Genomic DNA, 57,671 nt, shown 5'->3' with positions numbered 1-57,671 from the left:
CCCGGACGAAGACTATGAACTGGCCACCGCGCAGTTCGATGCCAAGGAAATGGTCGACCTGACGGTTGCCATCACCACCATTAACGCCTGGAATCGCCTGGCCATCGGCTTCCGCAAAATGCCTCAGGCCTGACATTTTTGTCATCGGGCGGGGATGGGTATGCTACGGACCGTTGGTTTTTGAGTCACCCAACTTGCTTATTTATAGCGGACGCCTCCACTTTGGAGGCGTTTCTGTTTGCGGATTAGCTCTTCTCAGTCAATTTTTCTCTGCGTAATGGCGGGGTTATGGATTTACAGTCTAACGAACTGTAATTTATGACAGTTATATAAATATTGTCTTGATCCTAAGGTCTTTTCGAAATCCAGCGCTTTTCTATGGGAGAAGTTGAAATGGCTAACGAAGAGACTAAGAGATACACGCAGCAAATTTACAGTCTTGAGCGACCTGATTGGTTGCATAACGCGGGACTCAGCAAAGGAATTTTTCATGACAGAAAATCAACTTCTTTAATTGTCCCGGCAGGCAAGGCAATACGTTTTCGGCAATCCTTCCCAGATGCGAGCATGGGGATTACTCTGAATTTGCTGAATGATGACAGCGCAAAAGAGAGCCATCACGTCGTGACCACTCAGTGGAACGTAGTTGTCGCCGCGCATGCCTCTGCCATATTTTTGACGACTCCTTATACCGATACCGCTGGCCAGCAGGTTAATATTGAGGTGGAGTTTGTAAGCGGCGGGGCAAGTTTACCAACCTGGCAGGCAGGTTTGAATGCAGAGAACTTTTTTAATGAGTGGGACCGCTTGGTAGCGCCCTATGCATTGTATATTTCTGATTATGCAATGATTTTAATTCCCGCTAAGGATAAAGAAGTCCTGCGCAGGCTGCATGAAACATCTGGCTTGCAAAGCCTGGCTGCGTACTATGATGGTGTTTTTGAGCACTTCAATTATCTTGCCGGTCTTTCATTTTCCCCGACTGTGCCCACCGATAAAAATATTCCTAATCGTTACTTCATGAAGGCTGACAAATCAGGAGGTGGTGTTGCCTACTATGGCGGAGGGTGGATAGCCGAGTCGAATGATTCCGTTGCGGCCTTTTGGCTGGACACTAAGGGGACCAATTGGGGAAGTATTCATGAAATAGGCCATGGGTATGAGGGCTCATTCATGAGTCACAGTACTATCAATCTTGGAGAGGTCTGGAATAATGTGTTTGCTGCAAGTTACCAGAGTAAGGTGTTGGGCGATGAGGTTTTTCTGAAAGGATGGTTATACAGCGGTGGTGAGGAGCAGCTTTATACAAGAGCTATGGCAGCATTCGACAGTGGGACGGTTGGCCAGGATGTGCAGCTCACATTATTTTTCCTGGTGCTAATGTTTCAACGTGCCAGTGATCAGAGCATTATCGAATTTCACCAGCGCTATCGTCGCATCAGCAATGAGTCGGAGTTTTATGCTGAAAACTATCCGACGATGGATTTTCTGAGTCATGTCACCATCGATGTAGCTAATATAGATGTTTCTGCATTCATGTTATTTGCGGGTGCGTCATTGACGTCAACGCAGGCAATGAAAAATTCTTTTAGCAATGCCGTTCCGGTATACCCTCTTTTTGCACTCGTTCAGCAAAGTAGTTTGAAACAAATCCAAGCTCAACTTGGGTTGAGAAGTCCCTTGGCACTTGTCAGTAGCGCTGATTTGAAAATTAGCGGTTTAACCAGCAGTGTCACGATTAAGTTTGATGAGGCGTTATTGGCTGGGTTGCGAGGAAAATTTCTTTTGTTACGGGACGGGACTGGGGCGGCTAGAGTTGTAAAGATCCAAAGCGCAGTGATTGTAGTAGATAAATTACCCCTGGGGACGTATGCATTACAAATGCCCTCTGTGGGGGATGGGGAGTATCAGAATCTCAGTGTCTATGTGGTGGTTAAAGACGGAGTTAATGAAGTAGATTGCTTGTATGTCAGAAAGTCTGCGAGCGGTCTGGCGGATCAAACTATCAATCTAAGCGGATTGGATGGCGTTTTTTGCAAGCTTGCTGTGGAGGTTTCACAGGGGCGCCTGTTGGTCGATATTGTGAGTCAAAGTCCACACAGTTATTATTCGGGGCAGGTATATGCGGAAGTAGTGGTGATGAATGCCCAGGGTAGTATTGTTTTTCGTCGAGAGATGATGGGTGATAAGACCGAATTGTTCTCTGGGACGGTTTTAATCTCTAAAGAATTTACTATTGAGATAATGCATAAGGAGCCATCGCGTATAGAGGTGTCTAATGCGACGGTATCGGCAGTGATTGATTCGAATGCACAAGTGAATAGGCTGAAAGTGACTGAACGAGGGCTGGTGAATTTAAGTCTCGGCACTCAGGTAGGTCTTAATTTGATGGCTGAAATTGATAAATGTGCAAAGGAGTTTGAAAAGAATCCGCACCTGAGGCTGAATGATGACTTTCCATTGAAGCAAGATATGCGGCGCGCAATTAATACTTTTGGTGGGGCTGATCGCGTTTTTCTTTTCGAGAAGCATCGCACGGTAGAGTTTGTCAGGCCTAAAATTGATGTGGTTGTTTCTGGTTTGGATTTTACTTGGTTCTTACGGGGGAATGGCGGCCGTGATATAGGGCGGATACGCATAAATTTATATGCGCGTTTGGTAGAAATAACGTTTTTTGCTAACTCCGCTGCTCATGAGTACTTTTCCTCGGTATATTTATCAGTTGTGCTGACGTCGGCGACAGGTGAGCCTGTTTATGTTCGAGAACTTCGAGGTAATGCTCCGGTGACAGCAGAAAGTGTTCATTTCCCACTTTTCTCCAATATGGTGGTGAGTGTTATGCATAGAGAACCCACACGTTGCCGAATTAAAGATAATTATAGCCAGGCCGAGACTCCGGTGGGGCATGTACAGCACGCTCAAATCAGGTTTTCTCCAGATTCCTTGAATCTGGCAAGTTACTGGCCAAGGGAAACGGTCGATTCCTGACAAGGATCCTCAATGCGCATCCGCACTCGGTGCGGCCGGTGGTTGTACCTTGCGCATCAAGGGCACCATCGCCGTGGCGATGACGAAGCACACCCCGATCATCAGAAACGCGTCGCCGTAGGTTTGTGTCTGGGCTTCGCGGTAGGTCAGCAACCATAGTTGATGCAGGCTGGCGGTGACCCCGGCGTCACCGCTCTGGCCGAGGGCGGCGAAGTTGTTGCCGACCTGGGACAGCCATTGGTTGAGGGCCTCGTTGGTGCTGTTGAGGTTCTCTGCCAGCCGGGTGAAATGCAGGTTGGTGCGGTCGTTGAGAATCGTCGCGCATGCGGCGATGCCGATGGCGCCGCCCAGGTTACGCATCAGATTGAACAACCCCGACGCATGTTTGAGCCTTGCGGGCGCCAGGCCACCAAGGGTCAAGGTCACGGTCGGCGGCACCGCCAGTTGCTGGGCAATCCCGCGCAGGGCTTGCGGCAGCATCAATTCCCTGGCCCCCCAGTCATGGGTGATCGGGCTGAAATCCCACATCGACAAGGCGAACAGCCCGAGGCCGGTCATCATGATCCAGCGCAGGTCGACGCGGTTGGCCAGAAAGGCATACAGCGGAATCGCCATGATCTGGAACACCCCGGTGGAGAAAACCGCCAGGCCAATGTCCAGCGCGCCGTAGCCACGCACCCGGCCGAGGAACAGTGGCGTCAGGTAAATGGTGGCGAACAGGCCGATGCCGGTGACGAACGAGAAGAAACAGCCGAGGGCAAAGTTGCGGTCCTTCAAGGCGCGCAAATCGACAATCGGATTGGCCACGTGCAAGGTTCGGCCGATGAACGCCAGGCCGGCCAGGCCGCTGATCCACGCAGTGGTCAGGATGGTGCGGTCGCTGAACCAGTTCCAGCGCGGGCCTTCTTCCAGGGTGTATTCCAGGCAGCCGAGGAACAGCGCCAGAAACACCATGCTCAAGTAGTCCGCGCCTTTGAGCAGCGACAGTTCCGGCTGGTCGATTTTCACCAGCATCGGCACGGCCACGGCGACAAAGATGCCGGGGACCAGGTTGATGTAGAACAGCCAGTGCCAGGACGAAATGTCGGTGATCCAGCCACCGATCACCGGCCCCAGGGTCGGGGCCAACGAGGCCACCGCGCCGATGGTCGCGGCGGCGATCACCCGTTGCTTGCCGGTGAAGAATATGAAGGCCGTGGTGAACACCAACGGAATCATCGATCCGCCCAGAAACCCTTGCAGGGCGCGGAAGGCGATCATGCTCTGGATGTTCCAGGCCACGCCGCACAGCAGGCTGGTCAGGGTGAAACCCACCGCCGATGCGCAAAACAACCATCGCGTCGAGAACACCCGCGACAGCCAGCCCGACAGCGGGATCACGATGATTTCGGCGATCAGGTAACTGGTTTGCACCCACGCGGTTTCGTCGGTACCGGCGGAGAGTCCGCCGCCGATGTCACGCAACGAAGCCGAGACGATCTGGATATCCAGCAGCGCAATGAACATGCCGATGCACATGCTGGCAAAGGCGAAGACCTTGGTCGCCGTGGCCATGTTCGCGGCATTGAACGGCTGCGCCGGAGCGGCGAGGGCGCGGCTCATGGCGCGCTCGCAACAGCTGGCGCTTCAGGCTCCTTGCGCGTGTCGACTTCAGCGGTCACCGACAACCCGGGACGCAGGTGGCCGAGCACGCTGTCGGCCGGGTCGAGGTGAATCCGCACCGGCACCCGCTGCACGATCTTGGTGAAGTTGCCGGTGGCGTTTTCCGGCGGCAACACACTGAACTGCGAGCCGCTGGCAGGGGCCAGGCTGTCGAGGTGACCGTGGAATTCCTGACCCGACAGCACGTCCGCATGAATCACCACCCGTTGCCCCGGCACCATGCGTGCCAGTTGGTCTTCCTTGAAGTTGGCATCGACCCACAGACCACTGGCCGGCACCACCGAGAGCAATTGCGAGCCGGCCTGGGCATAGGCGCCGACCCGGGCCCGGCGATTGCCGATCACCCCGTCAACCGGTGCCTTCAATTCGGTGTAGCCGACATTCAACTGCGCCAGATCACGCTCGGCCCTGGCCTGGATCAGGGCGGCGCGGGCCTGTTGTTTCTGGGTGTCGATCACATTCAGCTGGCGTTGCGCGGCCAGCAGTTCAGCCTGGGCGCGGTTGCTTTGGGCCTGGGCCGTCTTGAACGTGGTGTTGGCTCGCTGGGCGCTTTCCACCGAGACGGCGTTGGTGATCACCAGTTTTTTGTAGCGGGCATCGTCATCCCGCGAACGGGTGGTTTCGGCACCGGCGGCGTCGATGCCGGCGCGAGCCTGGCCGATGACGGCCTGTTGCAGCTGTTCGGTCGCATCGAGGTTGGCCAGCAAGGCTTCCTGAGCGGCCACTGCGCCTTCGGCCTTGGCCAGGTTGGCCCGATAGTCGCGCGAATCGAGACGAATCAACACGTCACCGGCCTTGACCTTCTGGTTGTCGGTCACTAGCACTTCGTCTATGTAACCCGCCACTTTCGACCCGATCACTGTGACATCGCCACCGATGTAGGCGTCGTCGGTTTCTTCGATGAAGCGGCCGGCAGTCCACCAATGCGCGCCATACATCCCGGCCAATACCAACGCTGCGATGCCCATTGTCGGCAGCAGCAGGCGTTTGAGCAGGGGACGTTTTGCCGGTTTCACCGGGGCGTCCAGGTCGGGTTCTACGGTGGACATGCTGGTCATGGAGGGATACCTGTCAGGGGCGCTGTTTAATTATTACGGGTGTAATATGACGTATGTAATATTTTGTGGCAAATGGTTTTTGCTGCCGGTCGTCAGGTCCTATTTCAGCCAGTCGCCGGGGGTGATGCCGGTCATGTCCTTGAAGAAGGCGATGAAGGCACTGTCACTGGCAAAGCCCAGTTCAAAAGCGCTGTAGCCGATGTTTCGTCCGGTCGCGAGCAGTTCGATGGCGCGCATCAGCCGCCACTGTTGCCGCCATTGCTGATAACTCATGCCGGTCTCACGCTGGAAGATCCGGCCAATGGTGCGGCCGCTGGCGCCCAGGCGTGCCTGCAGTGCTTGAAGTTTCGGCGGCAGCTTGTCGACGGTCGCGAGCAGCGGTGCCAGGCGTTTGTCCGACGGCAGCGGCAGCAGCATGGGCTGGCGGGTCGCGTCGCGAATTTCGCTCAGGCACAGCCCCAGCAGATGGACGTATTTTCCCTGCCGCCAGGCGGTGTCGAAGCTGGCGTGGGCTATCGACTCCAGTACAGCCCGCAGCAACGGGCTGACTTCGATCACGCAGACCTGTTGCGGCAGGTCTGCGCATAGCTCGGGGCTCAGGTAGATGGAGCGGTAATCGACGCTCTGTTGCATCACGGCGCGATGGGCCACACCGCAAGGAATCCACGCCGCGCGCGAGGGTGGCAACAGGCACAGCTGCTGCGCCAGGGTAATGCGCGTACAGCCCTGGCGGGTAAACAGCAGTTGCCCGCGTTGATGTTGATGCAGGCCCGAATCGTGATCACCGAGGGTTGCGGCGATGCCGATGACCGGTGCGGTGAAGCTGTCGGGATCGAAATGTGCGTGGGCGTCGAGCCAGGCCATGGGTTGTCCGATTTCAGCGATAAATTGGCAGGGTTCTGATAGTACGACAGTCACGATTTCTTAATCTGCACGACAGTTTCCTTTAAGAGTGAAGTCGTGGTGAATGACAAGAAAATCGTGGTATTGGCCGTCGCGCTGCTGATGTTCCCGCAGTTGGCGCAATCGATTTACAGCCCGGCGCTGGCGGACATCGGACGGGCCTTTGCCGTCGGGCCGCAGGCGGCGGCGCAAATGCTTTCCATCTATTTCCTGGCATTCGCGTTCGGCGTGGTGGTGTGGGGCCGGATGTGCGACCTGATCGGGCGTCGCCCGACGATGCTTGCCGGGTTCGCCCTGTACGCCGCGGCTTCGTTGATGGCGCTCAGTGTCAGCACCTTCGATGCGCTGTTGGCGGCCCAAGGCCTGGCCGCGTTTGGCGCAGCGGTGGGCTCGGTCGTTACGCAAACCTTGTTGCGCGACCGCTTCAAGGGGGGGGCACTGGCCCAGGTGTTTTCGCTCATGGGCATCGCACTGGCCGCCAGCCCGGCCATCGGGCTGTTCGCCGGAGCAAGCCTGGTACAAGGCTTCGGTTTTCCAGGCGTGCCGGGAGGGCTTCTGGTGCTATCGGTTGGACTGTGGATGTGGTGCCTGCGGGTTTTACCGGAAACCCGACCACAGCCTGTGGCTTCGCCCGCGCTGTTCGAGACGCTGTGGCAAATGCTCCGGGATCGCGATATCTGGCGTTCGACATTATTGGTGGCAGTCTTCAACATCGGCCTGTTCAGCTACTACAGCCTGGGTCCCTTCATGTTTGAGCGGCTGGGGCTGAGTGCGCAGATGTTTGGCTACAGTGGCGTCATCCTGGCCCTGGGTTCCGGCCTTGGGGCCGCGCTCAATAAACGGCTGCTGCAACGAGGGTCGAGTGGCGCGCAACTGATCCGGGTGTCGGGATTGCTGATGTTGGTGGGTGCCGGTTTCGTCTGGCTGATGGAGGACAGCGCTCTGTTCGTGCTGGCGATGTTGTTGGTGGTACTGGCCTTTGGCATGGCGATCCCGAACATCCTCGGCTCGGCCTTGGTCAACTACGGTGATCGACTGGGTACGGCCGGCGCGCTGTTTGGTTTGCTGTATTACCTGTTGATCGGTGGCGGACTGATGCTGGCGGCCTGGGGGCAGGCATTGGGCGGGACCTTGATGGTATGTGCGGTAGTGGCCTGGATATTGGCGTGGATCAAGCCACAAAAGACTTGGTCATCCAGGGCCGGTGAAGCCGTCGCCTGACATTCTGCTTCGCCGGTTTTCCCGGATGGCCTGTCAGGCGACAGACTTCAAATGTCATTGTCCGGCCAGGCTGGCTCCGGCCACCGCCAATCCATCTTTCCCGTCGCGACTGCTGACTCCAACCAGCCACGCCTGCAATACCTCGGGATGGGCCTTCAACCACGCCTTGGCCGCCGCCCGCGGTTTCTGGTTCTGGTTCAGCACCGCGTCCATCAACTGGTTCTCCATCGCCAGGCTGAACTCCATGTTCTGCAGCAGTTGGCCGACGTTGCTGCATTCCTGGAGGTAGCCCTTGCGTACGTTGGTGTAGACCGTGGCCTGGCCGTAGTTCGGCCCGAAGTAGTCATCGCCGCCACTGAGGTACTTCATCTTGTTGCGGGTGTTCATCGGGTGCGGTTCCCAGCCGAGAAACACCATCCATTCATTCTTGCGCGTGGCGCGTTTGAGTTGCGAGAGCATGCCGGCTTCGCTGGATTCCACCATCTTGAAATCCTTCAGGCCGAAGGCGTCCTTGTCGATCATGCTCTGGATCAGGCGGTTACCGTCGTTGCCAGGTTCAATGCCGTACAGGTGGCCGTTGAGTTTGTCCTTGAACCTGGCGATGTCGGCGAAATCGCGCAGCCCTGCGTCGTAGACATAGTCGGGCACTGCCAGGGTGTATTTGGCGCCATGCAGGTTGGCGCGCACGGTCTCCACGGTGCCGGCGTCACGGAAGGGCTTGATGTCGTTTTCGGTGGTGGGCATCCAGTTGCCGAGGAACACGTCCAGTTCTTTGCCTGAAGACAAGGCGCGGTAGGTCACGGGGATCGACAGCAAGGTGGTCTTGGTCTTGTAGCCGAGGGATTCCAGCACTTCGCTGGCGACGGCGGTGGTGACGCTGATATCGGTCCAGCCGACATCGGAGAAATGCACCGTGGCGCAGGATTCCGGTTCCACTGCCTGGGCCGGCAACGGCAGATACAGACATGCAAACAAGGGCGACGCAAGCAAGAACAAGGCTTTCATGGATCAACTCCTCGAGGGTAAACGTCGGCAGCGGTTTGTGAAGCGGTCTTTTTCTTGTTAGAGGTGGAGCACAACCTGCTTTAACGCGTTGACGGCACTCACTATGGTCGTGAGCATCGCGGGGCCCTTGATCAATCGCGGCAAAACCATGCCGCTTTCGCGCAATCGCAACGCTGGTGGATAACGGCAATCCCTGTCGTTTCCCGTCAAGTGCACGCCCGTTGCGCCCCTACACTGGCAGGCAATCGATCAACCGCTGTGGAGCACGGGATGAATCAACCTGTCGAGCAACTGCGTATCCGCCTGGCCTGTGCGTTCCGCTGGGCGGCGCGGCTGAACCTGCACGAGTCCATCGCCAATCACTTCAGCGTCGCGGTGTCGGGGGATGGTCGGGAGTTTTTGATCAACCCTTACGGCAGGCACTTCTCGCGGATCAAGGCCAGCGACTTGCTGCTGGTCAACGCCGATGACCCCGCCAGCCTCGATCGCCCGGACGCGCCGGACATCACCGCCTGGGCCTTGCACAGTGCCTTGCACCGCAACCAGCCACACGCCCGCTGCATCCTGCATACCCACTCGAAATACGCGACGGCCCTGGCCTGTCTGGCGGATTCACGGCTGCCGCCGATCGAGCAGAACTGCATGCGTTTTTTCGAACGGGTGGTGATCGACGAAGGCTTCGACGGCATGGGCCTGGGAGACGAGGCGGAGCGGGTCAGCCACCTGCTGGGGGATAAGCCGATTCTGTTGATGGGCAACCATGGGGTGCTGGTGGCGGCGCCGAGCATCGCCCAGGCGTTCGATGACCTGTACTACTTCGAACGCGCCTGCGAGACCTACATCACCGCGCTGTCCACCGGCCGTGAGCTGCGTATCGCCAGTGATGAAATAGCGCGCAAGACCTGTCGGCAATGGCTCGAGTATCCGGGTTTTGCCGACAGGCATTTCGACGCGTTGATGGGCATTCTCGACGAAGAAGAACCGGGTTATCGGAATCTGTAGGAGCCCGGCTTGCCGGCGATGGCACATTTGATGACGCCATCGCCGGCAAGCCGGCTCCTACGAAGAGCAAAAGAGTCAGTCGGCCTCGACTGGCCGGTGCTCCTTGCGCAGTGGCTGGCGCATCACCGGTGCGGTCCAGACCTGGCTGCGGTCTTCGCTGGGCGGGCAGCCGAAGCGGGCGCGATAGGTGCGGGAGAAGTGCTCCAGCGAGCCGAAGCCCGAGCAGGCCGCCACCTGGGCGACGCTCAGGCGTGTCTGTTGCAGCAAACTGTGAGCCTTGGCCAGGCGCAGGGTGATGTAGTACTTGAGCGGCGACAGGCCGGTCTGATGCTTGAATTGTCGCTCCAGTTGCCGCCGTGACAGGCCGACCTGGGCGGCAATCGCTTCGCAATCCAGCGGTTCTTCCAGGGCCTGCTCCATCAAGCCGATGGCGCGGCGGATCTTGTTGCCGTACAGCCCGGTGTTGGTCAGGCCGCCGTCCAGTTGATTATCGGCCGGTGCGCGCACCTGGCCCATCAACAGGTGCATGCCGATTTCCCGGGCCAGTTCGCTGTCCAGGCGTTGGCCGATCCAGCCCAGCAACATGTCCAGGGTCGTGGTGGCGCCAGCGCAGGTCATGCGCTGGCGTTCCAGGGTGTAGAGCTGCGGTTTGGCGTGGACCCGTGGATAACTTTCCTGAAACCCCTGCAGGTTGTCCCAATGCACGGCGGCTTCGTAGCCGTCGAGCACGCCGGCGGCGGCGAGCAGTTCGGTGCCGGTTTCCACGCCCATCAGCACCGCGCCGAACAGCGCCTGTTTGCGCAGCCAGCTTTTGAGCGCGAGGTTGCGGCTGTGTTTGTGCACATCGAAACTGGCGAGCACCACGCACACATCGAAACCCTGATCGGCCTTCAAACCGTCATTGGCGACCGTGGTCAGGCCATTGCTGGCCTGTACCGGCTGACCATCCAGGGACAGCAGCGACCACTCGAACAAGGGGCGTTGAGTCAGCCAATTGGCGATGGCCAGCGGTTCCAGCACGGCCGCCAGACCGAAGTTGGAAAACGACGGCAGCATCAGCACCGCAACCCGCAGCGGCGCGACCTCGCCACGCCGCCAGGTGAAACGTGCATCGGTGCCATTGGACGACTGATTACTCATGAGTGATCTCTATCGTTGCTGCGTTTGCCATTGTGGATGAATCCATACCGGGGCATCGACGGGCGGCAGTGGCGGCAAGCCGCGAATCAGGTCGCTGGCCTTTTCCGCGATCATCACCGTTGGCGCATTGGTGTTGCCGCTGACGATCACCGGCATGGTCGAGGCGTCCACCACCCGCAATCCGTCGAGGCCATGCACCCGCAGTTGCGGATCGACCACGGCTTCGGTGTCGCCCACCGGTCCCATCTTGCAAGTGCCGCTGGCATGGTAGCCGGTTTCCGTGACTTGCCTGGCCCAGGCATCCAGCGCTTCATCACTTTGCGCCTGCGGGCCGGGCACCAGCTCTTCACCCCGGTAAGCGGCCATGGCCGGTTGCGCAATGATCTCGCGCACCAGCCGCGCACCGGCGCGCATGTCGGCTCGATCCTGCTCGGTTTTCAGGTAATTGAACAGGATGCGCGGCGGCTGCCTGGGGTCGGCACTGTTGAGCGTGACGCTGCCCAGGCTGGTGGGGCGCATCAGGTCAATGTGGATCTGGAACGCATGACCCGGCACCAGGTCGACGCTGCCGGGTTTGACCGCCAGGGGCATGAAGGTCAGTTGCAGATCGGGAAACTCGACCCCGGCCCGGGAACGGATAAACGCCCCGGCTTCGAAGTGATTGCTCGCAGCCAATCCGTCGTGGGTGGCAAACCAGCGTGCGCCGATCCACCACTTGCCCGGCGCGGTGGTCCACGGGTAGAGCGACACGGGCTGCTTGCACAGGTATTGCACCACCGTGTCCGGATGGTCGTTGAGCCGCCGGCCGACGCCGGGCAGGTCGTGTTTGACCTCGATGCCCAGGTCCCGCAGTTCCGCCGCCGGGCCAATGCCGGACAACAGCAGCAATTGCGGCGAGTTGATGGCCCCGGCGGTCAGCAACACTTCGCGGCGGGCGAAGGCCTGGTGGACCTCGCCGTTGTGCTTGTACTCGATGCCGGCGGCGCGTTTGCCGTCGAACAGAATGCGCAGTGCCAGGGCTTCAGTGCGCACCTGCACATTGCCGCGTTCCAGCGCTTCACGCAGATAACCACGGGAGGTGCTCCAGCGCCGACCGGCGCGGGTGGTGCGATCAACCGGGCCGAAGGCTTCCTGGCGATAACCGTTCAAATCATCGCTCAGGCCATACCCGGCCTGCGCGCCGGCCGCCAGAAACGCCGCACACAATGGCGTCGTCGTATCGCCGGGGGTGACGTGCAGATGCCCGCTCGCCCCCCGATATTCATCCGCGCCATCGGCATGGGTCTGGGCGCGTTTGAAGTACGGCAACACGTCCTGATAACCCCAGCCGGCGCAGCCCTGAGCGGCCCAGCCGTCGTAGTCCCGGGCATGGCCACGGATATAGACCATGCCATTGATCGACGACGAGCCGCCGAGCGTGCGGCCGCGCGGCGTGCCGATCCTGCGCCCGTCCAGATACGGTTCCGGTTCCGAGCTGTAGCTCCAGTTGTAGCGTGTGCCGCCGACCACCAGGCCCACGGCGGAGGGCATGTCGATGGTCCAGCTCTGGTCCGCCGGCCCGGCTTCCAGCAGCAGAATCCGCACCGCCGGGTCCGCGCCCAGACGGTTGGCCAGCACACAGCCGGCGGACCCGGCGCCCACGATCAGGTAGTCAAATGCATGGTCGGTCATGGCTTGGGACGCTCCATCAATGAAAGGTCAGAACACATACCCCCTGTGGGAGCGGGCTTGCTCGCGAAGGCGGTGTATCAGGCAATAAAAATGTCGACTGACACTCCCTCTTCGCGAGCAAGCCCGCTCCCACAGGGACTGCATTTATCCAGTCAGATCGACGTTGAGCCATGAATCCCGTTAAACACCAACCGATGAAAGTGATGCACCAGGTGCTCGCTTTCATTGCTGCGCTGGGCATCGATCATGTAGCGCCCCTGGTCGTAACCGAGGGAGCGCAGGCCTTTCTGCACCGAGATGTTCAGCGCGATGTCTTCCGGCCCCAGATCGTCGTTCATCCACTTCATGCAGGACTTGCTCACCTCGGCCGTCTCGGCATTGCTGGAGTAGTAGCCGAAGCGCAGCAGCGAGCGTTCGGCGTCCAGCGGGATCATGATGAACGAGCCCAGGAACTCCGAGAACGGGAAGGTATAGAAGGTGTTGTTCGGCCACATGCCGATGTTGAAGAAGCACTCGTCGGGGTTGAGGTCCTTGCGCAGGGGCACGCCGTAGGCTTCGGTCACTGAGAGGTTGGCCGGGGCGATGTAGGTCCACCAGTTGTCGCGTTTGCTCAACTGATAGCCTTTGAAATCGATCAGCTTCGCCAGGTCGATATGGCACGGCCCCGACAGCTTGAAGTGATAACCTTCGATGGAGTTGTCCATGATCACCTTCCAGTTGGCCGGCACGATCACGTCCTGCTCCTCGATCAGGCGCATGTCGACCAGGTCCGGAAACACCCGGCGCATTTCCTCGTCGGCACCGGGGAACAAATCCCGCAGGGACGGCGCGTTCGGGTCGAGGTTGAAGTAAATGAAGCCGCCCATTTCTTCGGTGCGCACCTGCGGGATGTTGAACTGCTGCAACTCGAAGTTTTTCATCTTCTCGCAGCGGGGTGCGCTGCGCAGGCTGCCGTCCATTTCGTAGCACCACGAGTGATAGGCGCAACGCACCACGCCGCCGGTGGTGCCGCGCCGTTCTTCGAGCAGGCGATTGCCGCGATGCTGGCAAACGTTGTGGAAGGCGTGGATTTGGCCCTGACGGTTTTTCGCCACCACCACGCTCTGGTCGAACAGGTCAGTGACCACGTACTGACCCGGCTCGGCGAACTCACTGACGTGCCCGGCGACGTGCCAGGCGTGCATGAAAATGTTATCGCGCTCGGCCTTGAACAGGGTTTCGTCATAGAAGTAACGCGAGGGCAGGGTGAAGGCCTCTTCCGGGTCCTGATGGTCCCAGCCATCGATCGGGCTCTGCTGCTTGCGGTTGTGGAAACTGTGCATGGGGGCGATCTCCTCAGTGACTGGCCGCGCGAAACGGCTTCGTGTTCTGAGGGGTAATCTAGGGTGCGGGGCGGGGGCGGTATTGATCGATTGCGACCAGTTGCCGGGGGAATCCATCAAGCGCCGGTTGCTTCTCCGGCGGGCGTTACACGGTCAAATGTGGCGAGGGAGCTTGCTCCCGTTGGGCCGCGCAGCGGCCCCGACTCTTAAAAAAGCGGGGGCCTGCTGCGCAGTCCAGCGGGAGCAAGCTCCCTCGCCACAGGTGTTCAGCAAATGTTCGGGAGTTAGACCCGCTCGAAAATCGCCGCAATCCCCTGGCCACCACCGATGCACATGGTCACCAGCGCGTAACGGCCACCGGTGCGATGCAGTTCGTGGATGGCCTTGGTGGCGATGATTGCGCCGGTGGCGCCCACCGGATGGCCCAGGGCGATGCCCGAACCGTTCGGGTTGACCTTGGCCGGGTCGAGGTCCAGTTCCTGGCTGACGGCGCAAGCCTGGGCGGCGAAGGCGATGTTGGCTTCGATCACGTCCAGGTCGGCGACGGTCAGGCCGGCGCGCTTGAGCGCCAGGCGGGTGGCCGGGATCGGGCCCAGGCCCATGAACTCCGGTTCGACGCCGGCGTGGGCGTAGCTGACCAGGCGGGCGAGGGGTTTCAGGTTATTGGCCTGGACCGCATTGCCGCTGGCCATGACCAGTGCGGCGGCGCCGTCGTTGAGGCCCGAGGCGTTGCCGGCGGTGACCGAGCCGTCCTTCTTGAACGCAGGCTTCATGGCTGCCAGCTGTTCCAGGGAAGTGGCGCGCGGATGTTCGTCGACGCTGAACAGTTTGACGCCTTTGCGATCCTGGATTTCCACGGTCGCGATCTGCTCGCTGAAGTAGCCGTTGGCAATCGCGTGGGCCGCGCGTTGCTGGTCTTCCAGGGCCAGGGCGTCCTGCATTTCGCGGGTGATGCCGTTGCGCGCGGCGACGTTCTCGGCGGTGATGCCCATGTGGATGCCATGGAACGGGTCATGCAGGATACCGAGCATGTAGTCGATGACCTGGGCGTTGCCCATGCGCGAACCCCAGCGGGCGCTCGGCATCAGGTACGGGCCACGGCTCATGGATTCGGCACCGGCACCGACGACGATGTCGGCATCGCCAAGCATCAGGGTCTGGGCGGCGTTGATGATCGCTTGCAGGCCCGAACCGCAAAGACGGTTGACGTTGTAGGCCGGGGTTTCCTTCGGAATGCCGGCGTTCATTGCAGCGACGCGGGAGATGTAGGCATCACGGGTTTCGGTCGGGATCACGTTGCCCATCACCAGGTGGCCAACGAGCGCCGGGTCCACGGCGGCTCGCTCCAGGGCGGCTTTCACGGCCGTGGTCGCGAGGTCGGCCAGTGGCACGTCCTTGAGCGAACCGCCGAAGGTACCGATGGCGGTACGGGCGGCGCTGACGACGTAGATTTCTGGAGTGTTCATGGCTGGTTTCCTTTCGGTGGATTCTTATCTGTACTGCGATTGAGCAGGGCGTTCAAGGCGGTTTTCGCCTCGTCGGTATTCAGGCGCTGGATGAACAGCGTGTTTTCTTCGCGCAGGGTGGCTTCCAGTTCAGCCAGGGACGCCTGCTTCATCAGCTGCCGGGACTGGCGCAAGGCTTGCTGGGGCATGGCCAGGAAGCGCTGGGCGATCTTGAGGGCCGCCGCCAGGCATTGCTCGCCGTCGTCGAACGCTTCGTTGGCAATGCCCCAATTGACCGCTTCGTTGCCGTCCAGGCCGTTGCCCAACAGCAGCAGGCTCGCAGCGCGGGCATGGCCGAGGCGGCGTGGCAGCAACAGGCTGGCGCCGAATTCGGGGCACAGGCCGATGTTGACGAACGGCATGCGCAGCTTGGCGTTGCGGGTGACCAGCACCTGATCGCAATGCAACAGCAGCGTGGTGCCGATGCCGATGGCCGCCCCGCAGACTGCCGCGATCAGCGGCTTTTGCAGGCGCGTGACGACTTTCATCAAGTGGAACGCCGGGGCGTCCAGATGAGTCGGCGGATTCTGCAGGAAGTCCACCAGGTCATTGCCGCTGGTGAAGCAGGTCGGGCCGCCAGTGATGATGATCACGCCGGTCTGCTCGTCTTCGTCGGCGGCCTGCAGCAGGTCGGCCAGTCGGGTGTACATGGCGTTGTTCAGCGCGTTGAGCTTGTCCGGGCGGTCGATGGTCAGCGTCAACACGCCGTCGCGTTGCTCGTGTTTGATCAAATCTGTCATCGCAGGCTCCGCAGGGTCGGTTCAGGCTGCCACTTTAAGCGCCGGACCCACCCCGATCTATGGCAAAACGGTTCAACTGCGCTGCCGCTTTTTGCCATGCCGGTGTGCCAAAAACGACACACACCCATTCGGGGTATGGTCCCGCCGGGTGAATCGACCAATAGTGAGGGCATCCGCTCATCCAGAGCCGAACTCGCTATAAGGTGCATTTGCTATGGGCAAGACACTGCTTAAGGTGATTTCCAGTCTGTTTGTTGTACCGCTGACCTTGAATGCCTACGCCGCTCAAGTGGACGACGGCAATACGCTGCGGCTGTACAACTGGGCGGACTACATCGGTGAAAAAACCATCGCCGATTTCGAAAAGGCCACCGGTATCAAGGTGGTCTACGACACCTTCGATTCCTATGAAACGGTGCAGGCCAAATTGCTCACCGGCCATTCCGGTTATGACCTGATCGTGTTGAATGCCTCCCTGGCACCGCCGCTGATCAAGGCCAAGGTGTTCCAGCCGCTGGATAAAAAACAGTTGCCGGGCTGGACCAACCTGGATCCGCAGATCCTCGAGGACCTGCAAGGCTATGACCCGGGCACCCAGTACTCGGCACCGTACACCTGGGGCAGCAACGGCGTCACCTACAACGTCGACAAGATCAAGGAGCGCATGCCGGACGCGCCGATCGGTTCGCTGGCGATGATCTTCGACCCGAAAATCGTCTCGCGCTTCGCCGACTGCGGCGTGACCCTGCTCGACGCCCCGACCGAAGTCATTCCCATGGCCTTGACCTACCTGGGACGCGACCCGAGAAGCGCCGCACCGGAGGACCTGAAAGCCGCCCAGGAATTGCTGCTGTCGGTGCGGCCCTACATCCGCAAGTTCGACTCGGTCAACTACCTGACCAGCCTGCCCAACGGCGACGTGTGCATGGCCATGACCTGGTCCGGCGACTACGCCACCGCCATGGCCCGCGCCGCCGAAGCCAAGAAGAAGATCGACCTGGCGTACTTCATTCCCAAGGAAGGCTCGCTGATCTGGTTCGACAACATGTACATCCCGGCCGATGCGACTCACGTCGCCAATGCTCACAAATTCCTCGAATACCTGATGCAGCCGCAGGTGATGGCCGATGTGAGCGATTACATCAATTACGCCAACAGCAACGCGGCGGCCACGCCGTTGTTGAACGCCGATGTGCGCGACAACCCGGCGATCTACCCCGATGCACAGACCCGCGAGCGCCTGTTCCCGCAGAAGACCCAGGACGCCAAGGACATGCGGGCGATCACCCGGGTCTGGAGCACCGTGAAAAGCGGCATCTGATTTGTTTCGATCGTTAGTCAATTTCGGTTAGAGGTTTATTTATGGCGACGCCAACACGCAGCGTTTTTTCCCCAGCGGACGAGTCCCGGCTGGTCAAGGCCGACAAGGCTCACCATATGCACGGCTATCACGTGTTCGACGAACACGCCGAGCAGGGCTCGTTGAACATCGTCGCAGGCGATGGCGCCTACATCTACGACACCCAGGGCAACCGCTTCCTTGATGCGGTGGGCGGCATGTGGTGCACCAACATCGGCCTGGGCCGCGAGGAAATGGCCGAGGCCATCGCTGATCAGGTGCGTCAGCTGGCCTACTCCAATCCGTTCTCCGACATGTCCAACAACGTGGCGATCCAGCTGTGCGAAAAACTCGCCAGCCTGGCCCCCGGCGACCTCGACCATGTGTTCCTCACCACCGGTGGCTCCACCGCCGTGGACACCGCCTACCGGCTGATCCAGTACTACCAGAACTGCCGTGGCAAACCCGAGAAGAAGCACGTCATTGCGCGGTTCAATGCCTATCACGGCTCCACAACCCTGACCATGTCGATCGGCAACAAGGCCGCCGACCGCGTGCCGGAGTTCGATTACGCCAACCCGCTGATCCACCACGTTTCCAACCCGAACCCGTACCGCGCGCCCGATGGCATGGACGAGGCACAGTTCCTCGAGTTCCTGGTCAAGGAGTTCGAAGACAAGATCCTCTCGATCGGCGCGGACAAGGTCGCCGGCTTCTTCGCCGAGCCGATCATGGGCTCGGGCGGGGTGATCATTCCGCCCCGGGGTTACCTCAAGCGCATGTGGGAGGTGTGCCAGCGCTACGACATCCTGTTCGTCGCCGACGAAGTGGTGACCTCGTTCGGGCGCCTGGGCAAGTTCTTCGCCTCCTATGATGTGTTCGACGTGCAGCCGGACATCATCACCACCGCCAAGGGCCTGACCTCGGCCTACCTGCCGCTGGGCGCGTGTATCTTTTCCGACCGCATCTGGAAAGTCATCGCCGAGCCGGGCAAGGGCCGCTGCTTCACCCACGGCTTTACCTACAGCGGTCACCCGGTGTGCTGCACGGCGGCGCTGAAGAACATCGAGATCATCGAGCGGGAAAACCTGCTGGCCCATGTCGACACGGTGGGCGCCTATCTGGAAGAGCGCCTGGCGACCCTGCGCGACTTGCCGCTGGTGGGGGATGTGCGCTGCCTGAAGCTGATGGCCTGCGTTGAATTCGTCGCGGACAAGCGCACCAAGAAATTGTTTGCCGACGAGATCAACATTGGCGAGATGATTCACTCCCGAGCGCAGACCCGAGGCTTGCTGGTGCGGCCGATCATGCACCTGAACGTGATGTCGCCGCCGCTGATCCTGACGTTTGCCCAGGTCGACGAAATCGTCGAGACCCTGCGCGAATGCATTGTCGAAGTGGCAGCGGAGCTTCAGGCCAGCGGTCAGTATGGCGGCCAATGAATTCGCCACACAGGCTGTTACCAAGGGGCTGTACTCCCGCTAGACTGCGGGGCATGAACAAACCAGACGACGATACGCTGATCGCGATGCCCTTCGGGGCATTGCACAAATGGCATGGGGGAATGCGCGAGGCATTCGCCCATATCGATGAGCCTGACGCCCTGCAATACCTGGCGTCAGCGTTGGCGCAGTTGGTGTCCGTCGAGTCGATGATGATCAGCCTGGAACGCAAGGACCGCGCGCCCCAGTTGCTGCATCAGCGCGGGATTGCCCAGGAGTATCAGGTGTCGATTCTTGAGCGCTATTTTGCCGGGGGCTATTTGCTTGATCCGTTCTGCCTGGCGGTGGAGCAGGGGCTGGCGCAAGGCTTCTATCACCTGGAGGAAATTGCCCCGGACAACTTCTTCGACAGTGATTACTACAAGACCTATTACCTGAAGGCGGGCTGTTCGGAAGACAGCTACTACATTGTCGATACCGGCAATGACACGAAGATTTCCGTCAGTCTTTATCAAGGTTTCGGTGGTGAATGCCTCAGCGTCGAACAGCTGAATCTGCTGCGCGCCGTGGAACCGCTGGTGCGTGAGTTCATCAGCGAATTCAGCCAGCGCGGGATGCTGCGCAGTCACGAGATCCAGTGCGAAAAAGACCAGGGCCTGCGCGATGATCTCAAGCACCGGGTGCAGTCGGCGTTCGAGCATTTTGGCAGCGACTTGCTCACCGAGCGCGAGCGGGAAGTGGCACACATGATCCTGCGCGGGCACTCGGTGAAATCCACGGCGAGCCAGATGAGCATCTCACCGGAAACCGTGCGCATGCACCGCAAGAACCTGTACCTGAAACTGGAAGTGGGCTCGCAGTCGGAACTGTTTGCGCTGTTTATCGAGTGGTTGCGCAAGCATTAGCAGACAACGCAGATCAAATGTGGGAGTGGGCTTGCTCGCGAAAGCGAACTGACATTCAACATTGATGTTGACTGACACACCGCTTTCGCGAGCAAGCCCGCTCCCACATTGGTAGGTGGTTGACCACAAAGTTTGTAATCAGCAGAGAACCCTGTGGGAGCGGGCTTGCCCGCGAAGAGGCCAGCACAGCCCACAGAGATTCCGGATGAAAATCAGTCTTCGCGCTTCACGACCAAAGTCAAAATGTCATAGCTCGCCACCAGCTCACCCAGCTGGTTGGTCACTTCCACATCCCACGCCACCACCCCTTGCGGGATGCCCTGCGGGCTCTTCTTGCCCTGGTCGATTTTGCGCTTGCAGGTCAGGCGCGCCTGGATGGTGTCGCCGATGCCCACCGGGTTGATGAAGCGCAGGGTGTCCAGGCCGTAGTTGGCCAGCACCGGGCCGACGCCAGGGGATACAAACAGACCGGCTGCTGCCGACAGCACGAAGTAACCGTGGGCGATGCGCTTGCCGAACTGCGATTCCTTGGCGGCGATGTCGTCGAAGTGCATGTAGAAGTGGTCGCCCGACAGGCAGCCGAAGTTCACCAGGTCCGCCTCGGTGACGGTGCGGCGGTGAGTCAGCAGCGATTCGCCGATCTGCAGGTCCTGGAAGTGGCGACGGAACGGATGCACGTCGGTTTCGATGACCTTGGCGCCGCGCACGTATTCGCCGGTGACCGCCGCCAGCATGGTCGGCGAACCTTGCACCGCCGCGCGTTGCAGGTAGTGCTTCACTGCGCGCAGGCCACCGAGTTCTTCACCGCCACCGGCACGACCCGGGCCACCGTGCTTGAGCTGCGGCAATGGCGAGCCGTGACCGGTGGATTCGCCGGCGCAGTTGCGATCCAGCACCAGCAGGCGCCCGTGCAGGGCTGCCGCCACCGGAATCGCCTTGGCGGCGATTTGTGGATCCTTGGTCACCAGGCTGGCTACCAGGCTGCCTTTGCCGCGAGCGGCCAGGGCCAGGGCTTCGTCGAGGTCGTCGTAGGCCATCAAGGTGCTGACCGGGCCGAACGCTTCGATGTCGTGGGCGCCGCCTTCGGCATGCGGGTCGCGGGCTTGCAACAGGGTCGGGGCGAAGAACGCACCTTTGTCGACATTTTCGCCGCGTGGTTCGAAACCGTCGCGGGCGCCGAACAGCATGTCGCTGCTCTGTAACAGGGATTCCAGACGCTCGGCCACGTCTTTCTGCTGGTCGTGGGAAGCCAGTGCGCCCATGCGCACGCCTTCCACCGACGGGTCACCGACCACCACCTTGGCCAGGCGATCACGCAGGCGCGTGGCGACTGCATCGATGTGCTTGGCCGGGACGATGGCGCGGCGGATGGCGGTGCATTTCTGCCCGGCCTTGGTGGTCATTTCCCGGGCGACTTCCTTGATGAATAGCTCGAATTCTTCGTCATCCGGGGTCACGTCCGGAGCGAGAATGGCGCAGTTCAGCGAGTCGGCTTCGGCGTTGAACGGTACCGAATTGCGGATCAGGTTCGGGTTGACCCGCAGCTTGGCCGCGGTGTCGGCGGAACCGGTGAAGGTCACGACGTCCTGGCCTTGCAGGCGGTCGAGCAGGTCGCCGGTGCCGCCGATGATCAGTTGCAGGCTGCCCGCTGGCAGCAGGCCCGATTCGTCCATCAGGCGCACCACGGCTTCGGTCAGGTAGCTGGTGGCACTGGCTGGTTTGACGATGCACGGCATGCCCGCGAGGAAGCTCGGCGCGAATTTTTCCAGCATGCCCCAGATCGGGAAGTTGAAGGCGTTGATGTGCACCGCCAGGCCGCCGCGAGGCACCAGGATGTGGGTGCCGGCGAAGGTGCCCATTTTGCTCAGCTGCATGGCCGGGCCTTCGTGGACGACGTTGCCCGACGGCAGCTCGCGGGAACCGAGGCTGGCGTAGGTGAACAGGGTGCTGTTGCCGCCTTCGATATCGATCCAGCTGTCGGCACGGGTGGCGCCGCTGTGATGGGAAATCGCGTAGAGCTGTTCCTTGCGCTCGCTCAGGTACAGGGCCAGGGCCTTGAGACGCTGGGCGCGCTGCTGGAAGTCCAGTGCCATCAGGCCGCTGATACCCTGGCGACGACCATGCTCGATGGCCTCGGCGAAGTCCGGGCGCTCCTCATGGGTGCGGGCGATTTCATGGCCGTCGATGGCGCTGCGCAGCACTTGTGCGCCGTGTTGGCCGATCCAGCGGCCGGCGATGAAACTTTGCAGAGTAGGGGCGTGGGACATCACGAATGCTCCTGGTTGTGAAAGGTGTTGGCGCGGCCACAGCCACGCCATTCAGGGAATTACCAAAGCGCCAGGGTGTAACCGACGATCAGCCGGTTTTCATCGAGGGCGGTCGTCAAGCCATCGCCGGAACGGAAGGTCACGTTGCGCCAGCGCAGGCTGACGTTCTTCAACACGCCGCTCTGGATGACGTAGCTGATATCGGTGTCGCGCTCCCATTCGCTTCCGTTGTCGACGCTGCCTGCCTTGACGTGGCTGCCGTCGGTGTAGCGGGTCATGAAGGTCAGGCCGGGAATGCCTTGCGCCGCGAAGTCATAGTCGTAACGCAGCTGCCAGGAATCCTCGTCGGCGCGGGTAAAGGTGTTGAACGTCACCAGGTTGACCACGTACGGATCGCCGCCGTTGAGGAACGGAAAGGCGCTGTCGCCGGACAGTTGCTGGTAGGCGGCACTGACCTTGTGGGCACCGTGGGACAGGGTGAACATGCTATTGAAATTGCGGTTGTCGATGCGCCCGGCCTTTTCCGCGCCGTCACCGCGACTGTCGAAATAACGCAGGTCGCTGCGCAGGTTGAAGCCGTTGCCCAGTGGTTGCGTATGCACCAGTCCGGCGAATTGCTGGCGATAGATCTGGTCGAGCTTGCCGTAGTAGTAGCTCAGGTTCAGTTGCGGGCTGAACGCGTAGCTGCCGCCACCGAAGTCGAAGTGATCGCTGCTGGCGGCGGCGTAGCCGATGTCATCGTTGCTGGACGAGTCGCGCAGGTTGGCCTTGGTCAGGCGGCCGGCATTCACCGTCAGGCCGTCGATCTCCTGGCTGGTCAGCAAGCCACCTTCAAAGGTCGAACCCAGCAGGCGTGTGTCGTTGTAAGTCGCCACCGGCAACAAGGGTTGCAGGGTGCCGAGTTTCAACACGCTCTTGGACACCCGCACTTTGCCGGTCACGCCCAGTTCGCTGTAGTCGTCATCGGGCTCATGGCTCTGCGGGCCAAACGGCAGCAGCCCGGTACCACGGCGATCCGGGCTGGAGTCGAGCTTGAGCCCCAGTTCGCCCAGCGCGTCGAGACCAAAACCGAAGGTGCCGTCGGTGAACCCGGATTCGACGCGCGCAGTGAAGCCCTGGGCCCATTCATCGGCCTTGGATTGCGGGGCGTTGTCCTGACGGAAATCGCGGTTGATGTAGTGGTTGCGCATTTCGATACGGGCCTTGCTGTCGCCGATGAAGTCGGCCATGGCGCAAGGGGCGATCATGGGCAGACTCAATGCGACGGCCAGCGAAAACAGTGATTCATAAGGTGCAGTACGAGCGGGTTTCATTATTTTTATTCCCTGCCAACTGATCGGTCGTTATTAGTGTTTGCTGGCGCCGGAGGCACCGATGCCGGTCATCGAACGGATGAACTGCGCCAGATAACGGCCGCGCTCAAGGGCTGCACGGGGTGAGGTGTCGGTGACGGAAAACAGCCAGGCACTGAAGAACGCCAGGCTCATGGAAAACAGCGCCGGGTTGGAGTACGGGAACAGCGCCTTGTCGTGATGCAGCACGTTGACCCACACCGCCGGGCTTAGCACCAGCAACACAATCGCCGAGACCAGTCCGGACAGGCTGCCGAGCACGGCGCCGCGAGTGGTCAGGCCTTTCCAGTACATCGAAAGGAACAGCACCGGGAAATTCACCGACGCGGCAATGGCCAGCACCAGGCCGGAGAGGAAGGCAATGTTCTGCGACTCGAACAGCAGGCCGAGGAGGATCGCCAGCACGCCGATGCACAGGGTGGCGATTCGCGACACGCGTATTTCTTGCTGTTCGCTGGCCTGGCCCTTGCGTATCACGCAGGCATACAGGTCATGGGACACCGCCGAGGCGCCGGACAGTGCCAGCCCGGCAACCACTGCCAGGATGGTGGCGAAGGCGACCGCCGAGATGAAGCCGAGGAACAGGTTGCCACCCACGGCCTGGGCCAGGTGCACAGCGATCATGTTGCCGCCGCCGATGATTGCGCCGCTGGCGTCGCGGAACGCCGGATCGGTGCCGACCATGACGATGGCGCCGAAGCCGACGATGATCAGCAGCAAGTAGAAGTAGCCGATGAAACCGGTGGCGTAGAACACGCTTTTACGCGCTTCCTTGGCATCGCTGACGGTGAAGAAACGCATCAGGATGTGCGGCAGGCCGGCGGTACCGAACATCATGCCAAGCCCCAGGGAAATCGCATCGATCGGGTTGGACAGCAAACCACCGGGCGCCATGATCGCGTTGCCCTTGGCATGCACGGCGGTAGCGCCGGCAAACATCGCTTCAGTGCTGAAACCGAAGTGCTTGAGCACCATGAATGCCATGAAGGTGGTGCCGAACAGCAGCATCACCGCCTTGATGATCTGCACCCAGGTGGTGGCGAGCATGCCGCCGAAGGTCACGTAGAACACCATCAGCACGCCGACCAGCATCACCGCATAGAGGTAGTCGATGCCGAACAGCAACTCGATCAGCTTGCCGGCACCGACCATCTGCGCCACCAGGTACATGAGGGCCACGGTCAGGGTGCCGAAAGCCGAGGTCAGGCGTACCGGGGTCTGCTCCAGGCGATAGGACACCACGTCGGCAAAGGTGTATTTCCCGAGGTTGCGCAGGCGTTCGGCAATCAGGAACAGGATGATCGGCCAGCCGGCCAGCACGCCCAAGGCGTAGAGCAAACCGTCGTAGCCATTGAGGAACATCATCGCGGAAATGCCGAGGAACGAGGCTGCCGAGATCATGTCGCCAGCAATCGCCAGGCCGTTCTGGAAGCCGGTCATGCCACCACCGGCGGTGTAGAAGTCGCTGGCGGAGCGGGTGCGAAGTGCCGCCCAGCGCGTCACGCCGAGGGTGAACAGCACGAACACCAGGAACATGCCGATGGCGTTCCAGTTCAGTGGGCGGGACGCGCCGTCGGCGGCCAGCGCAACATCAGTGACCGCTGCCAGCGGCAGCAGGAACAAGGCAAGAAGGCGGCTCATCGGGCGCACTCCTGCTTGAGTTTTTCATTCAGCGGGTCGATCACGTTGTTGGCGCGATAGACATAGAAACCCGTCAAGGCAAAGGCCAGCACCACGATCACCACACCCACCAGCATGCCTACGGTGGTCACGCCGCCGCTCAGGGATTGGCCGAGGGTTGCGGGCGAGAACGCCACCAGCAGCACGAAGCCGAAGTAGATCACCAGCATGATCAGCGACAACGACCAGTAGAGTTTCTGCTTGCGTCGCACCAACTGGATGAAGTTGGGGTGTTGGTGGATGAGTTCTATGTCTTGCGGGCTCATGGTGACTCTCCTTTGTTGTTTTTGTTTTGGGTGAAACGGTGTATTCGGGTCGGAACCGGATCAATGTGGGAGCGGGCTTGCTCGCGAAGGGGCCATCACATTCAACATGGATGGCGCCTGACACTCCGTCTTCGCGAGCAAGCCCGCTCCCACAGGGTTTAGGGTGATCCTGTAAATCAGAGCTGATCGAAATCCAGCACAACCTTGTCGCTGATCGGGAAGGCCTGGCACGACAGCACATAGCCGGCAGCCACTTCGTAGTCTTCCAGGGCGTGGTTGCTGTCCATTTCCACTTCGCCTTCGATGACCTTGCACTTGCAGGTCGAGCACACGCCGGCCTTGCACGAGTAAGGCAATTCGGCGCCCTGGGCGTTGCCCGCGTCGAGGATGCTCTGGCTGTTGCGCGGCAGGTCGAAGGCCAGGGCGCGACCGTCGCTGATGACGGTGATCTGGCTGACCGCTGAATCCACCTGGCGGGCCGCTTCGCGAGCTTCGCGTTTTTGCTCGCTGCCGGCGGCGGCGAACAGTTCGAAATGGATGCGCTCAGGCGCCATGCCCTTGGCCTTGAGGCTGTCGCGCACGGTCTCGGTCATTTCCTGCGGGCCGCAGATGAAGGCGGCGTCGAGGGCCTTGACGTCGAGCCAGCGGGAGAACAATTGCTCGCACTTCTCGGCGTTGATCCGGCCGTTGTACAGGTCGACATCCTGCTGCTCGCGGCTGAACACGAAGATCAGGTTCAGGCGTTGCAGGTAGCGGTTCTTCAAATCTTCAAGCTGCTCGCGGAACAGCGCGCCGGAGCTGGAGCGGTTGCCGTACAGCAGGGTGACGCGGCTGTGGGGCTCGGTTTCCAGGGTGGTCTTGATGATCGACAGGATCGGCGTGATGCCGCTGCCCGCCGCTACAGCCAGGTAATTACCGTGGCGTTGCGGGTCGAGTTCGACGCAGAAATGCCCGGCAGGCGGCATCACTTCCAGGACGTGCCCGGCTTTCAGCTGTTCGTTGGCAAACGCCGAGAAACGGCCGCCCGCCACACGCTTGACGGCAATACGCAGTTCACCGTCGTTGACTCCGGTGCAGATTGAGTAGGAGCGGCGCACTTCTTCGCCGTCCAGTTGCGTGCGCATCACCAGGTGCTGGCCCTGGGTGAAGTGAAAGCTGTCTTGCAGGTCCTGCGGAATGTCGAAGGCGATGGACACCGCGTCACGGGTCTCGGCGCGCACGTCCTTGATGGTCAGGCTGTGAAATTTGCTCATTGTTGTTCTCCAGCTGGGACGGCCGATTCGCCGCTCAGATGCACTTGAAATAGTCGAACGGTTCCCGGCAATCGACGCAGCGGTACAGGGCCTTGCACGCGGTGGAGCCGAACTCGCTGAGCACCTCGGTGTGGGCGCTGCCGCATTGCGGGCACACAACCTGCGGGCTTTCGCCGAGCAGGCTGCGCTTGCTGGTGCTGCCCTCGGGCGGCGCAATGCCATAGGCCCGCAGGCGTTCGCGGCCGCTGTCGCTGATCCAGTCGGTGGTCCAGGCCGGGGTCAACTTGCGCTCAAGTAACGGCGCCTTGAATCCGGCCAGTTCCAGGGCTTCGCGGATGTCGCTTTCGATCACTTCGGTGGCGGGGCAACCGGAGTAGGTCGGCGTGACCACCACGTGAAGATGTCCGGCCTGCCAGTCCAGGTCGCGGACGATGCCGAGGTCGACGACGCTGACCACCGGCACTTCCGGGTCCATGACCTCCGACAGGATCGCCCAGGCGGCGGCCAGGTCGGTCGGTTGAGCCGGCCGGGCGCCGAGGTCGCTGGCGATCAGCTCACCAGGTTGCATCGGGGTACGCTCGTGGCAGGAACTGCATTTCGGCGAGCAGGATGCCCAGGTGTTCGCTGTGCAGGCCCTTGCGTGCATTCAGGTAGAAGTAGTTCGGCGCCGCGGGAACGGGCAGGGTGGCGCTGGTGAAAATCTGCTCGACCTTGGCCTGCCACTGCGCGGCGACGCTGGCGATGTCCGGGGTGATGCTGGCTTCGCACAGGCGCTGTTCGCTGTCGTCGGCGGCGATCAGTTCCACGGTGAAACGCCAGACTTCGGGGATGGCGGCGAGCATGCGCTTGTGGCTTTCCTCGGTGCCGTCGCCCATACGCTCGATCCACTCGCCGGAGCGGCGCAGGTGATAGGTCGCTTCCTTCACGGCTTTGGCGGCAATCCCGGCAATGCGTTCGTCGCTGGACTGGCTCAGGCCTTGCAGCACCGGCAAATGCCAAGCGTCATAGAGAAACTGCTTGAGCATGGTCACCGCGAAGTCGCCGTTGGGTTGTTCCACCAACAGCAGGTTGCGGTAGGCGCGCTCGTCGCGACGGAACGCCAGGTGATCGGCATCGCGGCCGTCGTCCAGCAGTTCGGCGGCGTATTCCAGCCAGTTGCGTGCCTGGCCCACCAGGTCGAGGCCGACGTTCATCAGCGCCAGCTCTTCTTCCAGTGCCGGGGCCTTGCCGCACCATTGGCACAGACGCTGGCCCTGGATCAGGGCACTGTCGCCGAGGCGCAGCAGGTATTCGATCAGATCGGTCTTGTTATTCATGGTCGACCTCACATGTGCCCGACTTCGGCCGGCAGCTCGTAGAAGCTGGCGTGGCGGTAGACCTTGTCGTCCGACGGATCGAACAGCGGGTCTTTTTCATCCGGCGACGAGGCGGTGATCAATGCCGAAGGCACCACCCACAGGCTTACGCCTTCGCTGCGACGGGTGTAGAGCTCGCGCGCGTTCTCGATGGCCATGGTGGTGTCGGCGGCATGCACGCTGCCGACATGCTTGTGGTTGAGGCCGTGCTTGCTGCGCACGAAGACTTCGAAGAGGGTCCACTCGGACATTTCAGTTACTCCACATCAGGTGGCCGGATCAGGCGGCGTTCTTGTTTTGTTTTTTACGGGCATGGGCGACGGCGGCTTCACGAACCCAGGCACCGTCTTCAATCGCCTTGCGGCGGGTGGCGACGCGTTCCTGGTTGCACGGGCCGTTGCCCTTGAGCACTTCGTAGAATTCGTTCCACTGGATTTCGCCGAAGTCGTAGTGGCCGCGTTCGGCGTTCCACTTCAGGTCCGGGTCGGGGCAGGTGCAGCCCAGCAGTTCCAGCTGCGGGATGGTCTGGTCGACGAAGCGCTGGCGCAGTTCGTCGTTGCTCTGGCGCTTGATTTTCCAGGCCATGGACTGGGCACTGTTGGGCGAGTGTTCGTCGCTTGGGCCGAACATCATCAGCGACGGCCACCAGAGGCGGTTGATCGCGTCCTGGACCATGTCTTTTTGCGCCTGGGTACCGTGGCGCATCATGGTCAGGAGGATTTCGTAGCCCTGGCGCTGGTGGAAGCTCTCTTCCTTGCAGATGCGCACCATGGCCCGGGAGTAGGGGCCGTAGGAGGTGCGCTGCAGCACCACCTGGTTGACGATCGCGGCGCCATCGACCAGCCAGCCCACCGCGCCCATGTCGGCCCAGTTCAGCGTCGGGTAATTGAAGATGCTCGAGTACTTGGCCTTGCCGCTGTGCAGCTTGGCGACTTCTTCATCGCGGTCGGCGCCCAGGGTTTCCATGGCGCTGTACAGGTACAGGCCGTGGCCGGCTTCGTCCTGGATCTTGGCCATCAACTGCAGTTTGCGCTTGAGGCTGGGTGCGCGGGTGACCCAGTTGCCTTCGGGCAGCATGCCGACGATTTCGGAGTGGGCGTGCTGGGAAATCTGCCGGATCAGGGTCTGGCGGTAGGCATCTGGCATCCAGTTCTTGGCTTCGATCTTGATTTCTGAATCGATTTTTTCCTGGAATGCGCGTTCCTGTTCGGACATTTCCGAGAGGTCCTTGATGCGCTTTACGCCTGTTTCTACTAGCTGTGCGTACATTTTTGAGTTCCCGCCTTGAATCTGTTCTGGGGCATTGGGAACTTTATAAGCGATACAGAAATTAATATCAAACTGAAAATGACGTGTCGTATTTGTTTTTTGTATCGCTTTGGGTGGTGGGCGCTTTTTTGGGGGGGGGTACATATCCGTTTCTGTGGTAACGGCGGCTTTTGGTTTCGCCCTTACGGCGAGTCCCTTTTGGCAAACGCCCCAAAAGGAACCAAAAGGTCACGCCCCTGGCGTCCGGCCCCTCGCTTAGGCTCGGGGTTCCTTCGCTCCGGCATTCATCCGGGGGCATCGCCCTCCGGTTGGCTTCGCTGGCACCTACATGCGATGAGTTCGACTGCGTCGAACGGCGCTGCGCGCCCATCCCCGGATGAACACCTCCGCTCAGCCTCCCGAGGGGGCGGGTGGATCAAGATCAAGAGCTGCAGGCGAGCTAACGCTCGGCCTGATGAGTGGTGAGGGGCGTGGGTGTACGTCGATTTGCCTTTGCTCTTCTGTGGGAGCGGGCTTGCTCGCGAAGGCGGCCTGCCGGCCGACCAATTTCTTGCAGACATGCCCGGCCAAACTGTAGGCGCTGGCTTGCCAGCGATGGCGGCCTGCCAGCCAACCAATCCCTCGCAGGTACACGCCGCTCAAACTGTGGGAGCGGGCTTGCTCGCGAAGACGGCCTGCCAGCCAACCAGTCCCTCGCAGGCATACCCGGCCCAACTGTAGGAGCTGGCTTGCCAGCGATAACGGCCTACCAGCCGCCCAATCTCTCTCAGACGTACTCAACCCTTGTAGGAGCTGGCTTGCCGGCGATGGCGGCCTACCAGCCGCCCAATCTCTCTCAGACGTACTCAACCCTTGTAGGAGCTGGCTTGCCGGCGATGGCGGCCTGCCAGCCAACCAATCCCTCGCAGGTACACGCCGCTCAAACTGTAGGAGCTGGCTTGCTCGCGAAGACGGCCTGCCAGCCAACCAGTCCCTCGCAGGCATACCCGGCCCAACTGTAGGAGCTGGCTTGCCAGCGATAACGGCCTACCAGCCGCCCAATCTCTCTCAGACGTACTCAACCCTTGTAGGAGCTGGCTTGCCGGCGATGGCGGCCTGCCAGCCAACCAATCCCTCGCAGATACACGCCACTCAAACTGTGGGAGCGGGCTCGCTCGCGAAGACGGCCTGCCAGCCAACTAATCTCTCGCAGGCATACCCGGCCCAACTGTAGGAGCTGGCTTGCCAGCGATAACGGCCTACCAGCCGCCCAATCTCTCTCAGACGTACTCAACCCTTGTAGTAGCTGGCTTGCCAGCGATGTCGGCGATGGCGGCCTGACAGCCAACCAATTTCTTTCAGATGTACTCAATCCCTGTAGGAGCCGGCTCCTACAGGGGAGGGGTGTACAACCTCACGATCAGGCCGGCCGGTAGGCCGCCTCGGTTTCGCTTTTGCGGTGCACGCCCCCTCGAGAGGCCGAGAGGAGGTTCTGCGCAGTGGGCAACCCGGCATGGATGCCGGGTTAGTCGCCCCCGGCCATGGATGGCCGATGGCGGCGGGCCCACGGAGCAGGACCGGAGCGAGGGCATGCCGAGCCTAGGCGAGGCACCGAACGAAAGGGGCAAGAGCCCTTTGGTTACTTTGGGGCTTTTCCAAAGTGACCCGCTGTAAGAGCGGAACCCTAAGCGGCCGTTACCGCAGAAACGGATATGTACACCCACAAAATCCTCATCGCCTGACACAAAGCCTTCGCGAGCAAGCCCGCTCCCACAGGGATTGTGCTAAAGCCTAGGCAAAAAAAGCCCCGCAAAAGCGGGGCCATAAAGGGTGCAGCAGTCATGCTTTCGGACGTTTATCCACCACGTGGCAAGCCTTGCCCTCCGACCGTTTGATCGAATGGAAAGGCTGCAAAACGATCCGCGAACTGATCCCGATATACGTCTTGATGTGCTTGCTCAACTCCCCACAAACAGCCTTCTGCTGTTCGTCACTCAGGTGCTGGTGCTCAGCCTTCAACTCGACATGCACATCAACACTGTCCAGGTTGCCATTGCGATACAGATGGATCTCATAGCACTCGGCAAGTTGTTTAACTTTCAGAACCTGCTCCTCGATCTGCGTCGGAAACACGTTCACCCCGCGAATGATCAGCATGTCATCGCTGCGCCCGGTGATCTTGTCGATACGGCGCATCGGCCGCGCGGTACCCGGCAGCAGGCGCGTCAGGTCGCGGGTGCGGTAGCGGATCATCGGCAGGGCTTCTTTGCTCAATGAGGTGAACACCAGTTCGCCCATCTGCCCGTCCGGCAGCACTTCGCCGGTGACCGGGTCGATGATTTCCGGGTAGAAGTGGTCTTCCCATATGGTCGGGCCGTCTTTGGTTTCTGCGCATTCCATGGCGACACCTGGCCCCATGATTTCCGAGAGGCCGTAGATGTCCAGGGCGGTGATACCCAGGCGTTGCTCAATGGCGCTGCGCAGTTCGGCGGTCCACGGCTCGGCACCGAAGATGCCCAGGCGCAGGGCCAGTTTGTGTGGGTCGATGCCCTGGCGCTCGATTTCATCGGCGATGTTGAGCATGTAGGACGGCGTGACCATGATGATGTCCGGCTGGAAATCCTTGATCAGTTGCACTTGTTTCTCGGTCTGGCCGCCGGACATCGGGATCACTGTGCAACCCAGGCGTTCGGCGCCGTAGTGCGCGCCGAGGCCGCCGGTGAACAGGCCGTAGCCATAGGAAATGTGCACCTTGTCGCCACGCCGGCCGCCGGCGGCGCGGATCGAGCGCGCCACCACGTTGGCCCAGGTGTCGATGTCATTCTGGGTGTAGCCCACAACCGTCGGTTTGCCGGTGGTGCCGCTGGACGCGTGCAGGCGCACGATGTCGTTCATCGGCACGGCGAACATGCCGTAGGGGTAGTTGTCCCGCAGGTCGGACTTGGTGGTGAAAGGGAATTTCGCCAGGTCGTCGAGGGACTTGATGTCGTCCGGGTGCACACCCAGCGCATCGAAGCGCTGACGGTACAGCGGCACGTTGTTGTAGGCGTGGTTCAGGCTCCAGCGCAGGCGCTCCAGCTGATGCTGGCGCAGCTCGTCGATGCTGGCGGTTTCCAGCGGGTCCAGCATTGGGCCGAGGGCGGCTTTGGCTATTGGCATGTTCATGTGTTCACTCGAATTGTTTTTGTGTTCCAGCCCTTTTGCACAAGGGCTTTGAGTGCATGCCCCAAGGATACCTCTCGGCTCCTTGGGAATCGCGATTCTTTAGTGGGATAGACGTTCGATGATCAGCGCGATCCCTTGGCCGACGCCGATGCACATGGTGCACAGGGCATAGCGGCCGTTACGTTCTTCCAGTTCATGCAGGGCGGTGGTGACCAGTCGTGCGCCGCTCATGCCCAGCGGGTGGCCCAGGGCGATGGCGCCGCCGTTGGGGTTGACCCGTGGGTCGGTGTCGCTTAGGCCCAGTTCGCGCAGTACGGCCAGGCCCTGTGCGGCGAAGGCTTCGTTGAGCTCGATCACGTCCATGTCGGCCAGGCTCAGGTTGGCCACTTCCAGCACCTTGCGGGTCGCCGGCACCGGGCCGATGCCCATGATCCGGGGTTCAACACCCGCAGTGGCCATCGCCACGACCCGACCACGGGCTGTCAGGCCGTGGCGTTTGGCGACTTCCGGGCTGGCCAGCAACAGCGCGCAGGCGCCGTCGTTGACCCCGGAGGCGTTGCCGGCGGTGATGCTGCCGCCTTCGCGGAACGGCGTGCCGAGTTTCGCCAGCTGTTCAAGGGTGGTGTCGCCGCGCGGGTGTTCGTCGTGCTCGACCACTTTGGCCGGGCCTTTGCGCTGGGAGATTTCCACGGCGACGATTTCTTTCGCCAGGCGCCCATTGGCCTGGGCGGCCGCTGCACGCTGCTGGCTGCGCAGGGCGAAGGCGTCCTGGTCGGCCCGGGAGATGTTGAACTGTTCGGCGACGTTCTCCGCCGTTTCCGGCATGGAGTCGATGCCGTAGGCCTTTTTCATCAGCGGATTGACGAAGCGCCAGCCGATGGTGGTGTCGAAGATCTCCGCCGAGCGGGAAAACGCCTGCTCGGCCTTGCCCATCACCAGCGGTGCGCGGGACATCGATTCGACGCCACCGACCAGCATCAGCCCGGTTTCGCCGCTGCGAATGGCGCGGGCGGCGGTGCCAATGGCATCCAGCCCGGAGCCGCACAGGCGATTGAGGGTGGTGCCGGGGACGCTGACCGGCAGCCCGGCCAGCAATGCCGACATGCGTGCGACGTTGCGGTTGTCTTCGCCGGCCTGGTTGGCGCAGCCGTAGATCACGTCGTCGACCGTGCTCCAGTCCACTTGCGGGTGACGGCGCAGCAGTTCGCGCAACGGCACCGCGCCGAGGTCGTCGGCACGCACGCTGCTCAGCACGCCGGCGTAGCGGCCAATCGGGGTGCGGACGGCGTCGATGATCAGGGCGTCATTCATTCGGGGTCTCCTGCGTCAGCACCGGGCCGCGCACTTTGTAGGATTTGCCATGGAACAGGGCGATCAACTGGCCCTGTTGGTTTTCAATGCGTACGTCGTAGTTGCCGGTGCGCCCGGAACGGCTCTGCTCGATGCAGTCGGCGTTCAGCGTGTCGCCCAGGCGGGCCGGGGCGATGTAGTCGATGCTGCAACCGATGGCCACGGTGGCCTCGTTGTAGCTGTTGCAGGCAAAGGCAAACGCCGAATCGGCGAGGGCGAACAGGTAACCGCCGTGGCACGTGCCGTGGCCCTGCAGCATGTCGGCGCGCACGGTCATGCCCACTCGTGCGCAGCCGGGGCCGGCGGAGAGCAGGCGCATACCCATGGCCTGGCTGGCGGCGTCGCGCTGGAACAACGATTGCGCGCATTCACTGGCCAGGGACATCGCTTCATGGTTAGTCATGGAAGTTTCTCCCTTCGGCAACCCGGCGGCGCAACAACAGCGATGGCCGGTAGCGTTCTTCGCCATAACTGGCTTGCAGGTTTTCCAGCACGTTCAGGATGTGCCCCAGACCGATGGCATCCGCCCAGGCCAGCGGCCCTTGTGGATAATTGACCCCGGCGCGCATGGCCAGGTCGATGTCGGCGGCCGAGGCCACGCCTTGCAGCAGGGCGTCGGCGGCTTCGTTGGCAAGCATGGCGACGGTGCGCAGTACGGCGAGGGCCGGGCTGTCGCTGAGCAGGCTGATCTTCAGGCCGGCCCGTTGCAGCAGCGCCACGCCTTGGTCGAGTGCCTGAGGGTCGATACCGGCCGAGTAACTGATCGCAATGCGCTCGGCTTTGTCGTAGTCGAACGCCAGGTCCAGCAGGATCAGGTTGCGCAGCCCGTCTTCGCGAGCGCGCTGACAGGCCATGCGCCCGTCGCTCAAGGCCAGCACGGCGTCACCGACGCGCAGCAAGCCTTGACCATCGCGCTGGATGATCTCGACGCCTTGTTCATGCAAGCGTGCGAGCAAGCCTTTAGCGATACCGAGGTCGCCTTCCACAGCACAAACCTCGACCTTCGCAGCGCTGTTGATTTCAGCGGCGTGCGGGCGCTCCGCACCTTGGGCATAGCTGTAGAAACCCTGACCGCTCTTGCGTCCCAGGCGCCCACCGTCCACCAGTTCTTTCTGGATCAGTGACGGCAGGAAGCGCGTGTCCTGGTAATAGGCATCGAACACTGAACAGGTCACGGCGTAGTTGACGTCGTGGCCGATCAAATCGGTCAGTTCGAATGCGCCCATGGCAAACCCGCCGGCTTCGCGCATCAGCGCATCCAGGGTCGGGCAATCGGCAGCGCCTTCCTGCACCAGGCGCAAGCTTTCGGCATAGAACGGTCGGGCCACGCGGTTGACGATGAAGCCCGGCGTCGAGCGGGTGTGCACCGGTTTTTTGCCCCAGGCCTTGGCCGTGTCGTACAGGCATTCGGCAAGGGCCGGGTCGCTGGCCAGGCCGGAAACGATTTCCACCAGCGCCATCACCGGCGCCGGGTTGAAGAAGTGCAGGCCGAGCAGGCGTTCTGGATGTTCAAGCTGCGCGGCGATGCTGGTGATCGACAGCGACGAGGTGTTGCTGGCCAGAATGCAGTGCTCGCCGCAAATGTCTTCGAGCTGGCGGAACAGTGCGCGCTTGACCTCGAGGTTCTCGACGATGGCCTCGATGATCAGGTCGCAGTCGGCCAGGGCTTCGATGGCTTCCACGGCTTGCAGGCGGGCAATTGTTGCGCTGCGCGATTCGGCTGGCAGTTTGCCGCTCTCGACCCGTTTGCCCAGTTGCCGATCAATGCCCTCGATGGCCTGAGCGGCAGCGCCCGGGCGGTTGTCCAGGAGCAACACCGGATGACCGGCCTGTGCCGCGACCTGGGCAATACCGGCCCCCATGGCGCCGGCGCCGATCACCGCGATGCGTGCAGACGTGTTCAGTGCGGTCATGACTCAGCGCCCCTTGAAGCTTGGGGTGCGTTTTTCCATGAAGGCGCCGACGCCTTCGCGATAGTCCTCGCTGCGCCCGGCCAGGCGTTGCAGGTCGCGCTCAAGCTCAAGCTGCTCGTCGAAGGTGTTACTCAGGCTGGCATTCAGGCTGCGCTTGATCAGCGCCAGACCATAGGTCGGTTGAGTCGCCAGGTGGCGCGCCAGTTTCAGGGCTTCGTCGCGCAAATCAGCGTCGTCCACGCACTGGTAGATCAAGCCCCATTGCTCGGCTTGTTCGGCGGTAAGACGGTTGCCCAGTAGTGCCAATGCCTTGGCCCGAGCCATGCCCACAAGGCGCGGCAGGGTCCAGGTGCCACCGGAATCCGGGATCAGGCCGATCTTGCAGAACGCCTGGATGAAGCTGGCCGAACGGGCGGCCAGGACCAGGTCGCAGGCCAGCGGAATATTCGCGCCGGCGCCAGCGGCAACGCCGTTGACCGCGCAGATCACCGGCAGCGGCAGGTCGCGCAGCTGGCGGATCAGCGGGTTGTAGAACTTCTCGATGGATTCGCCCAGATCCGGCACGGCGCTGCCCGGCGCGACATTGCGGTCGCTCAGGTCTTGCCCTGCGCAGAAGCCGCGGCCTTCACCGGTCAGCAGCAGGACGCGCACGTCCGGGTTCTGCCGCACTTGCTTGAGCGCTTCCTTCACTTCGCCGTGCATCTGGGTGTTGAAGCTGTTGAGTTGCTCCGGCCGATTGAGGCTGAGCAGGGCAACGCCGGCGTCGATGGAAAACAGGATGTGTTCGAAGTTCATGGTCTTGGCGTTCTCTTGGCAGTCGTTCGAATTCGGATTTCAGTGGCCGCTTTATTGCCCGGTGAAAGTCGGGCTGCGCTTGTCCTGGAAGGCGGCAATGCCCTCGTCGCGGTCGCGGGTGCCGGCCAGCACGGTGAACGCGTGGCGCTCGAAGCGCAGGCCGCTGGCGAGGTCGGTGTCCATGGCCTTGAGCAGCGACTCCTTGGCCAGACGCACGGCCAGCGGTGCCTTGGCGGCGATGCTGCGAGCGATGTGCAGGGCGCGGTCGACGGTGAACTCCGGCTGGGTCACTTCGCTGACCAGGCCGGCGCGCTGGGCCTGGCGGGCATCGATCGGCTCACCGGTCAGCACCATCTGCATGGCCATGGACTTGCCGACGGCGCGCAGCAGGCGTTGGGTGCCGCCGGCGCCGGGCATGATCCCGAGGTTGATTTCCGGCTGGCCGAAGCGCGCGTCTTCACCGGCAATGATGATGTCGGCGTGCATCGCCAGTTCGCAGCCACCGCCGAGGGCGAAGCCGTTGACGGCGGCGATCAGCGGTTTGCTGAAGCGGGTAATGGTTTGCCACGAGGCCTGGCGCGGGTCGTCGAGGATGCCGACCAGGTTGCGTTCGGCCATTTCCTTGATGTCGGCGCCGGCGGCGAAGGCCTTGCGGCTGCCGGTGAGGACCACGACGCGGGTGTCCGGGTCGGCTTGCGCGATGTTCAGTTCATCGGCCAGCTCGCCCAGCAACTCGGTGGTCAAGGCGTTCAGGGCTTGCGGGCGCTGCAGGGTAATCAGGCGGACGCCAGGCTCGATCAATTCGACGGCAAGGGTTAGAGGCATGGCGGATGCCCTCACGGTGCAGGCGCGGCGTGGTGCCGGCTCGTTATTGGATCGGCCGCAGGGGCCGGTTTTACCCAAGTATAGCTGTAACGTGATACGTAAATGCAATACGAAAATAGATTTAATGTGTCTTATTGGTGGGGGTTTTGATTTGAATGTCTCCTGATGTATGAGTGCTTGTAGTGGTTTTTCCCAAGCATTTATTGGGTTTTAGCCTGATTTTTGTGTCCCGTTTGCATTCGTCGGAAAGCGCTGTTTCAAGTGATACGCTTTTTAGTCTTTGTGCTTGTAAAAGTGATGTGATACAAAATGAGTCATTATTTGCATCGCTTTGTGAGGGACGCTTTCATGACCTGTTACAGCCTTGATGGCCTGACTCCGGTGGTTGACCCGAGCGCCTATGTGCATCCATCCGCCGTATTGATCGGTGACGTGATCATCGGCCCGCATTGCTATGTCGGTCCGCTGGCCAGCCTGCGCGGGGACTTCGGGCGGATCGTGCTGGAGGAGGGGGCCAACCTGCAGGACACCTGCGTGATGCACGGCTTTCCCGACAGCGACACCGTGGTCGAGCGCAACGGTCACATCGGCCACGGCGCGGTGCTGCACGGATGCCGGATCGGCGCCGACGCATTGGTGGGCATGAATGCGGTGGTCATGGACAACGCCCGGATCGGCCCTCGTTCATTCGTTTCGGCGGCGGCATTTGTAAAGGCTGGCTTCGAATGCCCGGAGCAGTCGCTGGTCATGGGCGCGCCGGCCAGCGTCAAGCGCAGCCTCAGTGATCAGGAAGTGGCGTGGAAACAGGCCGGCACCCGGGAATATCAGCAACTGGCCCAGCGTTGCCTTACGCAAATGCAGGTTTGCGAACCGCTGAGGGAACCGGAGCCAGATCGCCCGCGTATCAGCGACAGCGGGTTGCGGCCAAAGGGCAGCGCCTTGTAAACACAGAACCTCTGTAGGAGCCGGCTTGCTGGCGATGGTGTGTCAGCTACCTTGGTGTCGCCTGACACACCATCGCCAGCAAGCCGGCTCCTACAAGGGGTTGGGCTTAACCAGTTGGCTTTCGGTATATTCCTTTTCTTTTTTTGCACGGAACGCCCATGTCGTCCCTGACTCCCTTGAACCATCTGATTACCCGCTTCCAGGAGCAGACGCCGATCCGCGCCAGTTCCTTGATCATCACGTTGTACGGGGATGCCATCGAACCCCATGGCGGCACCGTGTGGCTGGGCAGCCTGATTCAATTGCTCGAACCGATCGGCATCAACGAACGGCTGATCCGCACCTCGATTTTTCGCCTGACCAAGGAGGGCTGGCTGACCGCCGAGAAAGTCGGCCGCCGCAGTTACTACAGCCTGACCGGCACCGGTCGCCGGCGTTTCGACAAGGCTTTCAAGCGGGTCTACAGCACCACGATGCCGGCCTGGGATGGTTCCTGGTGCCTGGTGATGCTCTCGCAGCTGACCCAGGATAAACGCAAGCAGGTGCGCGAGGAACTGGAGTGGCAAGGCTTCGGCGCGATTTCGCCGATGGTGCTGGCCTGTCCGCGCAGTGACCGGTCCGACGTCAACGCGACCCTGCTCGACCTTGGCGTCCAGGAAGACACCATTGTCTTCGAAACCACCGCTCAGGACGTACTGGCCTCCAAGGCGCTGCGCCTGCAAGTGCGCGAGAGCTGGAACATCGAGGAGCTGGCCGCTCACTACAGCGAATTCATCCAGCTGTTCCGGCCGCTGTGGCAAGCGCTGCGCGAGCAGGAAAACCTGCAACCGGCCGACTGCTTCCTGGCGCGGGTACTGCTGATTCACGAGTACCGCAAGCTGCTGCTGCGCGACCCGCAATTGCCGGACGAGTTGCTGCCCGGCGATTGGGAAGGCCGCGCCGCCCGCCAGTTATGCCGCAACATTTATCGTTTGATCTACGCCAAGGCCGAAGAATGGCTGAACGCTGCACTGGAAACGGCCGACGGCCCGTTGCCGGATGTCGGTGAAAGCTTCTACCGGCGTTTTGGCGGACTGAAATAACACGTCATTGTTCAGGGAGTGGTGCGGTTCAGGAGACTCGAAGCATCCGATGTCGTGTGGATTGACGTAGACAATAAAAATAAGCCTGCGTGAGGCCTGACATGATTTCTACCACAGCACAGCGCCATGATGGGTTCGACCAGTGGATCCATCAGATCAACCAGATCTGCGGCGCCTTCAACGCACAACCCCTGGGCAGCGAATTTGCCGGGCGCATCCGCGAATACCAGAGCGATGCGCTCAAGCTCAGTTTCGTCGACGCGTGCCAGGCGCGGTTGTACCGTACGCCCCAGGAAGTTGCGGCGGGTGAGGGCGGCAAGTATTTCGCGGTGTTCCAGCTCGACGGTACAGCGGGCATGGCCCAGGGCGACAACAAGGTCCTGCTGTCCCCCGGCGACATCACGCTGATCGATGCCGCGCGGCCCAGCGATTTCACCTACAGCGAAAACTCCCGGCAGTTGTCGTTGATCCTGCCGTATCAACTGGTCGAGCAAACCCTGCGCTTCAATCAGGTCAAGTGCGGCCACCGGATTGCCGCGACCTCACCCATTGCGATGCTCTCGCACCGGCTGATCCTCGATGCCACCCACCAACAGCACCTGACCCGCCAGGAAAGCGAAGCGACCCTGGAGGCGATTGTCAGCCTGCTGCGCCCGGCCATCAGCCAGGCCGAGGATGGCGAAGACTCCCATGAGCGCATCTTCCGCAAGACGCTCACCTGCATCGACGAAAACATACGCTCCGAAGACCTGTGCCCGGAATGGCTGGCGCGGGAAGTCGGCATGTCCACCCGTGGCCTGTACCGGATGTTTGCCAAGAAAGGACTGGTGGTGGCGCGCTACATCAAGAACCGCCGCCTGGACCTGTGCGCCGAATCCCTGCGCCGCTCAGGCAGGGAGGAGAAGTTGTCGGTGCTGGGTTATTCCTGGGGGTTTTCCGATTCCAGTTACTTCTCCACCGCGTTCAAATCACGCTTCGGCATTGCGCCGGGGGAGTATCGCAAGCGGCATGCTTGATCGTTTGCATGAACACCGCATAACCCTGTAGGAGCGAGCCTGCTCGCGATGGTCGTCAACGAAAACGCGCGAATTCTGGTGAAACGCGGTGTCCTTGAGATCTTCGCGAGCAGGCTCGCTCCTACAGGTATTGTGTTCGCCCCGATTATTTTGGTGCGTTGAGGTTCAACGTCGGCGTTTCGTCGAAGAAGTTCCACGGCTTCAACAGCACATGCACCCACTCGGTCGGCATGATCGGCCACTCTTCGGCACGGGCGATGTGGGTGGTGCCGGTGGTCAGCCAGACCACATCGTCGGTGTTCTCGATGGAGTGGTTGTCCTGGGTGAACTGCCCCAGGCCCGAGTCCTTGTCCGAGCGGTTCGGGTACTTGCCTTCCGGGTACTTTTCCTCGGGGTTGTATTGGGTCACCCACAGCTGCTTGTCCATGAAACTCAGGCGGTGGTAGAGCCATTCGTCCTTGCCGAAGTTGGCGCCCTTGGCCACCGGGTGCGTACCACCGGCGTACGGGATCAACTGATAGGAAACCGGGTTGCCGACCTTGTTCTCCTTGCTGAAGTTGGTCAGCAGGCGCACGGTCGACGGGTCGAATTTCTGCGCCGCCTGTTGCTCGGTGCCGACTACCTTGGTTTCGGTCTGCATGGTGCTGGTGCGCGGGCCGCCACGGTCGTTGGGCAACACCACCGGGTTCACTTCCACCAGTGAGTTCTGCTCGCCGTCCACGTCCATGTCGAGGCGGAAGTTGTAGATGTGCTGGTGCGTGGTGCCGACGATGTTGTGATCGAGCAGGGTGCCGTAGCGCGTGTCTTCCTTGGCGGTGTCTTCGTGCATGGTTTTCGATTTCACACCCTTGACCGCTTCGATGCCGGTGGCGCCGGCGTCGATGCCGATGGTGCCGTTCTGCTGGAAGACCCAGTCGAAGATGTAGTCGTAGTTGCCCACGGTGCTGATCCACCGCACCACCAGTTCACGACGCTCGGTGCTGAGGTTGGGCTGGCCCATTTCCTGGTGTTTGTATTCCGGGCCGGCGTAGCGTTCGAACACCGCCATGGCGCGCGGGATCGCAGTCGGTGCGCCGGTGTAGTCGGCGATGGTGGCGTCCAGCAGCACGGCGTTTTGCGGGGCGTCTTTGCCACGGGCAATCGGTGAAGTCAGGGTGCCCATGCCGTAGTCGCCGGAGTCGAGGTAGGCCTTGAAGTACCAGCCGACGTCGGGGTCGCCGTAAGGCACGATCATGCCGCCCAGGGAGCCTTCGTACATGATCTTGCGTTTCTTGCCCTTGTCGTCGTAAGTGACGGTGGACAGGATCGGGCCGACCCGCGAGTCGAGGCGAACGTGGAAGTCCCAGTTCTGCCAGTGAATGCTATTGCCGCTGATGGTGTAGTTCTTGCCCTCGGGCTCGATGATTTCCAGCGGCTTGACGGCGACGCCCTGGCGGCCGCGGCCGTCATAAGGCGTCGGTTTCATCGGCACCGGGATCAGTGCTTCGTCTTCGATCTTGATCAGCTTTTTCTGTTCCAGGTCGACAATCGCCACCAGGCCCTCGATCGGGTGCGCCCAGTAGTTGCCGTCATCGGTGTTGAGGTAGCTGACGATTTTCAGCAGGCGCTTGTCTTGCGCCAGGCCGTCCTTGCCGTCGAAGTAACCGACGGTCAGCGGCGTCGCCACGACCTTTTTCACGTCATTGATGCCGCGCTTGGCCAGGGCCTGGGCATACTCCGGGCTGGTTTCCACAGCCGTCTGCACCGTGGCGAAATCGTCCAGCAAAACCATGCCGTGGGCGCCTTCTATCGGTTTCCAGGACTTGAGTTCTTTCTTGTCGAGGTCGACCAGCGCTTCGATCACGTGCTTGCCGTCGAGCACCACGATCGAGGCCTCACGCGCCTGGGTGACGTTCTGCCCGGTGAACACGAAGTTCCACACTTGATCCTTGGGCGGCTCCTTGACCGAGACTTCGGTGAAGCGGAAACCGGGTTTGTAGTTTTCCGATTGCTTGACGATGTCCACGGCCGTGGTGATTTCGGCTGCGCTCAGCGGGTTGAGCGGGCTGGGGCGGGTCTCGACGACGAAGGTCTTGTCCAGCCCGGACTGGAACACCTGGTTGATGAAGTCGGTGGACATGAACGCCGTATGGTCCTTGAACACCACTGGCACCGTCAGCTCGATGCGCTTGCCGTTGAGCATTGCCACTTTGCTGTCGGGCTTGACCTGGAGATAGACCCCGTCCTTGGCAATCGTGAACAGGTTGGCGTAGTCGTCCCATTTCACCGTGGCGCCAAATTCCTCAAGACCCGCTTGCAGCGGCACCATGTCGGCATGACCGCCGTGGGCCTGGGCCGTGTTCGCCCAGAAAGGCAGGCCGAGGGCGCTCAGGGTGACGGCCAGGGCGAGGCGGGCAAGCGGTGTTCTTTTGGGCGATGCTTTGGAGCTGAACATGGGTGAATTCCTGGGGAAAAGCCGGGTACGGGCATTCCTGCACTTTGTTACAACTCGTCAATGGACGCTTTTGAATGCCTGCCAGATTTCTTTGGTTGCGTGCCGCCATTGAGCATTCCTGACGGATGGCCGGTTGGCAAGCAGGCAAAGCGCATGAAGTCCTTCGAGTCCACAGCGTTTTGCGCCTGCCCGGTCAACTCTTGTCTGCCGCGGTCACGTGTTCGGCAATCCGTTTACGCAGGAAACGCCAGGCGGCCTCGTGGGACGGCAGGCGCTTCAACCCTTGCGGTGATGCGAGCCAGAGCGCTATGTAATGAGCCTCGGCATCGCAGAGTCTTTCGAGGCGCGGGTTGCTATCGGCCAACATGCACCACAGGGGCGCGGCGGCTCCCCCGGCCAGGACCGCGCTTTGCAGTGCTTCCCAGCTGTTCACCTTCGTACTGATGGATTCACCCTGGCCGACATGGTCGTTGACCCAGTCAACGAAGGGCTTGGGCGCATAGTCGCTCCATCCGATCCAGGTGGTGGGCAGTTGGCCGCTGCGCGCGGTCGAGCCGTACATGGCAATTTCAAGGTTGCCGAGCAGGGCACTCTCCAGACGGTCCGGGCGCTCGTAGGCATCGCCGATGCCCAGGTCAGCCTTGCGCTCGGCGACCAGGGTCATCGGATTGGCGACGCTGACAATCTCGATGCTGATCCGCGGATGGACCTCATGCAGTGCCAGTATGTCCTGGATGAAGGCATCCCCCAGTCCTTGCGCGACAGCGATCTTGACTGTCCCTTCGACACCTTCATGACTGCCATACAACAGGTGTTCGAGTTCGGTGATTTCGTCACTGACGCGTTCCGAGGCCTTCAAGACCGCGTTACCCACTTCGGTGGTGCGGCTTATCCCGTCCTCGGAGGAGAAAAGCCGCTTGCCGATCGAGCGTTCCAGCGCATCGATGCGACGGGCAACGGTTGTCCGGTCAACGCGCAATGTTTTGCTTGCCCCAAGCAGAGAACCTGCCTGGGCTACCGCGAGAAAGAAGCGCAGATCGTCCCATTTGAACGGGCTTCGGGCGTTTTTGCATTGGGTCATGCGAAATCACTCATTACGGGCGTCCATACCTGATTTCTATATTACACACCCAGCCAATCAGGCGGCAGTACCGATGTTCGTGCGTGTCCAGGCGAGCAGCACTCCAACCGATCAGCTCAAAAGGTGTGGCAATGGATAGCGTGGTGGTTAAGTTCAATGATGTTTCACAAGGCGCAAGACGCAGAGGGCGCAAGCGGCTGAGCGAACTCTTGCAGGACAATCCTGATGTCGACCCCTATCCAGAAGGGTGGTTCGTCATCGAGTTCACCAGCAAGGTAAAAACCGACCGGCTGATATCGAAGAAGTTCTTTGGCGAAGAAGTGGTGATATTCCGTCATCCCGAAACGCACAAAGTCATGGTCACGCAGGCTCACTGCCCGCATCTAGGCGCGCATTTCGACAGCTATCGCAACGGTGGCTGCCTGGAAAACGGCATCATCACTTGCCCGTACCATCACATTAAGTTCGATCCCCAGCGGCAGGCGTCGCGGTGCCCCGGCAGTGCCCCGGGCCGCCTGGACCTGAAAATCTATCCGACCATCGAGTACCACGGTTTCGTGCTTGCCCTGCGCCAGCGCAATGGCAGTACGACACCGCTGCCGGTGCCGGACCTGTCGTTTCCCGAGGTTGATGAAGATGCGTTTTTGTACGACGTGCAGTCGGTCGGCGTGTTCCAGGGCGACATGCTGGTGCCGCTGATGGCCAACTCCGACTACATGCACTTCCAGACCGTACATGGCACGCCCGAGCCGACCAGTGATCATGCCTTTCGTGTTGCCGACGACGGCCAATCATGTTTCTTCAACTTCGAAATTCCTTTGCGCAATCTTGAAAAGGTCGACCCCCAATACCCGAGGGCCGGCCGCTGGCGTCGGTTGCGGCGCACCTTCGCCCGCCCCTCGAACAACGCTAAAAAACTGCCGGAAGTCTTGACGCATGTGAGTGCTGCGGGGATCGGCCCGGGGCTGGCCAAGAGCCGCTGGTGGGAGCCGCAGTTCGGCATCGACCTGCTGTCCTGGCTGTACGTCACCCCCATCGATCCGTACACCTATGAGCTGTTCATGTGCCACGGCGCCCGCACCATCAAAACGTTCAACTCGCGCCCGGTACAGACCATTCTCAATGCGCTCGGCCTGCAGGCGCACATGCTTGCGAACCATCTCTATGTCGGTCAGGAAGACCCGCCTTTCTACACCGCCGACAAGATCCGCCTGGCCCACCCGTCCCTGCGCAGCAAAGACAGGCTGATCGACCAGTACACCGGCTGGTGGAAGTCGACGTTTTTCACTGAGCAATTCCAGGAGATGGTTGATGGCTACGACCTCGACTTCACCCGTCCCTGACATGCCCGCAAACCTTCCATCGAACCGGAAAGACTTATGAACTGGACAGAAAGCTGTGACGCGGTGGTAGTGGGGTCCGGCAACGGTGGACTCGTCGCCGCGCTGTGCCTGTATGAAATGGGCGTCAAGGATGTGCTGGTCATCGAATCGTCGGACCAGGCCGGAGGCACCAGCGCCTTGAGTGGCGGAGGGGTGTGGATTCCCGGCAATCCCTATGCGCAGGCCGAAGGCATCCAGGACAGTTACGACGATGCCCTGGCCTATGTACTGGCCACCGATCCCGAAGGCACCGTACCGCGCGAGATGATCGAAACCTACCTGAATAACGCACCGAAGATGCTGCGCTTCATGCATGCGCGTACCCGCATGCGCTATCGCTCGCTCGCGCATTACCCGGACTATTTTTCCGCACTGCCGGGTTCGCGCCCGGGCCATCGCTCCATCGAACCGGAGCCTGTGAACATCACCAGGCTGAAGCAGCGTGGTCGGTATCTTAGAGATCACCATCCAATCCTGAAGATTCTCGGCCGGGTACCGATGACGCAGACCGAGGCGCATGTTTTCAACGTACAGGCGCCGGGCTGGCGTCTGTTGGCGGCGAAGCTGCTGATGCAGTATTTCCTCGATCTGCCGCAACGGTTGCGCACCCGCCGGGCACGTCGGGCCACCTGCGGAAGTGCGGGTGTGGCACGTCTGTTGTGGTCGATGGAGGAGCGCGACCTGCGACTCGACCTGAAAACCGAGATGATCGACCTCGTGATGGAGCGCGGCCGGGTTGCCGGGGTGATTGTCAGGACAGGCGGGCGCCAACGGCACATCGAATGCCGGCGGGGCGTCGTGCTGGCTTCCGGTGGTTTCGAACATAACCAGCGTATGCGTGAGGCCCATTTGCCGGCCCCCACGCACACGAGCTGGACGACCACGCACAAGGGCAACCTCGGTTCGCCCATCGAAATCGCCAACCGCCATGGTGCACAACTGGCGCGCATGCAAGGTGCCTGGTGGGTGCCGACTTTCCGCGTCCCCGGCATACCGTACCCGTATCCGTCGATCATGGAGAAGTCCTATCCGGGCAGCATCGTCGTGAACAAAGGCGGCAAGCGTGTCGCCAACGAATCGATGAACTACCAGATGTACGTTCGCGAATGCCATCGCCTGCACAAAGAGGGCACGGACACCAGCCATCTGTGGATCATCTTCGACGCGGACTTTCGGGAGAAGTACATCGTCAGCCCGATACTCTCCTCGAAACTGATGCCGGACCGTCGTATCCCCAAGGCGTATTTCGATGAGAGTTTTCTCACCAAGGCTGACAGCCTCGACGCCCTGGCCCTGGCTGTCGGAATCGACGTTGGCGGCATCAAGGCGACCGTTGAACGCTTCAATCGATTTGCCGCCACGGGCAAGGATGAAGAGTTCGGGCGTGGGGACAGTGAGTACGACCGCTACTACGCAGACGCTTCGGTGAAACCCAATCCGTGCCTGGCACCGATCCGTCGCGGGCCTTTTTATGCGGTGCGCATTTACCTGGGCGAGTTCGGCACCAATGGCGGCCTGGACATCGACGTCAACGCGCAGGTCAGAAATGCCCAGGGCCACCCGATCCAGGGGCTGTATGCCACGGGGAACTGCGCGGCTGCGATTTTGCCGGCGTACCCGGGACCGGGCTCGACGCTGGGACCCTCGATGACCTTTGCCTACCAGGCGGCCAAACACATCTCGGGCATCACGCCCACTGAATGACTGGAGTGAACTTCCATGAACAATGAGATCGCATTCGTGGGGCTTTCGTGCACGGGACATGACGGTGCTGTTGCCGTCGTGCAGGGTGGCCGACTGGTGTTTGCCGAAGCGACCGAACGCTACCGGCAGAACAAATTTGCCGTTGGCCAGGCCCCGGACGATTACTTGTATTGCCGTGACGTGTTGGCCCGTCACTCCGACGGCGGGCAGCTTGTCGTGGCCAAAAGCTGGAGCGAGCAGGCCACGCAGATCTGGCACGGAGAAAACAGCCGGTTGCGCGCGAGCATCAGCCAACAGCCGCAACATCGGGATGTGCTCGAGCGTCTGGCGCAATTTCACCGGCACAACTGGGATGGGTTCATGGGGCCGAGCATTGCCCTGGCCGGGCATGGTGTGCAACGGGCGGCACAGGCGCTGGGCAGGCAAGTGATGGAAACCCGGCACTATGACCATCATCTGTGTCACGCCGCGTTTGGTGCATGGGGCGCCCCCTTTGACTCAGCCGCCGTGATCGTCATGGACGGGCAGGGCGAAGGTCGCGGCACGGCGTATTGGCACTATCGCGACGGCCAATTGCAGCCTGTGGAGGTGGAGCCTTACGACGGCACACTGGTCGAGTGCTACAGCAGCCTGGGATTGTATTACGGCATCATGGTTTGTCTGGCGTGCGGTTTCGAACCGGTGTCGGGTGAGGAATGGAAAATCATGGGGCTCGCGCCTTACGGCACGCTCGACGCAGCCTTGTACAACAAGCTCAAGCTGTTCTACTCCATCAACGGGTTGTCGGTGAACTGCACCGAGAACACCGTCGATGTCTTTCTCGACATCGTCTCCGGGCCCGTCAGCCACAAGGCCGATTTCCAGAAGGCGGCGAATTACGCCTACACCTTCCAGCGTTTCTTTGCCGAGACGGCCACGGCACTGATGACGGAGCTGGGCCGTCGTACGGGCGAGCGAAACCTGATTGTGGCAGGTGGCTGCGGGTTGAATTCGTCGTTCAACGGACGGATTGTCGACGTCACCGGTTTTCGTCACGTCCACATTCCTTCGGCTCCAGCCGATGATGGAAATGCCGCAGGTGCCGCCATTCTGGCTGCGCGCGACTATCACCAGGCGAGCGCGGGGCCGGCGTGGCAGTCGCCGTACCTGGGTTCATCGATCAAGGTCGAGGCGCTGGAAACAGTTTTGCAGAGTTCTCCATTCGTACCCTTCCTGCGCATTGACGATGAGCAGGCAATGGCAGACGAGGTCGCGAGCAGGCTTGCCGACGGGCAGGTCGTCGGTTGGGTTCAGGGCCGTGCCGAGTTTGGACCCAGAGCGTTGGGCAATCGCAGCATCCTCGCCGACCCGCGTGATGTGACGATGAAGGACAAGGTGAACCGCGTCGTCAAGTTCCGCGAGGCATTCCGCCCCTTTGCACCGTCGGTGCTGCACGAAGCCGGGGAGACATGGTTCGAGCAATACCAGGACAGCCCTTACATGGAGCGCACGCTCCGGTTCCACGATGCGGTGGCGGCGAAAGTGCCGGCAGTCTGTCATGCCGACCAGACCGGACGCGTGCAAAGCGTGACCGCAGAGCGCAATCGGCCCTACTACAGGCTGATCAAGGCATTTGAAGCCCTGACCGGGGTGCCGATGCTGATGAACACCAGCCTGAATGTCATGGGCAAGCCGATTGTCCATAGTGTTGAGGATGCGCTCCAGGTGTTCCTGGGATCGCAGCTCGATTGCATGGTGATCGGACCGTACCTGCTCGCCAAGGATCTGGCACCGCGCAAAAGCAACGCTGCGGGCGCAACCGGGCAACGCGAGTGGGCGCGCGAGCCGCAGGTGATGGCATGACCGTCGCCCTCGGATCGCCGTCTTTATCGCGGCTGCAACCGCTGTTCACTGCGTTCAGGCTCGGCTCGCTGGTGCTGCCCAATCGTATCGTGATGGCGCCCATGACGCGCTGCAGCGCGGTCGATGGTGTGCCGGGCGAGGGCGTCGCCAGCTACTATCGTCAGCGCGCGGAAAACGGCGTCGGCCTGATCATCAGTGAAGGCATTGGTGTAGACCATGCCGCCGCACTGGGTACAGGAACGCTGGGCGAGAGCAATCTCCCGGTACTGCATGGGGCCAAGCCTGTTGCCCGGTGGAAAGCGATCGTCGATCAGGTGCATGGCGCCGGGGGGCGCATTTTTGCCCAACTGTGGCATCAGGGCCCCGTGCGGATGCCCGGCACCGGGCCGCATCCCGATGCGCCTTCATGCCGTCCCTCCGGTCGCTGGGGGCCCTTGGCCGGCAATACCAGTGCGACTGCGCAATACCTGGCCGAGGTCCGGCGGCAAACACCAGCCATGAGCGAGTCAGCCATTGCCGATGTCATCGCTGCCTACGGCCGCACTGCCGCCAACGCTCGGGCAGCAGGATTCGACGGCCTGGCGATCCACGGTGCACACGGCTATCTCATCGACAGTTTTCTCTGGGGGGTTACCAATGTCCGCAACGATGCCTGGGGCGGATCATTGCGTGCGCGTACCCGGTTTGCCTGTGAGGTGATCAAGGAAGTGCGACGGGCCGGTGGCGGGCTGCCCGTTGTCTTTCGATTCTCACAATGGAAGTTGCAGGACTACGATGCCCGATTGGTCGACACGCCGGCCGGGCTTGAACACCTGCTCGAGCCGCTGGCTGAAGCCGGAGTCGATGTGTTCGACGCCAGCACGCGTCAGTTTCATCTGCCGGCGTTTGCCGGATCGCAGCGAACGTTGGCGGGCTGGACCCGGCACTTGAGCGGACTGCCGGTCATGGCTGTCGGCGGGGTCGGTCTGGATCGCGAGCTCAAGGACTCGTTGCTGGAAGATGTTCTGGCGGCCGACAACGCGCAGATTGCTGCCCGGGCGATAGAGCAGGGTGAGTTTGATCTCATTGGCGTTGGTCGAGCGTTGCTGGCCGATCCCGATTGGGTGGGCAAGCTGCGCAGCGGTGCGTTGTTGCCGGATTTTCGAAGCAGCCTGTTTGCCGGGGAGCCTGTGCAGCCATGAAGACACTGTTGATTGCCAGGGAAAATGCCCCTGTATCGCGTTATGGGCTGCCCATCCCTTACGGCTGGTATCGCATCATGCTGTCGGACGAGCTTGGCGTGGGCGTCGTCCAGACTGTCCGCTTGTTTGACCGGGAGTGGGTGCTGTTTCGGGATGCCAAGGGGCAGGTCGGCCTGTTCGAGCCGCACTGTCCCCATCTCGGCGCTCATCTCGGCGTGGGTGGCAAGGTTGATGGAGAACTGTTGCGCTGTCCCTTCCATAACTGGGGTTTCGACCATCAGGGATTCTGCCGGCACATTCCGTACGCCCGATCCATGCCGCCGAGCCTGAGTCGCGAGCCCGTGTTGAAAGGCCTGCCGGTGGTGGAGGCCAACCGGATGATCTGGGCGTGGTTTCATCCAACCGGTGCCGCGCCAATGTGGCAGGTTCCCGATGTTCCAGAGACCGCAAACCCGGGCTGGCATACACGTCATCATCCGGTGTTCGAGATCAGGACGATCGCGCAGGAAATTGCCGAGAACAGTGTCGATGCCGCGCACTTGAAGTACGTTCACGGGCAGGCGGCGGCGCTGGATGTCGGCTCCACCTACACAGGGCATCTGCGCACCACTGCACTCAAGGGGCCGATGTCGATCGAGGATTCACGGGGCAAGCGTATCGATTGTGAATTTTCAGTCGATTTCGAGCAATCCGGACCGGGCATTCAGGTCGTCAGAATGTCGCGTCATGTCAGCCTGGTCATGCTGATCACCATTACCCCCGTAGAGTCTGAACTCACTCACCTGCGGTTTTCCTTCCTGCACCCGGATTATTCCGAAGACCCGGTCAGGCAGGCGCTTGTCGAGGATTTCATTCAGGAACAGGTCGGGGAGCGCGGCCAATACGTGGGGGTGGTAGCCGACCTGCCAATCTGGAACAACAAGATTTACCATCGCAAACCCCTGCTGTGCGATGGCGACGGAAAGATTGTGGAGTTCCGTCGCTGGTTCAGTCAGTTTTACCAATAAGGCTGAAATCGCGCGCCTACCGTGGGGCTGTAAGGCATTGCTTCCAGTTAATAGGAAGCATTACTATTCACGCCCCGTCTCCACAGCACTCCGCAATGACCCTCAAGCTGCCCCGCAGACACGGCTTTTTCGAACATTACGAAGAGTTGGTTGGCACCTGGACCCGTCGCCTGAGAAACCGTCAGCAGGCCGAGGACCTGGCCCACGATACCTTCGTGCGGGTGCTTGAGTCCGATTCGGCGGCGGTGGAGCAACCGCGGGCGTATTTGCACCAGACCGCGCGCAACATCGCCGTGGATGGGTATCGGCGTGAGGACCGGCGGGGCGCCATGGAGTCAGAGGCGATTGATCTCAGTGAGTCGCCGACCGGCGACCCGGAGCATTTCATGCACGCGATCCAGTTGGCGGATTCCATCGAACGGGCGCTCACCGAGCTGCCGGTCAACTGCCGCAAGGTGTTTGTCTGGCAGAAAATCGAGGGCCTGACCCAGGCCGAAATCGCCGAACGCCTGGGACTGTCCAAGAACATGGTGGAAAAGTATATGATCCGCACGCTTCGGCATCTGCGTGATCGCCTGGACGGGTTGCAATCATGATTGCCCCTGCCTTCTCCTCCCCGGCCAAACAGGAACTTCCATGATGGATACTCGTGATTGTGCGTGCGGGCAAACGACGGTTCGCGACGATGCGGCGCAGTGGTTTGTGCGTATGCAGGAGCCTGTCGTCGATGTCGAACTGCGTCACCGGTTTCAGGCCTGGCTGGACGAACACCCCCAGCACCGAAACGAATTCGAACTGCTTCAGGATTTGTGGAGCGCCGCCGACCTGGTGCCGGCGGCGCGTTTGCGGGCCTTGTGCGATACGCCGCCAGCCCTGAAGAAACCTCGTCCCGTGCTGCGTTATGCGGTGGCCGCCAGCGTGTTCGCGGTGGCACTCGGCCTGGGCCTGTTCAGCGCTCTGAACCATCCGGCGCCTTACACCGCCGAGTTTTCAACGGCCTTGAATGAGCGGCGCCATGTGGCGTTGCCGGATGGCTCGGAAGTCGATCTGGACAGCCGCAGCCGGATTCAGGTGCGGTTTGAAAAGGGTCAACGCAACGTTGAACTGACCGCAGGCGAAGCGATGTTCAGCGTCGAGCACGACACCAGTCGGCCATTTGTGGTCGCGGCGGGCAGCGGCAAGGTCACGGTCACCGGTACCCGCTTCGACGTACGCCATGGCGCCAACGAAACCCGGGTGGTGGTGGAGCAGGGCACCGTCAGGGTCCAGGGGCGCGATGCCGCCGACATCGATTTCATCAATCTGACAGCAGGTCTTGGTACCCACGTCGATGCCCTGGGCAAAGTTGCCGCCGCCTACGCCGTCAATCCGGCGGAAATGACCGCCTGGCGCAGCGGCAAACTGGTGTTCAACAACGTCAGCCTGGCCGACGTCGCCGAGCAGGTCTCACGGTATCGGGAGAAGCCACTGAAGGTCGGCAACGCGGCGGTGGGCAATCTGCGCCTGACCAGTGTGTTCAAGTCCGACAATACCGACGCGCTGCTCAAGGCCTTGCCGAATATCCTGCCGGTGGCCGTGCGCACCCTTGGCGATGGCAGCCAGGAAATTATTTCAAAATAAAATTCAGGTTTTTTTCGAGTTCATCGTCTTCCTGTTCAACTGCAACTGGTTTGCATTAACAAGCGCACACTCTTGCGATCCACAGGACTACGTTCGACGTGAAAAACTCCACCGCTAAAAACAACAAACTCCCTTGGTTGTCGCTGGCCCTTGCGCTGGCCGTCAACGTTGCGTTGCCACAGGCCTATGCGGCCGACGGCATCCACATCCCGGCGCAACCTTTGGGGCAGGCCCTGAGTCAGTTGGGCCAGCAAACCTCGCTTCAGGTGTTCTTCAGCCCTGAACTGGTCGCTGGCAAACAGGCTCCGGCGGTGGATGGCAACCTTTCCCCGGAAGACGCACTGCGCCAGTTGCTGCAAGGCAGCGGCCTGCAATACCAGATCGATGAAGGTTCGGTGACCCTGATGCTGGCGCCGACTGCCGCGGCCGGCGGTCCATTGGAACTGGGCGTGACCGACATCAAGGTGGTCGGCGACTGGCTCGGCGATGCCGATGCCGCCGTGGTGCAGAACCACCCGGGCGCGCGGACGGTGATTCGCCGCGAAGCCATGATCGAGCAGGGCGCGATGAACGTCGGCGACGTGTTGAAACGCGTGCCTGGCGTACAAGTGCAAGAAGCCAATGGTACGGGTGGCAGCGATATTTCCCTCAACGTCGGTGTGCGTGGCCTGACCTCGCGCCTGTCGCCGCGCTCCACGGTGCTGATCGACGGCGTGCCGGCGGCGTTCGCGCCCTACGGCCAGCCGCAGCTGTCCATGGCGCCGATTTCCTCCGGCAACCTCGACAGCATCGACGTGGTGCGCGGTGCCGGTTCCGTACGCTACGGACCACAAAACGTCGGTGGCGTGATCAACTTCGTGACCCGCGCGATCCCGGAACAAGCCTCGGCTGAAATCGGCACCACCCTGGAAACTTCGCAGCACGGTGGCTGGAAGCACATCGACACCGCGTTCATGGGCGGCACCGCCGACAACGGCATGGGCGTGGCGCTGTTGTACTCCGGCGTGAACGGCAACGGTTACCGTGAAAGCAACAACGGCAACGACATCGACGACGTGATCCTCAAGACCCATTGGGCGCCGACCGATGTCGATGATTTCAGCCTCAACTTTCACTACTACGACGCCAAGGCCGACATGCCCGGAGGCCTGACCCAGGCGCAGTACGACGCCGACCCGTTCCAGTCCGACCGCAACAACGACAACTTCAGCGGCCGCCGCAAGGACGTGTCGTTCAAGTGGATTCGGCAGATCGACGACCGTACCCAAGCCGAAGTGCTGACTTACTACACCGACAGTTTTCGTGGCAGCAACATCGCCGCACGTGATCAGAAGACCCTCGGCTCGTTCCCGCGTAGCTACTACACCCTGGGTATCGAGCCTCGGGTATCCCATGTATTCGACGTCGGCCCGACCACCCAGGAAGTCAGTGTCGGCTATCGCTACCTGAAGGAGGCTATGCACGAAGAGGCCAGTCGTCTGGCGTTGGTGAACAATGAACCGGTTGTGACCAAGGCCTCGGATGGCCATGTCTATCAGGACCGTACCGGTGGTACGGAAGCCAACTCGGTCTACATCGACAACAAGATCGATGTCGGCAACTGGACGGTCACCCCTGGCATTCGCTTCGAACACATCAGCACCGACTGGCACGATCGCCCGGTGCTCGACACTGCCGGTAAACCGGTGCTGGAAAAAAACCGCAGCATCGAAAGCAACGAGCCATTGCCGGCGATTAGCGTGATGTATCACATCTCCGATGCCTGGAAGCTGTTCGCCAACTACGAAACCTCGTTCGGCAGCCTGCAGTACTTCCAGCTCGGCCAGGGTGGCTCGGGCGACAGCACCGCCAATGGCCTGGAGCCGGAAAAAGCCAAGACCTACGAGATCGGCACGCGCTACAACGATGATGTGTGGGGCGGTGAAGTCACGCTGTTCTACATCGACTTCGATAAAGAACTGCAATACATCAGCAACGATGCGGGCTGGACCAACCTCGGCGCGACCACGCACCGGGGCGTCGAGACCTCTGTGCATTACAACCTGGCGGCACTGGACCCACGCCTTGAGGGCCTGACCGCCAATGCCGGTTTCACCTACACCCGCGCGGTTTATGAAGGTGACATTCCGGACTTCAAGGGTCGTGACCTGCCGTTCTACTCGCGCCAGGTAGCGACTGCCGGGTTGCGTTACGACATCAATCGCTGGACCTACAACCTCGACGCCTTCGCCCAGTCCCAGCAGCGCTCGCCGGGTGTCGCGGTGAACGCCGACGGCAGTTTCAGCAACAACTACATCACCGAAGGCACCGCCGACGGCCAGTACGGTGACATCCCGGGTTACGTGACCTGGAACGTACGTGGCGGCTATGACTTTGGCCCGCAGGTGTCGAACCTCAAGGTTGGTGCCGGGGTGAAAAATATCTTCGACAAGCAGTACTTCACCCGCTCCAGCGACAACAACTCGGGCATGTACGTCGGCGCGCCGCGCACGTTCTTCGTACAGGCCAGTGTCGGGTTCTAACCGACCTGTGGCGAGGGGGCTTGCCCCCGTTGGACTGCGTAGCAGGCCTTCTTTTAGGGCTGCTGCGCAGCCCAACGGGGGCAAGCCCCCTCGCCACAACTCAGACCTTCAACACTCTCCCGCCAATCGCCACCGCCACCAGCAGCACCGCCATCAAGGCAAAGGCAAAGCTCAGGCTGCTGCCATGGGCGATGAAGCCGATCACGGCGGGGCCTGCCAGGATGCCCGCATACCCCAGGGTGGTAATGGCCGGCACGGCGATGCTTTCGGGCATGACCGTCTGCTTGCCGACAGCGGTGTACAGCACCGGCACGATGTTCGAGCAACCGGCGCCCAGCAGCGCATAACCCACCAGCGCCGCCGCCCAACTTGGCGCGAACGTCGCCAGAAACAGTCCTGAAGCGGCCGTCAGTCCGCCGAATACAATCACCCGCGTCGCGCCCAGTCGTCGCACGATTTTGTCACCGGTCAAACGCCCGGCCGTCATGGTCAGGGCAAACGCCGCATAACCGAGCCCCGCATAGGCCGTGTCGATCCCTCGTTCCTGGGCCAGGAATACGGCGCTCCAGTCCAGCGCCGCGCCTTCGGCGAGAAACACGATAAAGCACATCCCGCCAATGAACAGGACAATGCCATGAGGCACCGCGAACGCCGGTCCCGAACTCTCGCTGCCGTAGGGCAATAGATGTGGCACGGCCTTGGCCAGTGCGATCAGCAGTACCACGATCACCACCAGCGTGGCCCCCAACGGTGAAATCCCCAGGCCAAGCAAGCCGCTGACACCCGCCGCGCCGACAATCCCGCCGAGGCTGAACAGGCCATGGAACCCCGACATCATGTTTTTGCCGCTGGCGCGCTCGACGATCACCGCTTGCAGGTTGACCGTCGAATCCACGGTGCCCAGGCCGGCGCCGAACATGAACAACGCGGCGATCAGTGCCGGAATCGACGACACCGTGGCCAGCAACGGCAGGGCGGCACAGATCAGCAAAGCCCCGCCGGTCGTCACCCGCCGGCAGCCGAAACGTGTGGCCAGGATCCCGGCCAACGGCATCGCCAGGATCGAACCGACCCCCAGGCACAGCAGCAACAATCCCAGGGTGCCTTCATCCAGTCCGGCCCGGGCCTTGGCATAGGGCACCAGCGGCGCCCACGCGGCGATGCCGACCCCGGCGATAAAAAATCCGATGCGTGTGGACATCTGTTCCAGGCGGCCGGGAACGAAAGTGGTTTGGCTGTTGAGGCTGGTCATAACAATCCTTGGCAAAAAGCGTCGCGTCCTCAACGGACAGTGATCGGCCGGCGAGGGTTCGATCAGTGCCCGGAAAGTTTTACGGTCAAACAGGGCGACATCCTTGCACAGCGCCGCTGTTTTTCGCGATATGTTGAGCCATTCCAATGACACACGGAGGGCGCCATGGCGCAGCGGTACGATGCACGGGGCAATATTTACATCGTGGTAGCGCCGCAAGAACTGCGCCACCAGGGCATCGACTTGCCCGATCAGGCCAGCCAGGCCGCGCAAACCCTCGAAGCCTGGGCGCTTGCCGCCATCGAGGCGTGCTGCAGCTGGGCGCCTGGCACTCAACCACCCGGCAGCAAGGATCATCGCAGCGACGGTTTGCTGGTCGGACCTTTCCAGGCGTCGCCACCCTTTGACCTGTTGATCGTCAACACCGACGGCACCCTGGCCGAGCGCAGTGGCAACGGGTTGACGATCTTTTCCCAGGCACTGAGCGATCAAGGGCTGTTGCCGAAGGACGAAGCCTGTCTGCTCAGGGTTCATCACGACAAGGCTGATACGCCTTCACCGGGGCAGACTTCCGTGAAAGCCGCGCAGGTCGATGACGTGCACGGTTTCTGGCTAGATCTGGGGCAGCCGGGATTCGGGCCGGCAGCGGTCAGTGCCGACGGGGTTGAGGCTGTGGTGTTCAACGGTCGTGAACTCAGTCACGTTGAACCATTGGCGGCACTCAATGGCGCATGGTCGCGCAGTCAGTTCGCGCGGGTTGGCAATCCGCATTGCGTGACGCTGGTGGAACGTGCCGAGGATCTGCCGAGCAACGAGCAGATGCGGGAACCGGCGCTGGGTGAAGGGTTGATGCGAATCGCCTACGCCATGCCGGTGGGTGCAGGCAAACCTTGTCCGGCGGGGATCAATCTGCAATGGGCAATGCGAGTGTCCGAAGGGCACATCGCTGCGCGAGTGTTCGAGCGGGGCGAGGGGCCGACGGCATCCTCGGGGACCAGCGCCAGTGCGGTGGCCAGTGCGGCGTGGCGGGTGGGCTGGGTCAGCGCCGGGGAGGTGAAGGTGACGATGCCCGGTGGCACGGCGCCGATCTTGCTGGAGGAAGAGTTGGGGGAGTTGAGTCGGGTCAGCTTGTTTGGTACGGCTCGGTTAATCGATTGATTTCAAGATAGCCTTCGCGAGCAAGCCCGCTCCCACATTTAACCGCGTTTGTCTGGACAACTCGGTCAATTGT

Annotated in this window: 46 protein-coding genes (1 of these 46 running past the window's edge); 19 read left to right on the top strand and 27 right to left on the bottom strand. The window is 61.2% G+C overall.

Annotated features, from left to right (window positions below; all coding sequences use genetic code 11):
- Both QMK54_RS21880 and QMK54_RS21875 read left to right on the top strand, forming a co-directional pair.
- Positions 1 to 133, top strand: partial view of a carboxymuconolactone decarboxylase family protein gene (locus QMK54_RS21880; protein WP_046043133.1) — the 3' portion only. The gene continues 308 nt to the left of window position 1, outside the view; 133 of the gene's 441 nt are visible here — the last part of the coding sequence; its start codon lies beyond the left edge, outside the window; its stop codon occupies positions 131 to 133.
- A gap of 260 nt (positions 134 to 393) precedes the next feature.
- The gene (locus QMK54_RS21875) at positions 394 to 2,988 is read left to right on the top strand and encodes a putative mucin/carbohydrate-binding domain-containing protein (RefSeq protein WP_320401332.1); all 2,595 of its coding nucleotides are present in this window, start codon (positions 394 to 396) and stop codon (positions 2,986 to 2,988) included.
- A gap of 9 nt (positions 2,989 to 2,997) precedes the next feature.
- Here the strand turns inward: QMK54_RS21875 and QMK54_RS21870 are convergent, their stop codons facing one another.
- The 3 genes from QMK54_RS21870 to QMK54_RS21860 all read right to left on the bottom strand — a co-directional run bounded on the left by QMK54_RS21870 (position 2,998) and on the right by QMK54_RS21860 (position 6,572).
- Positions 2,998 to 4,590: a DHA2 family efflux MFS transporter permease subunit gene (locus QMK54_RS21870; protein WP_320401331.1), complete on the bottom strand. Its 1,593-nt coding sequence runs from the start codon at positions 4,588 to 4,590 to the stop codon at positions 2,998 to 3,000.
- Positions 4,587 to 5,708, bottom strand: coding sequence for an HlyD family secretion protein (locus QMK54_RS21865; protein WP_320401330.1), 1,122 nt, complete (start codon positions 5,706 to 5,708; stop codon positions 4,587 to 4,589). Before QMK54_RS21865 ends, QMK54_RS21870 begins: the two co-directional genes overlap by 4 nt.
- A 99-nt stretch (positions 5,709 to 5,807) precedes the next feature.
- A complete protein-coding gene (locus QMK54_RS21860; RefSeq protein WP_223592149.1) occupies positions 5,808 to 6,572 on the bottom strand; it encodes an AraC family transcriptional regulator in 765 nt (254 codons plus the stop codon).
- A gap of 99 nt (positions 6,573 to 6,671) precedes the next feature.
- On the opposite strand from QMK54_RS21860, the gene QMK54_RS21855 reads away from it, so the two are divergent.
- The gene (locus tag QMK54_RS21855; protein WP_223592159.1) at positions 6,672 to 7,832 is read left to right on the top strand and encodes an MFS transporter; all 1,161 of its coding nucleotides are present in this window, start codon (positions 6,672 to 6,674) and stop codon (positions 7,830 to 7,832) included.
- A 54-nt stretch (positions 7,833 to 7,886) separates the two neighbouring features.
- Here the strand turns inward: QMK54_RS21855 and QMK54_RS21850 are convergent, their stop codons facing one another.
- Positions 7,887 to 8,837, bottom strand: coding sequence for a choline ABC transporter substrate-binding protein (locus tag QMK54_RS21850; protein ID WP_223592161.1), 951 nt, complete (start codon positions 8,835 to 8,837; stop codon positions 7,887 to 7,889).
- Between the two features lie 270 nt (positions 8,838 to 9,107).
- On the opposite strand from QMK54_RS21850, the gene QMK54_RS21845 reads away from it, so the two are divergent.
- Entirely contained in the window at positions 9,108 to 9,839 is a 732-nt protein-coding gene (locus QMK54_RS21845) for a class II aldolase and adducin N-terminal domain-containing protein (protein ID WP_320401329.1), read from the top strand.
- 75 nt (positions 9,840 to 9,914) lie between these two features.
- Here QMK54_RS21845 and QMK54_RS21840 read toward each other — a convergent pair whose 3' ends face one another.
- From QMK54_RS21840 to QMK54_RS21820, 5 genes are all read right to left on the bottom strand, one after another.
- Positions 9,915 to 10,979 (bottom strand): GlxA family transcriptional regulator, encoded by a 1,065-nt coding sequence (locus QMK54_RS21840; RefSeq protein ID WP_110660339.1) that lies wholly within the window; start codon positions 10,977 to 10,979, stop codon positions 9,915 to 9,917.
- 9 nt (positions 10,980 to 10,988) lie between these two features.
- Entirely contained in the window at positions 10,989 to 12,650 is a 1,662-nt protein-coding gene (locus tag QMK54_RS21835; protein ID WP_320401328.1) for a choline dehydrogenase, read from the bottom strand.
- 152 nt (positions 12,651 to 12,802) lie between these two features.
- On the bottom strand, positions 12,803 to 13,972 hold the full coding sequence (locus QMK54_RS21830; protein WP_110660337.1) for an aromatic ring-hydroxylating oxygenase subunit alpha: 1,170 nt from the start codon (positions 13,970 to 13,972) through the stop codon (positions 12,803 to 12,805).
- 284 nt (positions 13,973 to 14,256) lie between these two features.
- Positions 14,257 to 15,438 carry an acetyl-CoA C-acyltransferase family protein gene (locus QMK54_RS21825; RefSeq protein ID WP_150725755.1) on the bottom strand — a complete coding sequence of 394 codons (1,182 nt, stop codon included), beginning with the start codon at positions 15,436 to 15,438 and terminating at the stop codon, positions 14,257 to 14,259.
- Positions 15,435 to 16,217 (bottom strand): enoyl-CoA hydratase-related protein, encoded by a 783-nt coding sequence (locus QMK54_RS21820; RefSeq protein ID WP_320401327.1) that lies wholly within the window; start codon positions 16,215 to 16,217, stop codon positions 15,435 to 15,437. Before QMK54_RS21820 ends, QMK54_RS21825 begins: the two co-directional genes overlap by 4 nt.
- A 214-nt stretch (positions 16,218 to 16,431) precedes the next feature.
- Between QMK54_RS21820 and QMK54_RS21815 the strand changes: the two genes are divergently transcribed.
- From QMK54_RS21815 to QMK54_RS21805, 3 genes are read left to right on the top strand one after another with little or no spacing between them, the layout of a single operon-like run.
- A complete protein-coding gene (locus QMK54_RS21815; RefSeq protein WP_110660305.1) occupies positions 16,432 to 17,538 on the top strand; it encodes a polyamine ABC transporter substrate-binding protein in 1,107 nt (368 codons plus the stop codon).
- A 41-nt stretch (positions 17,539 to 17,579) separates the two neighbouring features.
- Positions 17,580 to 18,998, top strand: coding sequence for an aminotransferase (locus QMK54_RS21810; RefSeq protein ID WP_320401326.1), 1,419 nt, complete (start codon positions 17,580 to 17,582; stop codon positions 18,996 to 18,998).
- Entirely contained in the window at positions 18,995 to 19,903 is a 909-nt protein-coding gene (locus QMK54_RS21805) for a helix-turn-helix domain-containing protein (protein WP_320401325.1), read from the top strand. The genes QMK54_RS21810 and QMK54_RS21805 overlap by 4 nt, the downstream gene beginning before the upstream one ends.
- A 212-nt stretch (positions 19,904 to 20,115) precedes the next feature.
- Here QMK54_RS21805 and paaZ read toward each other — a convergent pair whose 3' ends face one another.
- From paaZ to paaF, 15 genes are all read right to left on the bottom strand, one after another.
- Positions 20,116 to 22,170 (bottom strand): phenylacetic acid degradation bifunctional protein PaaZ, encoded by a 2,055-nt coding sequence (gene paaZ / locus QMK54_RS21800; protein ID WP_320401324.1) that lies wholly within the window; start codon positions 22,168 to 22,170, stop codon positions 20,116 to 20,118.
- 59 nt (positions 22,171 to 22,229) lie between these two features.
- Positions 22,230 to 23,483 (bottom strand): OprD family porin, encoded by a 1,254-nt coding sequence (locus QMK54_RS21795; RefSeq protein WP_320401323.1) that lies wholly within the window; start codon positions 23,481 to 23,483, stop codon positions 22,230 to 22,232.
- Between the two features lie 33 nt (positions 23,484 to 23,516).
- Entirely contained in the window at positions 23,517 to 25,163 is a 1,647-nt protein-coding gene (locus QMK54_RS21790; protein ID WP_320401322.1) for a cation acetate symporter, read from the bottom strand.
- The gene (locus QMK54_RS21785) at positions 25,160 to 25,468 is read right to left on the bottom strand and encodes a DUF485 domain-containing protein (protein ID WP_110663183.1); all 309 of its coding nucleotides are present in this window, start codon (positions 25,466 to 25,468) and stop codon (positions 25,160 to 25,162) included. Before QMK54_RS21785 ends, QMK54_RS21790 begins: the two co-directional genes overlap by 4 nt.
- Positions 25,469 to 25,644: 176 nt before the next feature.
- The gene (gene paaE / locus QMK54_RS21780; protein ID WP_223592224.1) at positions 25,645 to 26,721 is read right to left on the bottom strand and encodes a 1,2-phenylacetyl-CoA epoxidase subunit PaaE; all 1,077 of its coding nucleotides are present in this window, start codon (positions 26,719 to 26,721) and stop codon (positions 25,645 to 25,647) included.
- 34 nt (positions 26,722 to 26,755) lie between these two features.
- Positions 26,756 to 27,289 (bottom strand): 1,2-phenylacetyl-CoA epoxidase subunit PaaD, encoded by a 534-nt coding sequence (gene paaD / locus QMK54_RS21775; RefSeq protein WP_110662294.1) that lies wholly within the window; start codon positions 27,287 to 27,289, stop codon positions 26,756 to 26,758.
- Positions 27,276 to 28,037, bottom strand: coding sequence for a 1,2-phenylacetyl-CoA epoxidase subunit PaaC (paaC, locus tag QMK54_RS21770; RefSeq protein WP_223592227.1), 762 nt, complete (start codon positions 28,035 to 28,037; stop codon positions 27,276 to 27,278). Before paaC ends, paaD begins: the two co-directional genes overlap by 14 nt.
- 8 nt (positions 28,038 to 28,045) lie before the next feature.
- Positions 28,046 to 28,327, bottom strand: coding sequence for a 1,2-phenylacetyl-CoA epoxidase subunit PaaB (paaB, locus tag QMK54_RS21765; protein ID WP_007943393.1), 282 nt, complete (start codon positions 28,325 to 28,327; stop codon positions 28,046 to 28,048).
- A 28-nt stretch (positions 28,328 to 28,355) separates the two neighbouring features.
- The gene (paaA, locus tag QMK54_RS21760; RefSeq protein ID WP_223592229.1) at positions 28,356 to 29,345 is read right to left on the bottom strand and encodes a 1,2-phenylacetyl-CoA epoxidase subunit PaaA; all 990 of its coding nucleotides are present in this window, start codon (positions 29,343 to 29,345) and stop codon (positions 28,356 to 28,358) included.
- Positions 29,346 to 31,163: 1,818 nt separating this feature from the next.
- Positions 31,164 to 32,489, bottom strand: a complete 1,326-nt coding sequence (gene paaK, locus QMK54_RS21755) for a phenylacetate--CoA ligase PaaK (RefSeq protein ID WP_110662700.1) — start codon at positions 32,487 to 32,489, stop codon at positions 31,164 to 31,166.
- A 99-nt stretch (positions 32,490 to 32,588) separates the two neighbouring features.
- Entirely contained in the window at positions 32,589 to 33,800 is a 1,212-nt protein-coding gene (pcaF, locus tag QMK54_RS21750) for a 3-oxoadipyl-CoA thiolase (protein WP_223592231.1), read from the bottom strand.
- Positions 33,793 to 34,242: a hydroxyphenylacetyl-CoA thioesterase PaaI gene (paaI, locus tag QMK54_RS21745; protein ID WP_110662904.1), complete on the bottom strand. Its 450-nt coding sequence runs from the start codon at positions 34,240 to 34,242 to the stop codon at positions 33,793 to 33,795. Before paaI ends, pcaF begins: the two co-directional genes overlap by 8 nt.
- Positions 34,235 to 35,752, bottom strand: a complete 1,518-nt coding sequence (gene paaH / locus QMK54_RS21740) for a 3-hydroxyacyl-CoA dehydrogenase PaaH (RefSeq protein ID WP_320401321.1) — start codon at positions 35,750 to 35,752, stop codon at positions 34,235 to 34,237. Before paaH ends, paaI begins: the two co-directional genes overlap by 8 nt.
- Before the next feature lie 3 nt (positions 35,753 to 35,755).
- The gene (paaG, locus tag QMK54_RS21735; RefSeq protein WP_110661789.1) at positions 35,756 to 36,547 is read right to left on the bottom strand and encodes a 2-(1,2-epoxy-1,2-dihydrophenyl)acetyl-CoA isomerase PaaG; all 792 of its coding nucleotides are present in this window, start codon (positions 36,545 to 36,547) and stop codon (positions 35,756 to 35,758) included.
- 51 nt (positions 36,548 to 36,598) lie between these two features.
- Entirely contained in the window at positions 36,599 to 37,372 is a 774-nt protein-coding gene (gene paaF, locus QMK54_RS21730; protein ID WP_110661788.1) for a 2,3-dehydroadipyl-CoA hydratase PaaF, read from the bottom strand.
- Positions 37,373 to 37,720: 348 nt separating this feature from the next.
- On the opposite strand from paaF, the gene paaY reads away from it, so the two are divergent.
- The 3 genes from paaY (at position 37,721) to feaR (ending at position 40,415) form a co-directional block, all read left to right on the top strand.
- Positions 37,721 to 38,317: a phenylacetic acid degradation protein PaaY gene (paaY, locus tag QMK54_RS21725; RefSeq protein ID WP_320401320.1), complete on the top strand. Its 597-nt coding sequence runs from the start codon at positions 37,721 to 37,723 to the stop codon at positions 38,315 to 38,317.
- Between the two features lie 158 nt (positions 38,318 to 38,475).
- Positions 38,476 to 39,399 (top strand): phenylacetic acid degradation operon negative regulatory protein PaaX, encoded by a 924-nt coding sequence (paaX, locus tag QMK54_RS21720; protein WP_110661786.1) that lies wholly within the window; start codon positions 38,476 to 38,478, stop codon positions 39,397 to 39,399.
- Between the two features lie 101 nt (positions 39,400 to 39,500).
- The gene (gene feaR / locus QMK54_RS21715) at positions 39,501 to 40,415 is read left to right on the top strand and encodes a transcriptional regulator FeaR (protein ID WP_320401319.1); all 915 of its coding nucleotides are present in this window, start codon (positions 39,501 to 39,503) and stop codon (positions 40,413 to 40,415) included.
- A 145-nt stretch (positions 40,416 to 40,560) separates the two neighbouring features.
- Here feaR and tynA read toward each other — a convergent pair whose 3' ends face one another.
- Both tynA and QMK54_RS21705 read right to left on the bottom strand, forming a co-directional pair.
- Positions 40,561 to 42,849: a primary-amine oxidase gene (gene tynA / locus QMK54_RS21710; protein ID WP_320401318.1), complete on the bottom strand. Its 2,289-nt coding sequence runs from the start codon at positions 42,847 to 42,849 to the stop codon at positions 40,561 to 40,563.
- A 193-nt stretch (positions 42,850 to 43,042) separates the two neighbouring features.
- Positions 43,043 to 43,930, bottom strand: coding sequence for a LysR family transcriptional regulator (locus QMK54_RS21705; RefSeq protein ID WP_320401317.1), 888 nt, complete (start codon positions 43,928 to 43,930; stop codon positions 43,043 to 43,045).
- Between the two features lie 131 nt (positions 43,931 to 44,061).
- On the opposite strand from QMK54_RS21705, the gene QMK54_RS21700 reads away from it, so the two are divergent.
- The 8 genes from QMK54_RS21700 (at position 44,062) to QMK54_RS21665 (ending at position 55,188) form a co-directional block, all read left to right on the top strand.
- Positions 44,062 to 45,273, top strand: a complete 1,212-nt coding sequence (locus tag QMK54_RS21700; protein ID WP_110660355.1) for a Rieske 2Fe-2S domain-containing protein — start codon at positions 44,062 to 44,064, stop codon at positions 45,271 to 45,273.
- 36 nt (positions 45,274 to 45,309) lie between these two features.
- Entirely contained in the window at positions 45,310 to 47,016 is a 1,707-nt protein-coding gene (locus QMK54_RS21695; protein WP_110660356.1) for an FAD-binding protein, read from the top strand.
- Between the two features lie 15 nt (positions 47,017 to 47,031).
- The gene (locus QMK54_RS21690) at positions 47,032 to 48,858 is read left to right on the top strand and encodes a carbamoyltransferase (protein WP_110660357.1); all 1,827 of its coding nucleotides are present in this window, start codon (positions 47,032 to 47,034) and stop codon (positions 48,856 to 48,858) included.
- A complete protein-coding gene (locus QMK54_RS21685; protein WP_320401316.1) occupies positions 48,855 to 50,039 on the top strand; it encodes a 12-oxophytodienoate reductase in 1,185 nt (394 codons plus the stop codon). The genes QMK54_RS21690 and QMK54_RS21685 overlap by 4 nt, the downstream gene beginning before the upstream one ends.
- Entirely contained in the window at positions 50,036 to 51,046 is a 1,011-nt protein-coding gene (locus QMK54_RS21680; protein WP_110660359.1) for a Rieske 2Fe-2S domain-containing protein, read from the top strand. Before QMK54_RS21685 ends, QMK54_RS21680 begins: the two co-directional genes overlap by 4 nt.
- Positions 51,047 to 51,141: 95 nt before the next feature.
- Positions 51,142 to 51,642, top strand: a complete 501-nt coding sequence (locus QMK54_RS21675) for a sigma-70 family RNA polymerase sigma factor (protein ID WP_320401315.1) — start codon at positions 51,142 to 51,144, stop codon at positions 51,640 to 51,642.
- A gap of 40 nt (positions 51,643 to 51,682) precedes the next feature.
- The gene (locus tag QMK54_RS21670) at positions 51,683 to 52,666 is read left to right on the top strand and encodes a FecR family protein (protein WP_320401314.1); all 984 of its coding nucleotides are present in this window, start codon (positions 51,683 to 51,685) and stop codon (positions 52,664 to 52,666) included.
- A gap of 98 nt (positions 52,667 to 52,764) precedes the next feature.
- A complete protein-coding gene (locus tag QMK54_RS21665; protein WP_320401313.1) occupies positions 52,765 to 55,188 on the top strand; it encodes a TonB-dependent siderophore receptor in 2,424 nt (807 codons plus the stop codon).
- A 100-nt stretch (positions 55,189 to 55,288) separates the two neighbouring features.
- Here QMK54_RS21665 and QMK54_RS21660 read toward each other — a convergent pair whose 3' ends face one another.
- Positions 55,289 to 56,440, bottom strand: a complete 1,152-nt coding sequence (locus QMK54_RS21660; protein ID WP_223594965.1) for an MFS transporter — start codon at positions 56,438 to 56,440, stop codon at positions 55,289 to 55,291.
- 165 nt (positions 56,441 to 56,605) lie between these two features.
- On the opposite strand from QMK54_RS21660, the gene QMK54_RS21655 reads away from it, so the two are divergent.
- Positions 56,606 to 57,598, top strand: a complete 993-nt coding sequence (locus QMK54_RS21655) for a diaminopimelate epimerase (protein ID WP_320401312.1) — start codon at positions 56,606 to 56,608, stop codon at positions 57,596 to 57,598.
- The last annotated feature ends 73 nt before the right edge of the window (positions 57,599 to 57,671 follow it).

The sequence above is a fragment of the Pseudomonas sp. P5_109 genome, from assembly GCF_034009455.1.
GTDB lineage: Bacteria > Pseudomonadota > Gammaproteobacteria > Pseudomonadales > Pseudomonadaceae > Aquipseudomonas.
Note: the sequence above shows the minus strand (reverse complement) of the source record. Positions and strands in the feature narration are given on the sequence as shown.

Excerpts from the sequence above, each read along its gene's own strand:
- QMK54_RS21875 (WP_320401332.1), top strand. The coding sequence starts at position 394 with ATGGCTAACGAAGAGACTAAGAGATACACGCAGCAAATTTACAGTCTT.
- QMK54_RS21870 (WP_320401331.1), bottom strand. The coding sequence starts at position 4,590 with ATGAGCCGCGCCCTCGCCGCTCCGGCGCAGCCGTTCAATGCCGCGAAC.
- QMK54_RS21865 (WP_320401330.1), bottom strand. The coding sequence starts at position 5,708 with ATGACCAGCATGTCCACCGTAGAACCCGACCTGGACGCCCCGGTGAAA.
- QMK54_RS21860 (WP_223592149.1), bottom strand. The coding sequence starts at position 6,572 with ATGGCCTGGCTCGACGCCCACGCACATTTCGATCCCGACAGCTTCACC.
- QMK54_RS21850 (WP_223592161.1), bottom strand. The coding sequence starts at position 8,837 with ATGAAAGCCTTGTTCTTGCTTGCGTCGCCCTTGTTTGCATGTCTGTAT.
- QMK54_RS21845 (WP_320401329.1), top strand. The coding sequence starts at position 9,108 with ATGAATCAACCTGTCGAGCAACTGCGTATCCGCCTGGCCTGTGCGTTC.
- QMK54_RS21840 (WP_110660339.1), bottom strand. The coding sequence starts at position 10,979 with ATGAGTAATCAGTCGTCCAATGGCACCGATGCACGTTTCACCTGGCGG.
- QMK54_RS21835 (WP_320401328.1), bottom strand. The coding sequence starts at position 12,650 with ATGACCGACCATGCATTTGACTACCTGATCGTGGGCGCCGGGTCCGCC.
- QMK54_RS21830 (WP_110660337.1), bottom strand. The coding sequence starts at position 13,972 with ATGCACAGTTTCCACAACCGCAAGCAGCAGAGCCCGATCGATGGCTGG.
- QMK54_RS21825 (WP_150725755.1), bottom strand. The coding sequence starts at position 15,438 with ATGAACACTCCAGAAATCTACGTCGTCAGCGCCGCCCGTACCGCCATC.
- QMK54_RS21820 (WP_320401327.1), bottom strand. The coding sequence starts at position 16,217 with ATGACAGATTTGATCAAACACGAGCAACGCGACGGCGTGTTGACGCTG.
- QMK54_RS21815 (WP_110660305.1), top strand. The coding sequence starts at position 16,432 with ATGGGCAAGACACTGCTTAAGGTGATTTCCAGTCTGTTTGTTGTACCG.
- QMK54_RS21810 (WP_320401326.1), top strand. The coding sequence starts at position 17,580 with ATGGCGACGCCAACACGCAGCGTTTTTTCCCCAGCGGACGAGTCCCGG.
- QMK54_RS21805 (WP_320401325.1), top strand. The coding sequence starts at position 18,995 with ATGAATTCGCCACACAGGCTGTTACCAAGGGGCTGTACTCCCGCTAGA.
- paaZ (WP_320401324.1), bottom strand. The coding sequence starts at position 22,170 with ATGTCCCACGCCCCTACTCTGCAAAGTTTCATCGCCGGCCGCTGGATC.
- QMK54_RS21795 (WP_320401323.1), bottom strand. The coding sequence starts at position 23,483 with ATGAAACCCGCTCGTACTGCACCTTATGAATCACTGTTTTCGCTGGCC.
- QMK54_RS21790 (WP_320401322.1), bottom strand. The coding sequence starts at position 25,163 with ATGAGCCGCCTTCTTGCCTTGTTCCTGCTGCCGCTGGCAGCGGTCACT.
- QMK54_RS21785 (WP_110663183.1), bottom strand. The coding sequence starts at position 25,468 with ATGAGCCCGCAAGACATAGAACTCATCCACCAACACCCCAACTTCATC.
- paaE (WP_223592224.1), bottom strand. The coding sequence starts at position 26,721 with ATGAGCAAATTTCACAGCCTGACCATCAAGGACGTGCGCGCCGAGACC.
- paaD (WP_110662294.1), bottom strand. The coding sequence starts at position 27,289 with ATGCAACCTGGTGAGCTGATCGCCAGCGACCTCGGCGCCCGGCCGGCT.
- paaC (WP_223592227.1), bottom strand. The coding sequence starts at position 28,037 with ATGAATAACAAGACCGATCTGATCGAATACCTGCTGCGCCTCGGCGAC.
- paaB (WP_007943393.1), bottom strand. The coding sequence starts at position 28,327 with ATGTCCGAGTGGACCCTCTTCGAAGTCTTCGTGCGCAGCAAGCACGGC.
- paaA (WP_223592229.1), bottom strand. The coding sequence starts at position 29,345 with ATGTACGCACAGCTAGTAGAAACAGGCGTAAAGCGCATCAAGGACCTC.
- paaK (WP_110662700.1), bottom strand. The coding sequence starts at position 32,489 with ATGAACATGCCAATAGCCAAAGCCGCCCTCGGCCCAATGCTGGACCCG.
- pcaF (WP_223592231.1), bottom strand. The coding sequence starts at position 33,800 with ATGAATGACGCCCTGATCATCGACGCCGTCCGCACCCCGATTGGCCGC.
- paaI (WP_110662904.1), bottom strand. The coding sequence starts at position 34,242 with ATGACTAACCATGAAGCGATGTCCCTGGCCAGTGAATGCGCGCAATCG.
- paaH (WP_320401321.1), bottom strand. The coding sequence starts at position 35,752 with ATGACCGCACTGAACACGTCTGCACGCATCGCGGTGATCGGCGCCGGC.
- paaG (WP_110661789.1), bottom strand. The coding sequence starts at position 36,547 with ATGAACTTCGAACACATCCTGTTTTCCATCGACGCCGGCGTTGCCCTG.
- paaF (WP_110661788.1), bottom strand. The coding sequence starts at position 37,372 with ATGCCTCTAACCCTTGCCGTCGAATTGATCGAGCCTGGCGTCCGCCTG.
- paaY (WP_320401320.1), top strand. The coding sequence starts at position 37,721 with ATGACCTGTTACAGCCTTGATGGCCTGACTCCGGTGGTTGACCCGAGC.
- paaX (WP_110661786.1), top strand. The coding sequence starts at position 38,476 with ATGTCGTCCCTGACTCCCTTGAACCATCTGATTACCCGCTTCCAGGAG.
- feaR (WP_320401319.1), top strand. The coding sequence starts at position 39,501 with ATGATTTCTACCACAGCACAGCGCCATGATGGGTTCGACCAGTGGATC.
- tynA (WP_320401318.1), bottom strand. The coding sequence starts at position 42,849 with ATGTTCAGCTCCAAAGCATCGCCCAAAAGAACACCGCTTGCCCGCCTC.
- QMK54_RS21705 (WP_320401317.1), bottom strand. The coding sequence starts at position 43,930 with ATGACCCAATGCAAAAACGCCCGAAGCCCGTTCAAATGGGACGATCTG.
- QMK54_RS21700 (WP_110660355.1), top strand. The coding sequence starts at position 44,062 with ATGGATAGCGTGGTGGTTAAGTTCAATGATGTTTCACAAGGCGCAAGA.
- QMK54_RS21695 (WP_110660356.1), top strand. The coding sequence starts at position 45,310 with ATGAACTGGACAGAAAGCTGTGACGCGGTGGTAGTGGGGTCCGGCAAC.
- QMK54_RS21690 (WP_110660357.1), top strand. The coding sequence starts at position 47,032 with ATGAACAATGAGATCGCATTCGTGGGGCTTTCGTGCACGGGACATGAC.
- QMK54_RS21685 (WP_320401316.1), top strand. The coding sequence starts at position 48,855 with ATGACCGTCGCCCTCGGATCGCCGTCTTTATCGCGGCTGCAACCGCTG.
- QMK54_RS21680 (WP_110660359.1), top strand. The coding sequence starts at position 50,036 with ATGAAGACACTGTTGATTGCCAGGGAAAATGCCCCTGTATCGCGTTAT.
- QMK54_RS21675 (WP_320401315.1), top strand. The coding sequence starts at position 51,142 with ATGACCCTCAAGCTGCCCCGCAGACACGGCTTTTTCGAACATTACGAA.
- QMK54_RS21670 (WP_320401314.1), top strand. The coding sequence starts at position 51,683 with ATGATGGATACTCGTGATTGTGCGTGCGGGCAAACGACGGTTCGCGAC.
- QMK54_RS21660 (WP_223594965.1), bottom strand. The coding sequence starts at position 56,440 with ATGACCAGCCTCAACAGCCAAACCACTTTCGTTCCCGGCCGCCTGGAA.
- QMK54_RS21655 (WP_320401312.1), top strand. The coding sequence starts at position 56,606 with ATGGCGCAGCGGTACGATGCACGGGGCAATATTTACATCGTGGTAGCG.